Source organism: Acinetobacter sp. CIP 102637 (assembly GCF_000368425.1).
In the GTDB taxonomy this organism is placed as follows: domain Bacteria; phylum Pseudomonadota; class Gammaproteobacteria; order Pseudomonadales; family Moraxellaceae; genus Acinetobacter; species Acinetobacter parvus.
The window spans coordinates 270,638-328,308 of record NZ_KB849434.1 but is presented as its reverse complement, the minus strand read 5'-3'; the positions used below and the strand labels follow the sequence as shown (position 1 = coordinate 328,308).

Sequence of the window (57,671 nt, the reverse complement as noted above, 5' to 3'; positions counted from 1 at the left end):
GTTTAACGACTATATCCAGTACGCCCTGAGACAGTTCATACCAACAGTCTCGAATTTCTTCACTGAGTTGTGCTTTATTGGTTAGCCATTGGTATTTCCATAGGGCATTGGTGAAAGCCATCCATTCTGTTCTAGTTGCGGTATTTGATAATGGGGGATTGTTCTTCATAGGTTCCCATATAACAGCTCCGAAACCAGCCCCACGGCGCGCTGAACGCAGATCTCCATCAAATATAAATTTGGCTTTGGGTGTGCCGACCATAACCACTGGCAAACCTACAACATTGATTAAGGTGACAAAGAAGTTCAGCATTTTTTCAGCACCACCTGAATTTTTAACACTCAGGTGTTGGATTTCATCAATGACGAGTACACCAATAGCATAGGTATTGGTAATTTGACGCATATAGTTTAGTAGAGCTTCGATTCCTAATCTTTTTAAGGCAACTTTTCTTTCAAAATCTGTTCCTAATGCAACATCAATTGCCTTAAAGAAATGCAAACATAGATTTTTTAATGAGCCATCATGAGGGCAGTCTATTTTGAGATAAACGAGTTGAGTGAAGTTATATTTTTCATGATAAATCACTTGAGGATACAGGTTCAGAATTCGCTGTAGAGTTGTACTTTTGCCACTTCCTGAACAACCGATCAGTGAATAGCTTAAAGCTGTAGATTTTGGCGCATCAAAACGAAAGGCATTAATATCTCCCGAGATAATACGCTCATAACCGTTTTGCAAATGTTGGTGCAATTTCCCATCAGCAATATTGCGCCCGACATAGCCTTGACGAATTAATATTGCAATTTTTTGTTCTAATGAAATATGCCGAGTAATCGGTTGAAAAAATTGATGAAGAAGTTGAGATGAAAGATGAATTCTTTCGTTCTTAGATCTCAGAATATCCTCAGGGTTAAAGTCCACCTTACCAATCAGATTAGCTTTGATATCTGCAATTTCTTGCATGATTGGTGGTAGAGCTTCAATAAATGGATTGTCTTTATATTCACCAAAACTAGGCGTGTAACGTGCTTGAATAAAATTTAATGGCAAAGTCATTTAGTCATCCTCACCAAATAATTCGTCTGTTAAGTCTGGATAATGAACCGCTTCAGCATCTTGAGGCTTAATTGAGGTTTTCAGTTTAGGCATTGGAATAATATTTGTATCCACTATTTCTTGCTGTTTTACCTTAGCTTTGCGTTCAATATTTTTTTCTTTTGCTTTATTTTTAGTGATTTCAGCGATTCGTTGAGATGGTTTAATTGGGCTCTTCAGATGCTTAGTATTAAGTTTCTCACTGATAAATACTTCAAGCTCTCTTCGTTTTTTTGAAGCCTCTAGTTCGTGCTGTACAAGGTGCTCTTTTTGGGCTTTTTGCCTTTCTTTAACTTCCCACAAAGTACAATCCATAAATTCTCTCGATCGATCGGAGAGAGACCCTATCCAGTATTCAAGACTACTATCTTTTGGAAAAATATAAATTTTATTCATTGAGTAGGGATCATAGGCAGCTTCAAAATTTTGAGGACGAGAACTTTGTGTCTTACGGTGTAACCAACCAAGATCGAGTACTTCTTTGGCTAGGTAGTAAAGACCAAATGCTTTGATGCCTAAGTCTGATATTGTGATTTTAGTACGTGGCAATAATGCAATTCTTAGTGCTTCCTCTGGAACACTCCTCAATTTTCCAGTTCTGTTTTGAATACCCCAATTCCATAAATGTAAGGGAATGGTTGGTAAGTCATTAGGCATGTCTGGCTCACGATCATACGTCTTTAGCACATGAAATTGATTATGCGAGATGATGCAGGCAAGAATGATTTCAGTAAATTGGTGAATATTTAATGTGGCATCTTGACGGTAATCATTACCACCAGTCTTTTTTACAGTGGTGCCTTCAACAACACCTTTTCCCTTACCTTCTTTTTTAAAATAAGCCTGATATGTATTGAAAGCTTGTTCCACGATGCCTTTAGCATCACCACGTCTTGCTGGCGCATTTTCGAGTCTTACAGCGAAAGTTTTTTCTAAAGCTTCAATTTGATAGCCGAGTAGTTCTCCTCGATCCGCGAGTAAAGCATCAGGTAAACCAACAGCTGGCCAATCCTCTGGCTGAATTAAGATCCCATACTCAGCACAATACTGAACCTTATCGGTCATCGCTATATTCAATGCTTGTATTGCAGCTAAATATGAAGGTGATTCAAAACCTATATAAAAGCCTGCGACTAATCTACTGAAGACGTCAATCACAAAGTAAATGGTGGGTCTACCAACGATACTTTCTGGATTTGAATTTGAAACAAGATAAATATCAGCGATCGTGGCATCAATTTCATAACGTGCACCAGGGCCTAAGGCTTGAGCGTTAGATGTTGATTGCAAAGGACGATAGTCTTTGCGGTAGTTGGATGTACTAATACGAGCTTTTATGCTTTCAATTTTTTTGAATTCTTTTTCGTAGTAATACTTAAACTGCCATATTGTTGGGATATCTGATTCGGCTGTATCAGGATAGAGATTTTTATATGTGGTTTGAAATTTTCGATATACAAATGGGAGTGAATGTTTATTGTCTTTTAAAAAGAATAATTTAATGGTTCGATAGAAAAGTTTTTCAATGTTTTCATTAACATTAATGCCTTGTTCACTATTATAGATACGAGGTCGACCTAATTTTTTGTCTTTAGCTGTTCTTTTTTGACCCTTAGCTCCACTATTTCTGTAATCAGGAAGCAATGCATTAGGAGTTTGTCCTCTTTGCCAATATCTGCGAGCTAAGCGATAAATAGTTTGTTTGGTGACTTCATGTTGATTCATGATTTCACTAATTATTTTTCCTCTTTGTACTGGAATATAAAATAATTCATGAGAGATCAGAGGATAAATAAGGGCATAATTTTGGTCACGTTTTATTTCTTGTGCTGATTCCTTCTCAGGCTGAATGAAAGCAAGTGACTCATGTGGGTCTATTGCTCTTTCAATACTGCCATCTTCCAAACCTTTTAAGATTTCTGTTCTACTAACTTCAATTGGAAAAGCATTTTCCAAGTCAAGACTAATCCAAATCACAGAGTCAGGTAGGATAGTTAAAATCCTAAATAAAGAGCTTTCAAAATTTAATACTTCATTGATTTTCAGCATGAAGTACCTCATTCCAAATATTAAGCTCGCCCAATTGAATATGGTCTGTATTTAAATCCTTAAAAGAAATATTAAGATCAAATATGAAATACCTTTGAGCAAGCAAGTCTCTAATTTCTCTTAACGATTGTCCTAACTCAAAATGATACTTTTGATCAATGGTTCTCGCTAATTCATTAATCTTTTTAGATTTATTTTTAATGAAAATATCTGCATAAAAGTTAAGTTTATCTAACGTATTTTGTTCACTTAGTTCCAGAGTATTTATTGAACTGTATAACCATTGAATGTTCTGGCTGACAGTTTTAGGAACTTGGTGCTCGGTAAAAATATAAAAAGGTATGTTTTGCTGTTTCCAATATTGTCGCTCAATTTCTATTTTTTCTATTGTGCGTGGATCATTGAGAGCATTTGAATACTTAACTTGGACTACAAATTTAGGTGTTATTGAATTATGTGTATCCACTAAAAAATCACTTGTCATGATTTGATAATGTTTCCCAAATCTAGGGTGAGGGATTCCAATTGTCTTCGCAATTTCTAGAGTTTGTTCGAGGTCTAAGGGATATTGTTCTCGAATATCGATAGTCGTTGAATGCCATTCTAGTAATAGAAAAGTAGAAAGTTCTAGATCAGAGAGAAGGTGATAAGTTCTTTGGCTTTTATGACCAAAAACTCGGTGAGATCGACCTTCTGAACTCACATCTCGAATTGTGAGCCAAGGTTTATAGCTATTTCCAAAACCCTGTCCTCGTCCTTCTTTAATCCATTTTTGAATTTTGAGTTCATGATTTTGTGTGTTCTTAAAGTTGGCCATAAAAAAATCCACACATCATGTTGTTTAGAGCATAGCTTGTGTGGATTTTTTGAGCAATTCAGTATTACACTTTATTACTCAGTATGAGACTTTATTACTTAGTATGAAACTTTATTACTCTCATACACGAACCTTCCTTCTACTTTATCATTTTATTCTACAGTCACACTCTTCGCTAAATTACGTGGCTGATCGACATCAGTTCCGCGTAATACAGCGACATGATATGACAGAAGCTGTACAGGGATACTGTAAACAATTGGCGCCAGCCATTCATTGACAGATGGAATGTGAACCACATGCTGACGGTCTTTACCGTGAATACCACTGTCTTGGTCAGCAAATACAAACAGCTCACCGCCACGAGCCTGAACTTCTTCCATGTTCGACTTGAGTTTATCCAACATCTCATCCTGAGGAGCTAGGATCACCACAGGCATTTCATTATCGACTAGAGCCAATGGGCCATGTTTCAGTTCGCCTGCTGCATAACCTTCGGCATGAATATATGAAATTTCTTTCAATTTCAATGCACCTTCCAGCGCGATTGGGAAATGTGTGCCACGTCCCAGGAAAAGGCAATGGTTTTTCTCAACAAAGAGGGTCGAGAGACGCAAAATCTCAGTATTATGCTGCAAAGTATCCAGAATCACTTTTGGACAATGCCATAATGCTTCCACAATCTCATTCAACTGATCTGTCGCAAGCTGCTGTTTGACTTGACCAATTTTGAGAATGAGCAACATTAATGCGGCAAGCTGTGTGGTAAATGCTTTTGTTGAAGCAACCCCGATTTCAGGACCAGCCAGTGTCAATAAATGATGATTGGTTTCGCGCACCATCGATGAGGTGGCAACGTTACAGATTGTCATGGTGGTGATGTCAAGGTTTTGTACCTTGGCGCGTTTTTGTGTTTCACGTAACGCTGCCAGTGTATCTGCTGTTTCACCAGACTGGGAAATACAGATATACAGTGTATTGGCCACAATCACTGGCGTGCGGTAACGGAATTCACTGGCGATCTCGACCTGGCAAGGTACACCGATCAACTGTTCAAACCAGTACTTGGCAATCATGCCCGCATGATAACTGGTGCCACAGGCAATAATCTGGACTTGCTGGATTTTGTCAAAATCCGCATTGGCATGATTAAGGAAATCGTCACGTAACGTATTACCATTCAATGCCTGGGAAATCGTTTGTTGAATTGCTTCTGGCTGCTCATAGATTTCCTTGAGCATATAATGCTTATATTCACCTTTAGACGCATTGCTAATCGTGGCATCCAGTTCTTTGACAGGACGTTCGACCAGTTCACCATTGACAAACACTTCAATACTGGTACGGGTTAAACGGGCAATGTCGCCTTCTTCCAGATAAACAAAACGATTGGTTACAGGCAATAAAGCCAATTGATCAGAACTAATAAAGTTTTCACCAATCCCGACTCCGATCACCAGAGGGGAACCCTCCCGTACAGTGATCAACTCATCGGTATGACCCGTATGAATAACCCCCAGTGCATAGGCACCTTTAAGGCGAGGAACAATATTCTGTACGGCTTCAAGTAAACTATCGGTTTGCTTAAGTGCATCATGCACTAAATGTGCAACCACTTCGGTATCGGTCTGGGACGTAAAGATATAGCCCAAAGCCTGTAATTCTTCTTTGAGTTCCTGATAATTTTCAATAATACCATTGTGTACAACAGCCACATCACCTGAAACATGTGGATGAGCATTATCTTCAGTCGGTTTACCATGGGTTGCCCAACGGGTATGTGCAATACCTACATGACCAGTCAAATGCTGCTCAGATACTGCTTCAGCTAAATTTGCAACTTTACCTACACGACGTTCGCGTAAGATTTGTTGATTATTCAATAACGCTAAACCCGCAGAGTCATAACCGCGATATTCAAGACGTTTTAATCCTTCAATCAGAATATCAGTTACACATCGTTCAGCAACGCCACCAACAATACCACACATAATTTTATCCTCTTATTTTTTCAGCTTTTGGGGACGTTGATAATTTGCTTTCTCAAACTGTTTAGATCGTTCGACAGCTAAACTATGCTCAGCCACATTTCGAGTTAAGGTTGAGCCTGCACCTGTGGTTGCACCTTGAGCAATTTTAATTGGTGCAACCAATGAGTTATTGGTACCAATAAATACATTGTCTTCAATAACAGTACGATGTTTATTTGCGCCATCATAATTACAAGTGATTGTCCCTGCACCAATATTACAATCCGCACCGATGTCAGCATCACCCAGATAAGTAAAGTGATTGGCTTTAGAACCGAGTCCAATATTTGAATTTTTAACTTCGACGAAGTTGCCAATATGCACATCATTGGCCAGATTTGTGCCAGGACGTAAACGGGCAAAAGGCCCAATCTGGGTATTTTCACCCACAACCGCATTTTCAAAAATGCTATAGGCCTGAACTTTGGTACCTGCGGCAATACGGGTATTTTTTAAAATACAGCCTGCGCCAAGTTGAACGTTGTCACCTAATTCGCAATCACCTTCAATAATGACATTGACATCAATTTGTACATCTTGACCACATTTCACAGTTCCACGCAGGTCAAAACGATTTGGATCAATTAAATGTACGCCTTGTTGCATCAATTCTTTTGCTTGTTGTTGCTGAAATTGACGTTCCAAAGTTGCAAGTTGTATGCGGTCATTCACACCATCAACTTCAAACGCAAAATCTGGTTCAACTGAGGCAACTTCCAGACCATCCGCAATCGCCATCGCAACAATATCGGTCAGGTAATATTCACCTTGCGCATTTTCATTGGAAAGTTTTGGTAGCCATTGATGCAGCTTGGCATTGCTAACGCAATAAATGCCTGTATTGATTTCCTGAATCTGGCGCTGTTCTTGATTGGCATCTTTATGTTCAACAATGGCCTGAATTTTACCGTCTTGGCGGACAATGCGACCATAACCTGTTGCATCTTCTACGGTAAGCGTAACTAAGCCAATGCCTGTCTGAGTAGAGGCATCTAATAGTTTTTGTAGGGTATTTGCATGAATACAAGGTACATCACCCGATAAAATCAGCGAAATACCGTCTTGAGGTAAAACAGGTAATGTCATTTGCACTGCATGACCTGTGCCCAATTGTTCGGCTTGTTCAACCCACTCAACCTGTTCATTGGCAAAACTTTGCTTAACCAGCTCACCGCCATGTCCATAAATGGTAATAATGTTTTCAGCATGCAATTTTTTTGCGGTTTGAATCACATGTCCTAAAAGTGGTCGACCTGCAAGGGGTTGTAGTACTTTTGGTATTTGTGAACGCATTCGCGTTCCTTTCCCTGCGGCAAGAATAATAACAGTTGTTGACATAACTAACCCTAATATCAATGGTTTAAGTCAAAAAATAAAAATGAATCATAAAAATACAAAGCGCAGCCCAAAGACCTGCAATGATGTCATCAAGCATAATCCCTAGACCACCAGTAACTTTTTGGTCTGCCCAACTAATCGGAAATGGTTTCCAGACATCAAATATACGGAATAATACAAATCCAGCAATGACCCACAACCCATTCATTTGCTGTAAATAAAGCAAAGGCAGGAAAGTAATGGACTGTCCTGCGAACTCATCCCAGACAATACGTCCGTCATCATGCACATTGAGGACTTTGGCGGTTTGTCCGCAGATATAAATGCCGACAATCGACATGATCAGGATGGCAATCAAGCTGCCATAGAAACCCAATTGTAGCCACAATGGTACAAACAGCAGGGCAAAGGCTGAACCAAATGTTCCAGGGGCTTTGGGCGCTAAGCCAGAACCGAAACCGACACCGCAAAAAACGATGCAGCGGTTGAACCAGCTCATTTGTTTAAAGTGAATCGGTGGCTTATGCAAAGTGTTGATATCCCTGAACAGGTAATGGGTGATTTTCACCCATATACACAAATGACAATCCAGTTTGTTGGGTGATTTCACCAATTATTGTAAGCGGAACATCTAATTGTTGTCGAAGTAGTTTTTCAAAATTTTGCGGTGATATTGTAAAGCACAGCTCATAATCGTCACCACCCGCAAGGGCGTAGTGCCATGCCTGCTGTTTTTCCAGATTTTTGAGTGATTCATCAATCGGAAGCTGATCAAGTTGCAGTTTTGCACCGACATTGGACGCCTTCAGAATATGTCCCAAGTCCTGGGCCAATCCATCCGAAACATCAATCATACTGGAGGCCAGACCTTTGAGTTGTTGTCCTAAAACACAACGTGGCGTTGGATAATCAAGTCGTTGCTGTAGGGCATGGCCAAGATGCTGTAGCCCAAATGCGGCATCGCCAATCTGACCACTGACACAAATGTAGTCACCCACTTGTGCACCTGATCGGGTAATGGCCTGACCCTGTTCAATCCAGCCCAGTGCCGTGACCGTGATGGTCAGTTGGGAACTCTGTGTGGTATCACCACCAATCAGACTAGCACCAAATTGATCGCAGCAATCGAACAAGCCCTGACTAAAGCTAGCTAGCCAGCCATGATCAACTGTTGGTAGGCTTAATGCCAGTAAAATACTATGCGGTTTTGCACCCATTGCAGCGAGGTCAGATAAATTGACCGCCACACTTTTCCAGCCGATGGCATGGGCAGAGGTATCGGTTGGAAAATGTCGACCAGCAACCAGTGTATCGGTACAGATCACCAGTTGCTGTGAGGGAGCAGGAGTCACAATCGCTGAGTCATCACCAATTCCTAAACTGACATCGGATTTTGATGCACGTTTAAAGTATTGATCAATAATTGAAAACTCAGCCATGACACAAGCCTGTTATTTAGCTTGCTGTTTTTCAGTTTCACGAAGCTTTGAGGAAAGACGGTCCAGTACACCATTGATGTATTTATGGCTGTCCGCACCACCAAAGTGTTTTGCCAGCTCAATCGCTTCATCCAGCACTACACGGTATGGAACTTCGAGGTGATCCCGTAATTCATAGGCACCGAGTCGTAAAGTGGCAAGTTCCACACCATCGAGGGCATTTAACTCACGGTCAAGGACAGGGATGAGCAACTCATCCAGAGCGTCATGTTGGGCAACCACTTGAGTGAGCAATTCATGGTAATAGTTAAGGTCAACCTTGTGCATGGCATTTTCAACACGGGTGCGTGCCTCAATTTCATGGACAGGGTTCTGACTCATTTGCCATTCATAAATCCCTTGTACAGCAAAACGACGTGCTTTGCGTTTCGCTGCATAAGCGGCCTGAAGTGTTTGCGACATGCTTTAAATTGCCTTTAATAAGTTAACCATTTCGATTGCAGTCAATGCAGCTTCGCTACCCTTGTTTCCTGCTTTCGTACCAGAACGTTCAATTGCCTGCTCAATGCTGTCTGTTGTCAACACACCATTGATTACAGGCATAGTGCTTTCAAGTGCAACCACACCTAGACCTTTGGCACATTCACCCGCAACAAAGTCAAAGTGTGGAGTGCTACCACGAATCACTGCACCTAAAGCGATGATGGCATCAAACTGGTTTGAGGCAGCCAGCTTTTTCGCAACGATAGGAAGTTCCCACGCACCTGGCGCATGAATCACGGTAATCGCATCTTCTGCAACGCCATGACGTTTTAAGGTGTCAATCGCACCTTCCAGTAAATGTTCAACCACGAAGCTGTTGAAACGACCAACCAAGATCGCATAACGACCTTCGCTTGCGAGATGTAGTAAACCTTCAATTCGGCGAATTGCCATAACAACCTCGATTATTTTGCTGTGACTTGATCGGCAGTGATGTATTCCACTACCTCTAAATTAAATCCTGATAGTGCATTGAAACGAAGTGGTGAACTCAACAGTTTCATTTTCTCAACACCCAGATCACGTAAAATCTGTGCACCAACACCAATGGTCTGATATTGCTGGGAGAGGGCGGCATTGGATTTCAAAGGCATTGGTTGATTCAGGTGATGAATTGCATGACCGAGATCTTCCAGATGGTCCTGTCCAATCCATACCAGCACTCCACGGTCGCTCTCTGATATGGTTCTCAGTGCGAGGTCCAGACTCCATGCAGTGGAGCCATCTGCTTTATTGAGTTTTAGCAAGTCACGTACAGGGTTGAAACCATGCACACGAACTGTGGTGACCCCTTGTTTTGGTTCACCTTTCACTAACGCCAGATGGATGTCTGGACTGCCGATTTCACGGTATTTATACAGTTCAAACGCACCATATTCAGTGTTAATGGTTTCCTGGGACAGGCGTTCAACCGTTTGTTCATTGGTCATACGGTAATGGATCAGATCCGCAATCGTACCGATTTTTAAGCCATGTTTCTCTGCAAATACTTCTAAATCAGGGCGACGCGCCATAGTGCCGTCATCATTAATGATTTCACAGATCACGGACGCTGGCTCAAGACCCGCCAGACGGGTTAAGTCGCAACCTGCTTCAGTATGGCCTGCACGGTGCAGTACGCCACCTGGCTGTGCCATTAATGGGAAAATATGGCCTGGCTGAACGATATCGCTTGGCTTGGCATGTGCCGCAACCGCGGTACGGATGGTATGCGCGCGCTCAGCAGCGGAAATGCCTGTGCTGATGCCTTCAGCTGCTTCGATTGAGAGGGTGAAGTTGGTCGCGTGCTGTGCGCCGTTCTGGTCAACCATCAACGGAAGATTCAGTTGTTTACAACGGTCACGGCTGAGCGTCAGGCAGACCAAACCACGTGCATGGGTAATCATGAAGTTAATATCTTCAGGGCGCACATGCGTTGCGGCGATGACCAGATCACCTTCATTTTCACGATCTTCATCATCCATCAGGATGACCATTTTGCCTGCACGAATATCTGCGACAAGCTCTTCAACACGACTCAGCGGCATTCGCTTTCACCTTTTTATTGCCTTTCAAGGCACTCATATTCGATAAACCACGCATAGTTTACCGCATTTTAACAAATTTCGCCTGTGCTTCTTGATCAATTAAAAAGCCTGATGCCTTAGAAAAGCGATCAGGGTAATCAGGAAACAGATGATAATGGATTATGACGCTGGAATATCAGAAGATTCACTTGAAACTTTTGCTTTCTTACCCATCAGGATTTCAGTGCGAAGATTTTGCGCCAAAGTGGCACACTGCTCATTCATCCCATTAATCATAAAGGCATGACGGGTCATGATATTGCTTGGGTTTGGCATTGCCACCAGTTCATAACTGTTTTGAATGGTTTTAAGCTGGTCATGGCTCAGGTGCAAAGCAGCCTCTTTTGCATGCAAATGCTGGGTAAGGCGTTTAGATGCCTCAATTGCGTCCAGTTGCATCGCATCCACCGCACTTGCCACCGCGCCACGGGTCTGTAGTGCAAAGCGTTTATCTTCACGGTATCGCTTGTACAGCACCTCTGCCAGCAACTGGAACACTGCACCCACCATCATCAGGCATTCAAGCGCATGTGGCTTTTCCAGTGTGGTTGATAATGTGGCACCCTCGGCATTAAATTGCTGTACCACATGAATATGTGAGGCATCCATTTGATAATGTCTACTACACAGATCAATACTTTTATCTAAAAATAACTGGCAAAGCTTGAAGTAGGGAACCGAGACTGACTGGTTTACACTGCTTAGCAACTGCTTTGGATCATAAAACTGGATATTCAGCGCCAGCGTTGCGTGGTCAAGCTGGGTTTGTTCGGCTGGCTTCTTTTCAATCCGTGATTTTGGTTGTGCTTTTGCCTGTTGCTGGGCTTGTGCGACCAGCGTCACGGTGTTCTGTTTTTCCAGTACCAATGCCTGAGTTAAACGCTGAATCTCATGTTTAAGATGATTTTCCTGATTGATACGGGCTAAATATTCACTGCGTGTTGGACGGGCAATGGCACGGTAAGCCAGCCAAATCAGGAAGTGGATAAACAATGATGCTAAAATCGCCAGCCATTGTGTGCGTAAGATTTCACCAATACTTGGCTGGATCAAGGTGATTTCGACCGTTCCTACTTTCTTTTCATTTTGTAGGGCATCACGCACAAAGACTTCACCCTGACGGGTTTTGGCCATACCACTGGTTGCAAGCACCTGTTTATTGGCATCGAGGATACGAATGGATGCGACACTTGGGTTGGTTGCATAACGGTTGGCCACCAGTGCCAATGAGACCGTGTTGGCGGGTTCCAGTTCTGAAAGGCTATCTGCCACAAGCTGACTGGTCATCAGTTGTCCCTGACTGGCGCGGTTTTCATTGAGTTGATGTGTCGTTGCAATCACCAGTAAAAAGGTATGCAGTGCAAAACTTACGATCAGCAGGCTAGCAAATAGCCCTTGGCGTGGCGCATTCAAGTTAAACTTCCAAGATAAATAAGAGTCAAATAGATTCAGGTCAGGTTATGTTATGATTCTTACATACAATAGTTGTCGCTCAACCACGAGTCAATTCATGCGAGAAATCATTCTTATATCCTTTTTAGGACCAGATCAACCGAATCAGTTTACTCGATTAATGCAGGTGCTCTCCGTACATTCTTTGCAAATACTCGATGTGGGTCAGGCTGTTATCCATAATCAACTCACCCTTGGGATTGTTGTGGCATCGGATAATGAGACTGCAACCGCATTGGCAATGAAAGAGATCCTGATTTTAGCACATGATATTGGCTTAACTGTGCGATTTAAACCAATCTCTAACGCAGAATATGAACAATGGGTGAGTGAGGGTGGACGAACCCGCTATATCGTGACTGCGCTTGCCCCAGAACTCACGGCGGCACATTTGCAGGCAGTGACCAAAATTGTGTCAAGTCAGGGCTTTAATATTGAAACAGTGACACGTTTGTCGGGTCGAATGGATCTGGAAACCAATAGCCCATTTCCGCGCCGTGCCTGTGTGCAGTTTGGTTTAAGTGGACAAATGTTGGATGCACAAGCGATGCGAGCTGCATGTTTGAGTTTGTCAGGTGAGCTGAATATTGATGTTGCGGTACAGGAAGACAATGCCTATCGCCGTAACCGTCGTCTGGTTTGCTTCGATATGGATTCAACCCTGATTGAGCAGGAAGTGATTGATGAGTTGGCGCTGGAGGCGGGTGTGGGTGCTCAGGTAGCTGAAATTACTGAGCGAGCCATGCAGGGGGAGCTGGATTTTCAGCAAAGTTTCCGCGCCCGTGTTGCCTTGTTAAAAGGTCTGGATGCTTCGGTTCTACCAAAAATTGCAGAACGTTTAACTGTGACCGAAGGCGCAGAGCGTCTGATTTCAACCCTGAAAGCATTAGGCTACAAAACCGCTATTTTGTCGGGTGGATTCCAGTATTTTGCTGAATACCTACAGGCCAAGCTCGGAATTGATGAAGTGCATGCCAATATTTTAGATGTGCAAGATGGTTTAGTCACTGGTGAGGTTAAAGGTGCGATTGTCGATGGCGCACGAAAAGCTGAATTACTGCGTCAACTTGCCGATAAAATGGGTATTTCACTAGAGCAAGCGATGGCGGTAGGCGATGGAGCAAATGATTTGCCAATGCTGTCTATTGCAGGCTTAGGTGTGGCGTATCGCGCAAAACCATTGGTTCGTCAAAATGCCAATCAGGCAATTTCAAGTGTTGGTTTAGATGGTGTGTTGTACTTATTGGGTATGCACGATAAAGACTTAAATCGCGCTTAAAAGCTTAAAACACTTCCTGTGCATCATGTCGTTTTGTCACGATATGGTGCATTTTTATGGTGTCATGATTTGTTCATAATCATGTCTAAATGTATAGAAATACAACGATAAAAAAATTCAAGAAAAAGTTTTTCTACACAAAAAATATCGGCTATTTATTTGTAATGACACGCGGTAATTGATGCCATATAGCAATATTGATGTTTGATGATTTTAAAATGTGTAATGACAAAAACATATTGCGACAGCTTGTGTCGTAGCATTGGTTTTTACCTCTTTTCTTCTTAAAAAAAACTTCCATAATGCATAAAGACCTAAATGCAATGAGTTAGTAAGCGTTAGAAATTACACAACAATAGCGGTCTGAACAGAACAGACTAATTTTTTTAAGACGGAGGTTTATATGGAAGCAGCGAATTTCACCATGTGGGTTGGATTTGGCTTGATCGCTGTCGCAGTTATTGCTGTTTTCTTTTCTCCTTATCGTCGTTGGCTAGGTTTTATGTTGGCAGGTATGCTGTGCTGGGGATTGCTGGAAATGGTGCGCTTTGGGGTGCAAACCATGTTCGACATGTCGGTCGCCTATAGTTATTTGACAGCCTTAAGCCTTGCGATGGTAACGGTGACATTCATACTTTTACGTGAAGACAAACAAACACAAAAGCAATTGGCGAAACGTCAGTATATTGAACACACCCCTGTGTACAAGGATGACCAACAACAATGCTCTAGCAGATAATCCATAATAATATCAATTATATCAAAGGCATGCTTGACATGCCTTTTTTGCACTAACTTTCTGAAACAAAGCTTTTACCGCCTTTGCAACAATTGTGCTAGGATACAGTTGTCTTAATTTTCATCATAATACTGTGGGCATAAATGTCATGAAGCTTTCTTCTTTACCTGTGATTCAGTTACCTATTGTTGATGTAAGCACGGATCCGTTAGATTTGTTGGTGGCAGGTTTGGCGTTACGTATGAAGCAATTGGCACGTACCAGCCCAAAGTTTATTGAATTGGTTCATGACCGTGAATTTCGTATCCAGATTGGTACAGATGCAGGGTTGGCACGTCAGATTATTGTCAACCGTGGCAAGATTGATACAGTTGCGGGCAGCCCAGAAAAGGCTGACTTTATTTTGCAGTTTGCTTCAAGTGAGCAGGGTGTGAAAACGCTGGTGAAAGGCGATCCAACTGCATTCATGACAGGCATGCAGGATGGCAGCATTAAAATGGAAGGTGACTTCAGCCTGCTGGTCTGGTTTAATCAGGCGGCAAAATTGATTCCACCGAAAGTGCCAAAACCTGTAAAAGAAAAAATTCGTCAGGTGCGTGCCTTTATTAAAGAAAAAACAGGCAAATAAACGACCTGAAAAAAACTCCCAAATAGGGAGTTTTTTTACGCCGAAATTTATTCAATCTCCAAATTAAAGGTCACTGGTCCGTCATTGATTAAATGAACTTTCATATCAGCAGCAAAAATACCTGTTTGGACATGAGTAAATTGTTGACGCGCATATTCCACCAATTGCTCATACAAAGCTTTCGCTTCGGCTGGCGGCATGGCAGGTCCAAAGTCTGGGCGCAGCCCTTTCTGGGTGTGTGCCATCAAAGTAAATTGTGAAACCAATAAAAGTCCACCATTGGCTTGACTGACATTCCAGCCCATCTTGCCGTTCTCATCATCAAAGATGCGGTACTTTAAAATCTTGTCAATCAGCTTCTGGCCCTTTTCAAGAGTATCTTCTTTACCCACTCCCAGAAATACCAGTAAGCCATGTTGAATCTCACCTGTGGTTTGTCCTTCAACCACAACGCTGGCTTCGAGTACCCGTTGAATTAATGCGCGCATAACATTGAAACATAGATGAAAAAGACAGGGAATTCTAGCAGACAAATGAACCTGAAAATTGACTGTGCAGCAAAAGTCTACTATTCAATCCCAGCCATTTGGTTGTATAACAACTGATATTGCAAAAGAATTGGTCAAAACCATCGCCTATGTCTGCCGTTATTCAATCTTTACTGGACACCGACCTGTATAAATTCACCATGCTGCAAGTGGTGCTGCATCAGTTTCCACAAACGCACAGTGTTTATTTATTCCGTTGCCGAAATCTGGAGGATACCGCCTATCCCTTGACGGAAATTTTGGGTGATCTCAACCATCAGCTCGATTTGCTGTGTGAACTTCGCTTTAAAGAGGATGAATTGCAGTATCTCCGTTCACTGCGCTTCATCAAGAGCGACTTTGTTGACTATCTGGAGTTGTTCCAGCTCAAGCGACGTTTTATTCAGGCCAGTATTGATGCGGCAGGGCGGCTGGATATTCGGATTGAGGGGCCGATGGTGCAGGCCATGATGTTTGAAATTTTTGTCTTGGCCATTGTCAATGAACTGTATTTCCGCCGTATCCGTACCGATGAGGTACTGGCGGAAGGTGAACGTCGCTTACAGCACAAGCTGGTGCAACTGCAACACTATGCCCAGCAACAGCAGGACAATGATCCCCCATTCTTGGTTTCAGACTTTGGCACCCGTCGCCGTTATAGTTTTGATTGGCAGAAGCATGTGGTGCAGGCGTTTCATGATGCTGCACCGCAAGTATTCCGTGGCACCAGCAATGTACTGCTGGCGAAAGAGTTGGGTATCAGCCCGATTGGAACCATGGCCCATGAGTTTTTACAGGCATTTCAGGCGCTGGACGTGCGGTTGCGCAATTTTCAGAAAGCCGCGCTAGAGGCATGGGTACAGGAATATCGGGGTGACCTGGGGATTGCCCTGACCGATGTGGTGGGGATGGATGCGTTCCTGCGTGATTTTGATCTTTATTTTGCCAAGCTGTTTGATGGTTTGCGCCATGATAGTGGTGATCCCTATGAATGGGGTGACAAGGCTTATGCACATTATCGTCAATTAAAGATTGACACCAAGACCAAAATGCTAACCTTTAGTGATGGCCTTAATTTGGAAAAAGCATGGTTATTGCATCAATATTTTAAGGACCGTTTTCAGGTCAGTTTTGGGATTGGCACCAACCTCACCAATGACATGGGGCAGACACCGCTGAATATCGTGTTAAAACTGGTAGAATGTAATGGGCAGTCGGTGGCGAAGATCTCGGACAGCCCAGGAAAAACCATGACCGATAATGATACATTTCTGGCGTATTTGCGTCAGGTGTTTGAAATTGAGGAAGCGATGTAGTCTATACTTCTTTTTGGCTAAACCAATGCAAAAAATCAGACAAAGATAAAAAGTCGGCTATGTTAAAATCATTGTAGTGCTGTGGCGACAAGACCCCTAACCATGACAGATGTAGACTTTAAACTTGATTTACTGATTGAACCTGAACAGCTTGTGCCCTACTTGGGGCACGAGTTGATTCGTATTATTGATTTAAGCCGAGCATCGGTTTATGAGCAACTACATATCCCGCATGCGATTCATTTGCAGCCAAAGTATCTGGTGGCGCAACAGGAACAGGCCAATGGTCTATTGCCCGATGTACAGGGATTAAAAACCCTGATTGAAAAGCTGAATATCTCACCGCAGCATCATGTCGTGGTTTATGATGATGAGGGCGGTGCTTGGGCAGGGCGACTGATCTGGAATCTAGATTGTCTTGGTTTTACCCGTACCAGTTTGATCAATGGCGGAATTCATGGCTGGTTGGGCGCTGGTCTACCCACCACCGCAATGGTTGAAAAAGTCATCCCTGTCGCTGATGTGCTACAGGTTGATCTGGATAGTGTGCAACAGCATCGGATTGAATACAACGAGCTATTGCAGCAGGTTCAAGAACAGAATATTCAGCTCTGGGATTGTCGTACCAATGAAGAATATACTGGACTACGTTTAGCTGCGCGTCGTGGGGGTCACATCCCAAATGCACTGCATTTTGAATGGAGTACTGCCCTTAATCGTGAAAATCATCTAAAATTACACCCGCTTGAACGCACTCAACAACGTTTGGAGCAATTAGGCTTTAATTTACAACAACCTGTGGTGGTCTACTGTCAGTCGCATCACCGTTCGGGTTTGGCGTATATATTGGCAAGATTGCTCAATTGGCAAGTCAGGGCCTACGATGGTGCGTGGAGTGAATGGGGCAATCGCCTCGATAGTCCTATTATTTCAGGGGAGTCACCATCTTGAGTTTTTCAGCAGATTTAAAAAAACAACTTTTTATCAAAGTACAGAATCTTGTGCCACAACATCAACTGAGCCGTGTCATTGGCAAGGTTGCCGCAAGTGAAAATGTTTTGGTGAAAACTGCTGTTATTCAGGCGTTCAAAGCAAAATACGGCATTGATATGAGCATTGCCGAACAAACGAATCCGAATCAGTATAAATCATTTAATGAATTTTTCACCCGTGCATTAAAACAGGGTGTGCGTGGTGTAGATGAGCGTGCCGATAGTATTGTTAGCCCTGCGGATGGTGCGATTTCGCAGTTAGGTAAAATCGAATCTGGCGATATTTTTCAGGCCAAAGGTCAAAGTTTTTCTGTTGAGAAATTGATTGGTGATCCGCAATTGGCCAAACCATTCCAGAATGGGCAATTTGCAACGGTTTATTTATCACCGAAAGACTATCACCGCGTACATATGCCATTTGCTGGAACATTAACGGAAACCTTATATATTCCAGGCGAGTTATTTTCAGTAAACCAAACAACTGCGGAAAATGTCCCAGGCTTGTTTGCCCGTAATGAACGTATGGTGTGCCTGTTTGATACTGAGCTGGGCCGTATGGCGGTGGTGTTGGTGGGTGCGATGATTGTGGCTGGCATTGAAACCGTTGCGACAGGTAGGGTGAAGCCATCAGGTAAAGTTGAGTTACAGCATCATCAACTGCAACTGGATAAAGGTGCGGAGCTTGGACGTTTCTACTTGGGTTCAACAGCCGTTGTTTTATTTGAACAAGATAAAATGGTGTGGGAAGAGCAGTTTAAAGCCAATTCTACTGTAGTGATGGGTGAGCGGTTGGGGCGTATGGTTTAATTTTGGAATCATAAAAACCCTTTAAATTTTTAAAGGGTTTTTATTTTTATATTTCGCATAAGGCGTATTATGCTAAATGGGAGCCACCAACAACTAAAGATAGACCCGAACCTTCGTTAATCCACTGGTTGCATGTAATAGTAATTTCCTTGTCTGAATTTGATAGATTATGTTGCACATCGTACTTAGCACCTACTACAAAAACGGAATAGTCTTTAATAAAAAGGTCATCATCACATCTTAAATAAAAGCGAAAACCATCGGTAGGCTGAAGAGCTTTAAATGTTAATAATATCCAATGATCTTCACCGTATTCTTGTACATTTAGATCAACATCTAGATGATTACAATCTCTCATATTCTCATAATCATTAATGACTATTTTACATTCTCTTGTAGGTTTTCCTTCTTTAATATTTTTTTCATATTTAAAATCATCTTCTTTGAAAGTCTGCATATAACCAGTTGGACTGCTTATGCTAAGAAAAGTACATTTATTATCTGGCATAGCTTCGTCTAAACCAATTGTGATGTCTCCATACCCATCGACTGATGGATAAAGTCTATAGCTATATTTACCTTCTATGGCTATTTTATTTTTTGTTTTATCAAAGTATGCACGACTCATAACTGTATAGTTACTTCGTACATTTTTTTTATTAATATCTAGGGCTTTATCAATAAAAAAGCCATAAAAATTCCCAATGTTAGGATAATTATTAGTCTCTGCAATTGATGGCTGAATCAAAGTTTTAAGAACATCTTTCTTTGATGCAGAGTCAATATTGTTTAAAAAATTTCTTTTAATAACAATACTTTCAAGTAATCCTCTAATCTGATCAATGAATGCAGATGTACCCGATGCAAATGAAAATATTGCAGAAATGATAATTGCAACACCAACATAATTAAAAACTAAGATAGCTATATTAATAAGGTAATGTCTTGTAGTAGATGGATTTTCTATTTCTAAAACAATAGAAATAAGTAATAAAACTATTCCGATCCATACATAATTGAGAAAAAAACTAATAATCCACGTAAAAACATTTTTAACCCATAGACAAAACTTATTAGGCTTCTTTTCTTCATCAGAGACTCTGTTTTTTTCATCAACAGATTTACTTTTCTTATCAGACATAAAAAACTTATTCAGAAAAAAAGCATTGTATTTCATATGCTTTGAAGTTGCCAACTTAAATTATATAGAATTTGAAAGAAATTCTTGATGTATGATAATCTTATATTGATACTTTTAACTTTATCTAGAATTAGCATAACGGCTGTTATACGAAATAAATTAAATTTAAATATTTAAAAATCAATTATTTAATTTCTTTATCATCTTAAAAAAGCAACAAGCTAACTTGGAAACATGTTGGCTCATTTTTACGCAGTTTTAATATTTCTTGCTAAGCATAGAACTAGCTCTGTACGCTTTTTCTTACACTGATTCCAGTCAATGGCGCATTTCCATACTCCAGAAAATCACCTAATATTAACTCATCAGGAACAGGAAGTTCCAGAACATAAAACAAAAATGATAAGTTCAGGCATCAGGACGTGAGGTAGGACAGGAGTTATACCTAAAGTGCGAAATACAAAAAAGCCCGACAGGATGTCGGGCTTTTTTACATTTGGTACAACGTGGGTAGCTCTTTATACCATACGGTACAAGCGTTCTTTCGGAAAAACCGCAGTAAAGGTTGAACCCTCGTTTTCTTTCGAGCTAATTTCCAGATGTGCACCATGCTGCATCAGCACGTGTTTGACAATGGCGAGGCCCAAACCTGTTCCCCCTGTCTGGCGGCTACGTGCACTGTCAACACGATAAAAACGCTCAGTTAAACGGGGTAGATGTTTGGGGTTAATGCCAATCCCATTGTCTTGTACGGTAAAGTAGGCGTGATCACCATCTTCATGCCAGCCAATGGTGATAATGCCACCTTTAGGGGTGTATTTAATGGCATTGGTAATCAGGTTGCTGAATGCACTGGCAATTTCCATATCTGAACCGATGAGGTCACAGTGGCTATCAATATCCAGATTCAGGGTATGACCATAATCCAGATTATAGGCACGGGCATCATCGAAGATCTGGTTCATTAAATTGGCCATATCAATAATCTGATTTTTTGCCACTTTCTTATTATTTTCTAAATTGGAGAGTAATAATAAATCGTTGACCAATGCATTCATCCGCTTGGTTTGTGACTGCATTTGGGTAAAGGCACGTTTCCAGCGTGGGGTAATGTCATCCTGATCGGTAAAGGTTTCGATATAGCCACTGAGCACGGTCAATGGCGTTCGTAGTTCATGTGAGATGTTATCGACAAAGTCCTTACGCATTTGTTCAAGATTGTGCATGCGGGTAATGTCATAGGCGACCAGCAACCGACTTTCACCCCCAAAACGGGTCAGTTTCACCTGTACATAATGTTCTTCATCCATTTTGACCTGTAGACGAATGCCATCGGGTGCCTGATCACTATGCTTGAAATATTCAATAAATTTGGGTTGGCGTAAAATCGCCAGCAAGTTACGCCCTCGGTCCAATGGGCTAATCCCCAGTAATTTTTCCGCAGCGGGATTCCACCATTCAATTTGATGCTGGTCATCAATCAAAACCACTGCCTCAGCCAACGCCACCAGAGATGATTGGGCGCGGTCGATCAGTCCGACCATTTCCGCCTGAACAATACGTTCCTGACGCTGGGCACGGTAGACATTGAACAGCAATGCACCCCAGATACCATTGAGGTTGGGTGGCACATCGTAGGGGCGATTGGAAATCCAGTCATTGACCAGATAAAGCGAGCGTAGCTGGAGGGCAAAAAAAACCACGAACGCGATAAAAACACAGCTCCAGAAGTATCCGACCCCGAATCCAATCAAGCTTGCAATCAATAAGAAAAACAGCAGCAGCCTTAAATCCTGTTTTGCAAACGTCCATAAACTGCTGTAGCGAAAACGCTGGTGTTCACGAGCGAGTTCAGGGACGGGATAGGGTTCATACATAAAGGATTTTAACCTGCCGCCAAATCAGCGCGTGTAGAGAAACGATAGCCTGTGCCACGTACTGTTTGTACAAAACGATCCACCCCAAAAGGTTCTAAGACTTTGCGTAAACGGCGGATATGCACATCAATGGTACGGTCCTCAATATAGACGTTACCGCCCCAAACCTGATCCAGTAATTGTGCACGTGTATACGCACGTTCAGGATGGGTCATGAAGAAAGCCAGCAAGCGGTACTCGGTTGGCCCCATATCCAAAATGCTGTTGCCAAAACTGACGCGCTGGCTCACAGGGTCAAGCATCAGCCCATTAGCATCAATGACTTTTTCGCCACTGAGTGCATTGGCACGGCGCAACACCGCCTTGATGCGTGACACCAGTTCACGAGTGGAGAATGGCTTGGTCATGTAGTCATCGGCGCCTGCATCCAGCCCTTGAACCTTGTGGTCTTCCTCACCACGCGCAGTCAGCATGATCACGGGAATTTCTGTCAGATTCTCATCGCGTTTCAGGCGGCGGCACAAATCCACACCACTGACTCCGCCAGGAAGCATCCAGTCCAGCAAAATAAGTGCAGGACGCTGATCAACGATGATCTGGTGTGCCTGTTTGGCATCTTCCGCCTGTAGGCACTGGAAACCCGCCATATCCAGAGAGGTATGGATCATTTCGCGGATTGGTAGCTCATCATCGACAATTAAAATATAGTCATCTTTCACAGCGCAATACCCTTAAATATGGTTTTTTAGTTATGACAGGCTTATTACAAAGATTAATTATGACAATATCATTGCAAAAGAGCTGATAAAGTCGAATTTAGCAATAAATTGTGACAATTTGAGGGCAGGGTAGTGACCAAACGATGACAGTTAAAATGTCAATAAAACTATCAAATTCATCTGTTTAAATCTGCCTCAGTTTTGGCACGGCTCATGTCATAAAACTGTAAAATGACTTTAATTTTTTTTGGCTGTGGTTTCAATAAAAGACAGGAATACTGCACAGCAAGCCGACAAAACGTCCTCCAGTGGCTGCTTGAAACCCTCGGAAACCCAACGGATGATAATATGTGTGACATAGCCATTCAGTCCTGTTGCCATGAGAGAAACCTCTTCACCACTTTGGGGTGCATTTGGCATGGTAATCATCATGAATGCTTGAATAATACGATCAAATTGGGTCAAGGTTTCCTGAATGGTGGTCTGATTATGTAAATCCTGCACCAACATGGCATCAATATAAATGATTCGCGCCATGCGTGGGTCATCCTTGATGGCACTGAGCAGGGCAGACAACCCGGCCGTGACCATATTCTTAGGTTCAGGCGCGGCCATGAGTACCGCCTGAGTCAGGCAAGTCTGCATTTTTTCAATCATTTTCAGGAAAACTGTCTGGAACAGTTCCTCACTTTTCTTAAATGATTCATAAAAGTAGCGTTCTGTCAGCTTGGCTTCATTACAGACATCCTTGACCGTCACGGAGAAGAATCCCTGTGTGCCATACATGGCAATGCCTGCTTCAATCAGTTTTTCGCGGCGTGCCTCCTTGCGCTCAGTCAGGGAGAGGCCCTTGAACTGGCGTTCTTTAGTGTCAGCCGTATTTTTCTTGCGTGTCGATCGTTCTTGAGTTGCCATTGAGAAAACCGTTTCCTAAAAAGTCTTTAAATCATGTAGCTGATACTTATTTCTGTTTCAACAATGTTGTGCCTAGCATAACCAAATTTTGAAAATCCATCTTGTCTCTTTTAACCATGTTCAGCCATAAAGTGTAAATAGGCCTATTATGACATGTAAGGTGTTGGTTATTGCCATTTGTCTTAAAGCTGTAGTGTACTATATTGACAACCAGTATTGTCAAAATTATATTGGTTATAGCTTAAACTGCACATGATCAAGACAAATGTGTGCATATCATTCGCAATACAAAGGATAGGCAATGAAAAATTTTAAAAATAAAGTCGCAGCGATCACAGGTGCAGGTTCTGGGATTGGACAGCAATTGGCAATTTTATTGGCTAAACAGGGTTGCCATTTGTCATTGAGTGATATCAATGAAAAGGGGCTGACGCAAACTGTTGAGTTGTTGAAACAGTATCCAGTGACTGTAACAACCAGAGTGCTTGACGTTTCAAACCGTGATGCGGTGAAACAGTGGGCACAGGAAACGGTACAGGATCATGGTTCAGTGAATATGATCTTCAACAATGCGGGTGTGGCTTTGGGCTCAACTGTTGAAGGCGCAAGCTATGAAGATTTAGAGTGGATCGTTGGAATTAACTTCTGGGGCGTAGTTTACGGCACCAAAGAATTTTTACCATTCATTAAGCAAACCAAAGATGGTCATATCATCAATATCTCCAGTATTTTTGGTTTAACTTCGCAACCAACACAATCTGCATACAATGCAACAAAATTTGCGGTACGTGGTTTTACTGAATCATTGCGTCAGGAACTTGATATTGAAAAGAGTGGTGTAAGTTCACTGTGTGTACACCCAGGGGGTATCCGTACCAATATTGCCAAAGCGGCGAAAATGAATGACAGCCTGAAGAGTCTGGGTATGGACCCGAACAAGTCCATCAAGCAGTTTGACAAGTTCCTGCGTACGCCACCAGAAGAGGCGGCCCGTCAAATTCTTAATGCGGTATTGAAAGACAAGCGCCGTCTGCTGATCGGTACAGATGCGCGTATTGTGGATTCTTTCCAGCGTTTATTCCCAACGGGTTATCAACGTCTTGCAGCGATTGCAACGAAAATGATGTAAGTCTTGGCATCATGATAGAAAAAGCCATTCTAAACAGAATGGCTTTTTACTTGAATTTAAGAATAGTTCCTTCTAAATCAACTTTTCAATTCTGGATTTTTTCCAGACAAACTGATAATAACTCGCCTGAAAAATACACAGGCACACAAAAGACAGTGCATAGGCCATCCAGATGCCTGACAGGCCCCAAAGTTTGCTGAATCCATACGCGCATGGCACCTCAATCAGGATGATGGTCAAAATATTGATCAGCATTGGGACATTCACCGTTCCACTGGCCCGCATGATTGAAGCAAAAATAGCACTCGCACCAAAGAATAAAATTGACCACAACACAATAAACAACAGTTGCTGTCCAAGCTCAATCACGCTGTGATCGATAATAAACAGTGCCATTAAATATTTTGAGAATAAATAGGCGAGAGCAATCAGGCTGCCTGTAAACAGGAAGTTCATGCCTAAAGCAGTACGGGTGACTTTGGCCAATAAATCGGGCTTGCCAGCACCAATCGCCTGCGCGGCAAAAATAGAGGCTGCAATTGAAATGGACAGTGCTGGAAACTGGATATAGTTCAGCACCTGATTGACTGCTCCATAAGCCGCAGTGGCATGTGCGCCGTAATGGTTGATCAGGCCAATAATCACTAACCCTGCCAGCGATGTTGTGACCATCTGGATGCCTGTTGGAATTCCCAGTTTTAAGATCAGTTTGCTGAGTGTGGCATCATGGCGAATATGCTGTAAAAGCGCACGGTCAATCTTAAGTGGGTGGTTTTTATAATTGAGGTAAAACCCTAGAAAAACCAGTACGGCTGCATAGCCCAGAATGGTGGCGATGGCTGGCGCAATAATCCCGAGGGCAGGAAAGCCAAAATAGCCTTTTAGCAATACAGGCGTGACCGCCAACCCAATCAGGCTGGTCAGACTTAAAGCAATCAATGGTGTCACACTGTCACCGACACCGCGAAGAATTGAGGTGTAGATAATATAGACAAACAACAGTGGGCTACCTGCCAGCATCCATTGTACATAAGGGTAGTGAAAGGTGCATGACCTTGACATCTGTACCCAGCAATTTCAACATGGGCTCAGCCATCATCACGCCTAAAACTGCAATCACACTACCGCCAATCATGGTCATGAACAGGGTCGAACCAATCACACAGCGCACTTTCTCAAGATTCTGGGTACCCCATGCCTGTCCCACCAACACGGTGGTTCCCGCCGAGATCCCAATGACAAAGGCAAGCAGAAAGAACAGGATTGGAAAGAATACTGAGACGGCGGCAATGGCATCCACGCCCATCATTTGTCCGACAAAGATGGTATTGATGGTACCCGACAGGTTTTGCAAAATATTGGTGGCAATCAAGGGAACCAGAAAGACAAAAAATGTTTTCCAGAGGTTTGGCTGCATCACCAGAGGTTGGTGTGGTGTCATTCAGTTTCCTTCATGCTTCATCCTGAAACATCTATTTTTTTCACCATACCATCATCAATCAGGTTGAAGTCATGATTATTCGGTTTATTTTTTGTTGATTAGCACTGAGCTAGAATTTCGCCTGCACGTTGCAGGGTCTGGTCGGCTTTGGCAAAGCAGAAACGAATCAGGCGTAGTGATTCGGGCGCTTGTTGATAAAAAACGGAAATAGGAATCGCGACAATTTTGTGTTGCTCTGCGAGGAATTGGCACATTTCCACATCATTCAAGTCAGGGCGAATCGCACTATAATCGAGATTTTGGAAATAAGTGCCTTGTGATGGAATAAATTGGAAACGTGAGTTTTGAATTTGGGTATTAAAAAGATCCCGTTTTGTCTGATAAAAATGTGGGAGTTCCTGAATGTGCTCAGGATGCTGTTGCATATAATCAGCAAGCGCAATCTGGCAAGGTGTGGTGCCACAGAAGTTGGCAAATTGATAAATCTGACGGAACAGGCGCATCAGGTTGGGTGGGGCAACACAATAACCCGTTTTCCAACCTGTGACATGATAACTTTTTCCAAAAGAACCGATTACATAACTGCGTTCACGTAATTCGGGGAATTGCAGTGCACTAAAATGTTTTTGTCCATCAAAAACCAGATGTTCATAGACCTCATCAGAGAGCACAACGATATTTTTATCTTGAATGAGTTCAATCAGTTGATGCCAGTCTTGTTCTGACCAAATCGCACCCGTTGGGTTATGTGGCGTATTGACAATGATCATGCGGGTTTTGGTATTGATGCGGTCTTTAACCTGTTGCCAGTCCACCTGAAAGGTCGGTGCCTCCAGATGTATATGAATGGATGTTCCACCTGCCAGTTGTACCGCAGGGGCATAGCTGTCATAGCTCGGGTCAAAAATAATCACTTCATCATCTGCATGGATACAGGCTTGAATGGCACAAAAAATCGCAATGGTTGCGCCAGGGGTAATGGTAATTTCGGTGGCAGGATCGAGTTGCAGTTGATCTCGTTGTAAAAACTGTTTGGCCAGTTGTTCTCTGAGGACTAAAACACCATCTCCCGCAGGGTATTGGTTATAACCTGAAAGCGTGGCTTGGCTCAGCGCTTCAAGCAATGCAGGTGGAGCAGGGAAATCGGGGAAGCCCTGTGACAGGTTCAGGGCATTCAGTCGTTGTGCGAGTTCAGTCATCACGCTAAAAATAGTCACGCCTTGGCTTGGGAGTTTTGACTGAAGCTGCAACATGGTTTTTAACCTGATTGATGTTTTATTTAGGACTGATTGTATCGAGAAAGAGCGGCCTTTTCCAAATTATCGACCTCTAAATAAAAAGAGATATGTCTCTTATTGGTTTGAAACATGTGTTTCAGATCAAGAGAAATATTGGAATGGTGTCTTAATAAAAACAATACTGACAAAATTGGTCATTTTTGATTTGAAATTGTAAATTTAATTGTTAATTTTCAAATATATATGGTGTTTAAATTTTATTTTTTAAGCGATATAATTTACAGATAGTGATTAAAATAAATACTATTTTTGTCAAATAGAGCATTCAGTAATGGACAGTTTCGATCTATAAATACGCTACCCACATCATATTGATTTAAAAGATGTAGAGCAGCTTGAGGCACTGAATACCATTGGGGTATTAACTCGTTTTGATAAAATGGGCTGGAAAAAACAATTAAGCCGTTGGCTACAGCTTGATGGTGCTAGCCCAACGTTTACCATTACCGATGAAAAGACAGAACAGACCATAGAAATCGTATTGAATACCTATGGGTCATTTCAAGAACTTAACTTTATTGTCAAGACAGACATTCCTGTAGTTGTTGCTAAAAAACAAATATTTGGGTTGATTACGCTTCAGGCGAAAGAGACGGTTCAGTTTAAGCAGCTTTCTCTGGTACAGGTCAAAACCTACCTCACTGCGTTCTTAAAGCAGGACACCGATGCACTGGTTCGATATTACCAGCAAAGCAAGCAACAACTGGCGCAATCTGCATAACGATGAGGAATAAATTCCCCCCATCGTTCTGTTGCCATTTACAAAACATTCTCAACCACAGCACGGATTACACCCAGTGCCAAGCCAATAAACGCCCCGACAATCACGCCATTGACGCGGATCATGTGTAAGTCACCACCCACCTCACTTTCGATTTTGGCAATCATTTCGCGTGAATCCCATTCGTGAATACGCTCGCTGATATAACGGATGATCTTGTCGCTATATTGTTCGCTAAAGTTGGTTGCCAAACCGACCATTTTTTCATTCAGAACCTGACGTACTTTTTCATTCTGAATCAAGCTTTCACCAAGCTGTTGTATCGCAGCCTGTAAATTCGTTGCAATACCAGAATCTTCCTGCATTAAATCCGTTTTAATCGCATCACATAAAATTGCCACAGCACCACTAATAAAGTTCAGCACCTGTGGACTGTCCAGCACATCATCCTTGCTCTGATTTAAGCGCTTGCTGGCTTCACTGTTGCTGTCCGCAAGCTGCAACATCAGATTATGTGTGGTTGTTTCAATGTCTTGTCGCCATGGATGTTCAGGATTGGCCAACATCGATTCAACTTTTTCAATCAGTGAGTCAATGGTCCGTTGTTGCACATCAATCCCAATCCAGCTTGCGCCTTTGGCTAGTTTCCAAACACCTAATTCTTGGAACAGTTTACGTGATAGATCTCGTGCCTTTTCAGGATGAGAGACCATCCACTCATGTGCCAGATCAAGACCGCGTTGTAATACGTCTTGATGGAAATCATTTTCTAAAACAGCACGTAACATTTCACTGGCGAGTTTATTGATTTTGGTACTGCGTATCCATTGCACACTATTGTTTTGCACAAAGTGGGCAATTTGATCTTGGCTCACAAATTCAAAAATTTTCGGCACAGTATGTTGAATCATCTGTACGACTTGCTGGTTATTTTGAGGGTTGGCTAGCCATTGACCGACGGCCAAACAGAGGTCAGCATTTTTTAAACTGCGTTCAACGATTTGAGGAGATAAAAAGTTTTCTTGTACAAAACGCCCCATTGATTCTGCAATACGCGCTTTATTCCGTGGAATGATTTCGGTATGGTCACGCAATAGTTTGGGTAAAGGCATTTTTCCAAAAGGATTGCGGAAAAGTACAGTGACAGCGTACCAATCAGCCAGCCCACCAACTACACCTGCTTCCGCACCTAACATAAAAATATGAATGACCCATTTATATTCAGGTAAAAAATGCGCCGCGACCATTAAGCCAATCCATGCTACAACCGCAATGATCAATGCCATAGTGGCGAAGTACTTACTTCTTTGCAGGCTCGGTACGTGAATTTCTTCGACTGAATTCATTGAGTCATCCTTATCAATTTACTTTTTGCTTTGAGATGGCGCAGGGGGCTGCAACACGTCTCCTGTTGGACTCAATCCGTATTTTTGCCCTAATGATTGCAAAATGAGGTGCGCATCAAATGCGTCAGGCGATTGCTGCTGAGTCTGAAAACACTCAATAGTATACGACACTTGGATTGGATCAAGATTGACCACTTGAGGCATATCATAGAATGGATCAGGCCAAAAGGCGGGATGTCGTCGATAATAACCATATGGGTAATAAGAGGGTGTCGGATAAATCACAGCTTGGCGTTGTGTCTTGTGACGTGCATTACTTGGATCATCAACAACGGTAAAATAACGGAAACCGTTTTTGACAGTGGTTTGTGCCGCCTTTAACAAGGTTATCTCCTCGGCTGTACCATAACTCAAATTACGATCAGCCTGAAAACCCACACGGTAAGTTTTGTTATTTAATGGATAAGCGGTGAACTGTCCAAGTTGGTCGAATGTTCTGGGTTGTGATGGGACACTGGCACAGCCTGTAAATGTCAGTGCGACAAGGAGCGGTGTGCACATCAATAAGGTTTTCATAGGCAATTCCTGTTTTTCAGCGTCTGGGAAGATGGTCCTAAAAGCTACTGTTCGGTTGGGTTAAAAATTCAAGTTCCTCTGCGCTTGAGCTTCGCCCTAAAATCGCATTGCGATGTGGATAGCGCCCAAAACGGTCAATAATCACTTTATGCTTTTTTTCAAAGCTCAAATTAATTTCGTTCCCTAAACGTTGGAACAGTTTTAAAGCAAACTCATGCATTAATTTAGATTCACTATGCATAAATGGCATATATAAAAATGAGCGATGATCAGGGCTGAGCTGGGCATCCAGTTGCAGGCTAATCGCCTCCTGCGCCAGCATCAGTGCCATGCTGTCATGGGCAAAAGCCTGTGGCTGGTCGCGATACAGGTTTCGGGAGAATTGATCCAGCACAATGATTTCTGCCAAGCGTCCCTCGGCGGTCTTGCGCCATGACCACAGTTCAGCCTGTATAGCCTGATGATGAATTGCTTGAAAACGCTCACGAATTTTTGCATCAAATTCATCACTTTTGGCGAACCAGAGTGAACGGTGGTCAGGATCAAACCAGAAATCAAGAATGTCTTGGGCTTGCATGGGTGGATATCCATCGGAAGATTTATTTTTAATAAAATCACAATTTCAGCGTGTTTTATATAATCGGATTGTGTTAAAAATTGCCAAGCTAAACCAATACAATCAGGTGACTAGGCCATAATTGTCGTTATAATTGGCTGAGTCGAAAGGATTGCTATTATTCAAATCCAATCTACTCGACAAAGTCGTTGCCATTTCGTTGGTCGGCTGATCTTGAACAAGCGAGCATATAATATGAATCAACCCAGCACACTTTCCGCCTCTGTGATACCAACGTGGGTAGATGCCTCGCTATTCAAGGGGATGCTGCGTGGTATAGAGCGTGAAAGTCTGCGTATGCAAAGCAATGGATTTTTATCACAAAAAAATCATCCAAAAGCTTTAGGCTCGGCACTGACCCATCCACATATCACCACAGATTATTCCGAAGCGTTGATGGAGTTTATCACCAACCCACAAACTAGCATTGCCGCCGCGTTAAATGAACTCAGGGATATTCATAGCGTGGTACATCAGCAGCTAGAAGATGGTGAGCGTCTATGGCCACTGTCCATGCCGTGTATGTTGGATGATAATGAAGAAAATATCCGATTAGCACAGTACGGCACTTCTAATATTGGCCGCTTTAAAACCTTATACCGCCGTGGTTTGGGTGTGCGCTATGGTCGCCGTATGCAGACCATTTCAGGGGTGCACTACAATTTATCTTTTCCTGATCAATTATTTGTAGTATTGCAGCAACATGAAAGCAATCCAGAATTAAAGCAGCTCAGTCCGCAAGATTACCGTAGTCACCGCTATTTTGGCCTGATTCGGAACTTTATCCGACTTACCCCATTGGTTATGTATCTTTTAGGGGCAAGCCCATCGGTTTGTCGTTGCTTTTTAACAGGGCGTGAGCATCACTTGCAGCCTTTGGTTAAAGGAACATTATATTTACCAGAAGCCACTGCATTACGCATGGGGCGCTTGGGATACCAGAATTCAGCGCAAAAAGAATTAGGTATTCATTACAACGATCTACACGATTATCTTGAGGGATTACAAAAAGCGGTGCATACCCCTTATCCTGAATTTACCAATTTAGGTCTGGATGATGAGAATGGTGAACCGATTCAGATCAATGACCATGTGCTGCAAATTGAAAATGAATACTACAGTCTAGTTCGCCCAAAGCAAGTACCACAAGCGGGTGAAACTCCATCACAAGCATTGAAGAATCGTGGTGTTGGATATGTAGAATTACGTGCTGTAGATGTGAACCCTTATAGTGCGATTGGAATTGATGAAATTTCAGCGGGTTTTCTTGAAAGTTTAGCATTGTATTGTTTATTAAATGACAGTCCTGATTTGTTTGCAGAAGAGCAAGAGCAAATTGATCATAATCAAACTGAAGTGGTTAATCGTGGACGTGCAGTAGATGCTAAAATTATAGAAGGTGAAACAATAGTTTCACTTCATGATTGGGCTCAGCGTCATTTAAATGCGATTCAAGACTGCGCTATTTTGTTAGATCAAATGGATGGTTCACAGTTATATTCTGAGGCAATCCAAGTGATGCAGCAGCGTTTAGATCATGTTGACAATACGCTTTCCGCGCATGTGATTAAAGATACTTTGGATCATGGTGGGACATGGAGCTTTGGGAGTGTTATGGCTCAACAACATGTCAATCGTTATGAGCAACATCAGCTGAGTGCAGAAAGACAACAATATTTTGCAGAATTAGCGCAAACATCGTTGCAAAAACAGGTGCAACTTGAACAAGATAACGACATCAGCTTTGAACAATATCTTGCACAATACCGTTAAAATTTTAGAGGACTTCTCATGCGATGGACTTACCGCTTAGTTAGTGCATTACTGGTACTAACGAGTATTATTGGTATCTCGTTTGCGTTGTATTTAGAACATGTGCAAGGTTTAGAGCCTTGTCCACTATGTATTTTCCAACGTATTGGCTTAATTGGAATGGGATTGATTGCCTTAGTCGCATTTATTCATAATCCGATTTCAAATGGCTTTAAACGTTTTTATGCACTATTAGCGACTTTATCCATCGGTTGGTCAGTCGGCGTGGCATCTCGTCATGTTTGGCTACAGCATTTACCACCTGATAAGGTGCCAAGTTGTGGTCCAGGCTTGGACTATTTAGTTGATGCCCTGCCAATGAAAGCGGTGTTTAGGGAAGTGCTTTCAGGATCGGGTGAATGTGCTGCAATTGACTGGACTTTTCTGGGACAGTCATTGCCTGTCTGGTCTTTGCTCTATTTCAGCCTGATTCTGTTGATCTGTTTATGGCAACTGTTTAGAAATTATCGTGCAGCTTAAATAAAAAAAGCTCGGCTTTGGCCGAGCTTTTTACTTTAAGTCTCAACAATGCCGTCTAAATCATCGAAAGTATAATTATGTTGCATATTCACCATATGTGTTTGAACGCCTTCTTCAATCACTTCACCCACTTCAGGATATAACCAGCGGGTAATCTGCTCCGCAACACTGGAATGATACTGAATTTCAAAGTGATTCAGTCCATAAAACACAGCTTTATGCGTTTCTGGTAATTTAAGCTGGAAACGAGGGTTTGGATGCTCTCCCAAAGCACTCTTGACACTGACCATTGAATCTCCAATCAGCTTGAGTGCCTTGTTGCGCAACTTCTCAAATTCTAAAGTACCTGCGATTAAGAAGGTATTGATATGAGAGGGTAATGGCGCAGGTTTGCGGTTGTCGTCTGCAAACCCGATACGTGCGTCATTATGTTCCCAGTCGTCATCACGGACACTGCCATAGCGCAGATCCAGAATACCGTTACTACGGATATTGACCAACTGACCAATCAGGTTAATAAAAGGAAATGCACCAAGTTTGTCCTGCAATACAAAACCGAAACGCTCAAGCGCTGCACCATGGTGAGGTGAACCAATGCAAACCAGATTCTCAACCATATGAACCCATTGATACAGGTTCTGTTTGCCATAGAACAGCGCGCTGCGTGAAACCAGCCCACCCATACTGTGGCCAATCAGGTCGATACTGGTGATGCGTGGATTGCGTTGCACCAGATCTTCAAGCGTATCGGCAAAACTATGGCCATTAGCGGAAATGCGTCGTCCTGTATTGTAGTTCAGGTACAGCATGGTGTTGTTGTCACGCTGTGCCAGTAACCGTTCACCGATACCGCCATAACGCTGATTTGACCAGGTTAAATGGTTCATGCACAGACCGTGGGTCAAAATCACCACACGCCCAGTCAACTCACCTTGCTGTAGTGATCCATAATGGTCATACAGCACCATCGGCAAAGCCATTGGATTATGCTGCTTAAGGAAAAAATCCCCAAAGATCCCATTCAGCGCCCCCACCACGAAATGTAGGGTCGGTGTCAGGGGTTTGTCATGTAGGACTGGGAATCGTTCAATGATGCGGCGCAGACTTGGTGCAAGAAAACAGCGACCATATTTTTGGATGGCATCATAGGAAAAATGATAAAACTTTTGTAATTGTGGAAGTTTTTGTAAATTTCTGGCTTTTTGTGCACTTAAACCGAGCGTAGTCCGTAACACTTCAGTTTGTACCAACTGCAACAATTCATGAACCCCGCTTAAACTAGTACTCACAAGTTGTGCGAAACCTTCCAAAACATCTGCCTGACTTGGGGGGGTACGGTCCCACTTACAGTAGGTTTCATGCAGAGGTGTTAAACTTGGCATATTAATTTCCCCATCCTTTTGTATACCGAAGGTTTGATGTTATTCAGTTTAATACTGTTTAGATAAACTACAACAAACGCTTACATCTTATTTGTTTCATAAGTAATTTTTTTAGAATACTGATGAACGGAGTGCACTATCGTTTTTTATGTCAGACAATATCAAGCTTAAATGTAATTTATATTGTTATTTGATTAACTGTTGTGCTTAATAATGTGATTTATTTTACTATAAGTAAAACTGCTGTCTATTTTGGTGCATATGCAAATTATTTATTTACATGGCTTTCAGAGCAGCCCCATGTCAAAAAAGGGGCAACAATTACAACAATATTGCACAACTGTCGAGCATGCTGATGTGCATTTACCTGATTTAAATAAACCGCCTAAACACGTTTTAAGAGATATTTCTAAGTTGATTGAAAGTTTACCACTCGATCACGTTGCATTGGTTGGAAGTAGCTTAGGGGGATTTTATGCGACATATTTTGTCGCTAAATATGCTTGTCCTGCTGTACTGATTAATCCAGCCATGCAACCATGGCAACTGTTTAAGGATTTGTTTGGGATTGAGCAAATTCCACTCAAGGTGACTGAATCATGGACACTCGATGCCGACCAATTGCAGCAATTACAATCAATTGCTGACACGAAGTTAAAGCATGCTGATAAAATTCTTGTACTGTTGCAACGAGGTGATGAAGTCTTGGATTATCGTCAAGCACAACGTTATTATAATGCAGCACAACCATCTGCATTGATTTTAACCGACGCTGATGGTAATCATGCAATGGATGATTTTGAAGAAAAACTACCCTTAATCCTCGAATTTTTATCGGCAGCCCTCTAATAAGGAAGTCAGACCAAGTGACACAATACACGGCACAATCCCTTGAAGTTCTTTCTGGTTTAGACCCAGTTCGTCGTCGTCCAGGCATGTACACCGATACCTCGCGTCCAAACCATTTGGCGCAAGAGGTGATTGATAATGCAGTGGATGAAGCACTTGCAGGACATGCCAATCAAATTTGTGTCACCGTATATGAAGATGGTTCATTGTCAGTCGAAGATAATGGACGAGGTATGCCAGTCGATATTCATCCTGAATATGGACAAAGTGGGATAGAAATTATTCTGACTAAACTGCATGCAGGCGGTAAGTTCAGTACCGATAACTATCAGTTTTCAGGTGGGTTGCACGGTGTCGGTATTTCTGTCGTGAATGCTTTATCAACACGCGTTGAGGTTGCTGTACAACGTCAGGGTAACTTGTATCAAATGGCGTTTGAACAAGGTGAACCTATTGCACCATTATCGGTGTTAGAAGGTAAAGTTGCGAAACGTGCGACAGGAACAACCGTTCGCTTTTGGCCAGAAGCAAAATACTTTGATAGTCCAAAATTTGCACTAAAAGCATTGAAGCATAATTTGAAAGCTAAAGCCGTTTTAGCGGCAGGTTTAAAAATTATTTATGACGATAAAATTAATAACGAAAAAATTGAATGGCAGTTTGAAAATGGTCTAGTCGACTATTTAATGGATGAACTTGAGGATCGGGAGATTCTGCCTGATCCTGCCTTTGTCAGTAGTGGACAAGCAGAGCGAGCAGCTTGTGAGTTTGCGATCTGTTGGAATGTTGAGGGTGGTGAACAAATACAAGAAAGTTACGTCAATTTGATTCCAACCGCGCAAGGGGGAACCCATGTCAATGGATTGCGTTCAGGGGTCACGGAGGCGTTACGAGAGTTCTGTGAATTACGTAATTTATTACCACGTAATATGAAACTTTCGGCAGAAGATGTTTGGGATGGGGTCAATTTCATTCTATCTTTAAAATTCCAAGAGCCACAATTTTCAGGGCAGACCAAAGAACGTCTATCGAGCCGTGAAGCCTCCAATATTGTGCTCAATATTGCCAAAGATGCGTTTGCTTTATGGTTAAACCAACATGCTGAGATTGCAACGCAGTTAGCTGAAATGGCAATTGCCAAAGCTGGACGTCGTTTAAAAGCAGCTAAGAAAGTCGAACGTAAGAAGATTGTGGCTGGTCCAGCATTACCTGGAAAACTGGCAGATTGTGTGGGTTTAACCCGTGAAGACAGTGAGCTGTTTATTGTCGAAGGAGACTCTGCGGGTGGAAGTGCAAAGCAAGCGCGTGACAAGAATTTTCAAGCGATTATGCCGATTCGAGGAAAAATTCTAAATACATGGGAAGTATCTTCGGATGAGGTGCTCGCTTCTCAAGAGGTACATGATATTGCGATTGCCATAGGGGTTGATCCAGGTAGTGATGATCTATCTGAATTACGTTATGGCAAAATCTGTATTCTTGCCGATGCAGACTCGGATGGTCTACATATCGCGACATTACTCTGTGCGTTGTTTGTGAAGCATTTCCCGACTTTAATTGAAGATGGTCATTTGTTTGTCGCAATGCCACCACTGTATCGTATTGATATTGGTAAAGATGTTTATTATGCGTTGGATGATAGTGAACTCGAAAGCATTTTGAAAAAAGTGAAAGGCAATAAAAATCCGCAAATCACTCGATTTAAAGGATTGGGTGAGATGAATGCGAGTCAATTGCGTGAAACCACGATGGATCCCAATACCCGCCGTTTAGTCCAACTCGATTTGGATGATGCGCATTTTACCGCAGGATTATTAGATAAATTGCTGGCAAAAAAACGTTCGAGTGATCGTAAGCATTGGTTAGAGCAAAAAGGTAATTTAGCGGATATAGTTGTTTAATTCTTTTTAATTGAAAGATTAAAAGCCAAGCTCATGCTTGGCTTTTCTTTATCTAGGGTCTAGCCATATTTAGGATAAATTAATCTGCATCATTTTAGTTCATCCCGTTCTTTTTGTATGCAATGTTGTATACAAGATTGGATTCTTATTTATCTTATCTTATAAATATTAAAATAAAACAATGATTTAAATTGTTGGCATAGAAATTGATTAACTCCACTCAGTAAAAATCACAATATCCATGTGTGGGGAGAAACAAGATGCAAAATAAATTATCAATGTCCGTTCTTATGGCAGCCATGATGGGGTAGGACTGGTCGGTTGTTCAAAACCAGCAGAAAAAACAGAACAAACAAAAACTGAAACGAAAGCTGCACCTGCAGCAAGCGGTGACACGATTAAAGTGGGGATTTTACATTCACTCTCAGGCACGATGGCGATTTCTGAGACTTCTCTGAAAGATACTGCATTGATGACCATTAATGAAATCAATGCCAACGGCGGGGTGATGGGTAAAAAACTCGAACCTGTCATTGTTGACCCAGCATCGGATTGGCCGCTATTTGCTGAAAAAGCGCGTCAGTTAATTACTCAAGATAAAGTTGCCGTTATTTTCGGTTGCTGGACATCAGTATCACGTAAGTCGGTTCTTCCTGTGGTTGAAGAGTTGAATGGTTTATTGTTCTATCCAGTGCAATATGAAGGTCAGGAACAATCAAAAAATATTTTCTATACAGGCGCAGCACCGAATCAACAAGCCATTCCTGCAGTTGAGTATTTGATGGGAGAAGAGGGCGGTAAAGCACAACGTTTCGTTTTACTTGGTACAGATTACGTCTACCCACGTACGACCAATAAAATCTTACGGGCATTCTTGAAGTCTAAAGGCATTGCCGATGCAGACATCATGGAAGAATACACACCGTTTGGTCATAGCAACTATCAAACCATTGTTTCCAATATCAAGAAATTCTCTGCAGGTAAAAAGACTGCGGTGATTTCAACCATCAATGGCGATTCCAACGTTCCTTTCTATCGTGAGTTGGGTAATCAGGGTATTAAGGCCTCTGATATTCCAGTGATGGCATTCTCGGTGGGTGAAGAAGAATTGCGTGGTATCGACACCAAGCCATTGGTGGGGCATTTGGCAGCATGGAACTATTTCATGTCAGTTAAAAATCCGAAAAATACCGAGTTTGTGAATAAATTCAAACAATATGCAGTGGAGTACAAGCTTCCAAATGCCGACAAAGTTGTGACCAACGACCCGATGGAAGCGACCTATGTGGGTATCAATATGTGGAAACAAGCGGTTGAAAAAGCAGGTTCTACAGAGGTTGATAAAGTTCGTGATGCAATGGCAGGTCAAACTTTTGCAGCACCATCGGGTTATACCCTCAAAATGGATGAAACCAATCACCATTTACATAAACCTGTGATGATTGGGCAAATTCGTGGTGATGGGCAATTTGATGTGGTTTATAAAACGCCTCAAACCATCAAAGCTGAGCCTTGGAGCCCATACATTCCTAAATAATTTTCCTATGCAACCTGCTGTTTCGGCAGCAGTTTTTTCTTGGTTTTATTTCTGATTGATTGGTTTAAATAGAAAATATAAGGGGAGTCTTATGGCGAAACACTATGTTTTGGCAATGCTCTGCATCATGGCACAGATCATGTTTAATCCTGCATGGGCAGAAGTTACTTCACCAACAACTGTGACGTCTACAACTTCTCAGGATGCCATCCAAACTTTTGTTAAATCTGATTTTGCTACTCGTCGTGCTATGTTGAATCAATGGCCAGCCAGTATTGAGCAACTCGATCAGTTGGTGACATATATTGATCAAAATGAGTTATATACCGATAGTTCAGGTCATACTTACATTTTAAAAAACGATGAAAAATTATTAAGTTATCCACAATTGCAAGCCATCGACACTTGGCCCTCAGATTTATCTCAAGTAACGCTGGTTAATACCTTGCGTAAGGCACTGAACTTCGGACAAGCCAAAGTTAAATTGAATTCTGATGATGCATCACAACGTTTAGCCGCTGTTGATATTTTAGAAAATAATTTGGATGAGCTTGATGTCGCAACGATCAAACAACTCTATCTCAATGAAAAAAGTGAAAGTGTTAAAGCCCGTTTAGCGCAACTGAAAGCTCGTTTAGATTTTAATAGCCAAGATGAATTTACCAAAATCGAAGCGGTAAAAGTTTTGGCGAATTCAAATCGTCCAGATGTATATGCTTTAATCACACAAAGCTTAGAGCAACCGCAGAGCAATCCAGCACTCAAGACGGCTCTGGTTGAAGCACAAAATAAAATTAAAACCCGTTTGCAAATCAGTGAGTGGTCAGGGCATGTATTTTCGGGTCTCAGTACCGCAAGTATTTTACTTTTAGCAGCGCTTGGTCTTGCGATCACTTATGGTTTGCTTGGTGTCATCAATATGGCACATGGTGAACTCATCATGATCGGTGCTTATACCACTTACGTCATTCAAAGTTTTTTTAAAACGCACTTTGCAGGCTTAGTCGATTGGTATTTATTGGCTGCGATTCCTGCTGCATTTCTGGTGAGTGCGCTGATCGGCATGTTGATTGAACGTACTGTGATTCGTCCGCTTTATGGTCGCCAATTGGAAACATTATTGGCAACCTTTGGTGTGAGCTTAATCTTGATGCAATCGGTTCGGATGATCTTTGGCGCACAGAACGTTGAAGTGTCGAATGTCGCATGGCTCAGTGGTGGTATTGCCCTGACGCCAAGCCTGATGTTGCCATATAACCGTATTGCGATTATTGGTTTTACTGTGGCGGTGTTACTGCTACTCGTTTTCTTATTAAACAAAACCCGTTTTGGATTATTTGTTCGTGCTGTGACACAAAACCGTCAAATGGCGCGTGCCGTGGGCATTCGATCTGCACGTATCGACATGCTGGCATTTGGTTTAGGTTCTGGCTTAGCTGGATTGGCAGGTTGTGCGTTAGCACAAGTAGGGAATGTCGGGCCTGACCTCGGACAAAACTACATTATTGATGCCTTCCTTGTCGTTGTGGTTGGCGGAGTGGGGCAAGTGTGGGGTGCGGTACTTGCAGCCTTAGGTTTAGGGATTAGCGGTACAGTTTTGGAGATTGGTTTAGGTGCGGTTTTAGCAAAAATTATTCTCTTGGTTCTTGTGATTTTGTTTATCCAAAAGCGTCCACAAGGTTTGTTTGCCATCAAAGGTCGTTTCGTGGAGTAAGTCAATGAAAATCACTTCTTTATTTGCAGATAAATCCTATAGCGCAATTGCGATTGCCATTTGTTTTGCGGTGTTATTGAGCTTGCCGTGGTTGCATTTGTTATCCCCTGATTCGGCATTTTATCTGTCAGCGTATTGGATCACCTTGATTGGCAAAATCATGTGCTTGGCTTTGGTCGCGTTGGCACTGGATTTGGTGTGGGGCTATGCAGGGATTTTAAGCTTGGGGCATGGCTTATATTTCGCCTTGGGTGGTTATGCTTTCGGTATGTATCTGATGCGCGAAGCCGCAGGCGATGGTCTGCCTGATTTTATGCGTTTCCTCAGTTGGACAGAACTCCCTTGGTATTGGGTGGGAACTGAGCATTTTGCTTGGGCGATGATCTTGGTTTTATCTGTGCCTGCCTTAGTTGCCTTTATTTTTGGTTTCTTTGCTTTCCGCTCAAAAATCAAGGGTGTGTATTTCTCAATTATTACCCAAGCCATGACCTTTGCAGCGGCACTGTTGTTCTTCCGCAATGAGACAGGTTTTGGTGGTAACAATGGCTTCACGGGTTTTAAAACCTTATTGGGTTTTGATATTACTTCTGCGCCGATGCGTGCCACTTTATGTTTTGTCACCGCTTTGGTTTTGATGCTGTGCTTTATCGGCTTACGTCAACTGATGAATCGTCCTTACGGGCGTGTGTTGGGGGCGATTCGTGACAGCGAAAACCGTTTGCAATATTTGGGTTATCGTACGCTGTGGTACAAGCTGTCAGCATGGATACTGTCTGCGGTAATTGCAGGTATCGCAGGGGCGTTGTATGTGCCACAGGTGGGCATTATCAACCCAAGCGAAATGAATCCAGTCAACTCGATTGAAATGGCAGTGTGGGTTGCCGCAGGGGGGCGTGGTACCTTGATCGGACCGATTCTTGGTGCAGGTTTAATCAATGCGGTGAAGACTTATTTCACGGTGGCCGCTCCCGAAGCTTGGTTACTGATCTTAGGGGCTTTATTTATCGTGGTGACGATTTTCTTACCGAAAGGCGTGATTGGTTTATTTGATCGTTTTAAGAAGGAGAGCAATTAAATGAGTGATTTATTCGTAGACTCAGCTCAACATGGCGGTCAACTTGGTGAGGGCTATGGTCGTGCCAAAATCCAAGGTGCAGATTTTAGTCATGGCATCGCCTTATATCTGGAAAAAGTCAGTGTGTGGTTTGATTCGTTTCGCGCCCTCAATGATTTATCGCTGTACATCGCCGAAGGTGAGTTACGCTGCATCATTGGACCAAACGGTGCAGGTAAAACCACGCTGATGGATGTGATTACAGGTAAAACGCGTCCAACCACTGGTACTGCTTTTTTTGGACAAAACTATGATCTTGCCAAAATGAGTACCGAGGAAATCGCGGAAGCTGGGATTGGGCGCAAATTTCAGAAACCAACGGTATTTGAAAATTTCACAGTCATGGAAAATTTACTGCTCGCTGCACCACGTGATAAGCGAGTGAAAAAAAGCTTGTTTAGCCGACTTGATCCACAAGCGCAGTTAGCACTGGAGGAAAGTCTGGAGCAAATTCGCTTAAAGGAATTTGTAAAAAAGCCCGCAGGATTATTATCTCATGGTCAAAAGCAGTGGTTAGAAATCGGCATGCTATTGATGCAACGTCCGAAGCTGATTTTATTGGATGAACCTGTAGCAGGAATGACCGATGCAGAAACAGAACGGACGGCTGAACTGTGTTTGGAATTGAAAAAAAATCATACGCTTGTAGTCGTAGAGCATGACATGAGCTTTATTGACACCATCAGCGAAAAAGTGACGGTATTAGCACAGGGCGCAATCTTGGCAGAGGGCACATTGGCAGAGGTACAAGCCAATGAAGATGTGATTGAAAAGTATTTGGGACGCTAGGAGACCGCCATGTTAGAAGTGAAAGAAATTAACCAGTTTTATGGTGGTAGTCATATTCTTCGTGATGTGTCATTTCAAGCGCCTGTAGGTGAATGCAGTGTGATTCTAGGACGGAATGGCGTTGGTAAAACCACGTTGCTGAAATGCTTGATGGGGATTCTCCCGATTAAATCAGGACAGATTTTGCTAGATGACAAAGATATTGCCAAAATGTCCCCTGAGCAACGAGTACGTGCAGGATTGGCCTATGTACCGCAAGGACGAGATATTTTTTCAACTTTGACGGTAGAGGAAAATATTTTAATTGGCATGGCGAAATTTTCAGGTGCAAAAACCCGAAAAGTACCGAGCCATCTCTACGAAATTTTTCCTGTTTTGGATGAAATGAAACACCGCCGTGGTGGAGATTTATCAGGTGGTCAGCAACAGCAGCTTGCGATTGCGCGAGCGTTGGCTTCTGAGCCCAGTGTTTTGATTTTGGATGAGCCAACTGAGGGGATTCAACCCTCGATTATTAAAGATATTGGCCGTGTGATTCGTAAACTGGGGGATCAGGGTGAAATGGCGATTGTCTTGGTGGAACAGTTTTATGATTTTGCTGAAGAGCTTGCGGATAACTATACCGTGATGGCGCGTGGTCAGGTGATTGCACATGGGCAAGGGGTAGAAATGCCTGAAAAGGGGATAAGGGAGTTGGTGGCGATTTAATAAAAGCCTCGTAAGAGGCTTTTTTATTGAGTAGTTGAAAGTTGTAGCTGCATCCAAACCAAGTCACGCCATTGTCCAAATTTTTGTCCGACTTGTGGCATATAACCTGTTTGTACAAAACCAAGCTGTTCATGTAGCACAATTGAACCCATATTTTTACTATCAATCGCGGCCACCATGATATGCATGTTTTGTTGTATCGCGAGATGGATCAGTTGTTGCATCAAGGCTTTGCCTAGACCTCGACGTGCATAGCTTGGATCAACAAAAACAGAATGTTCGATACTCTGACGATAGCCGCTAATACTACGAAATGCAGCATAGTAGGCATAGCCAGCAACTTTATTATGGTGTTGGTCTTCAACCACAATCATTGGAAATTGCCGCTGTTGCATGTCTTGAAAACGTTGTTGGTATTGTTCTAAAGCAACGGCTTGATGATTCCAGTTGGCTGTCCCTGTGAGGATTTCATGATTATAAATAGCGAGAATCTGTGCTAAATCATCCATTGTGGCAAAACGAATCTGATAACGGGGATTCAAGTTGTGTGCTGCGAGCTTAAGAACGAATGACATGAGAAAATAAAAGAAAGTTCACATCTTCTGAATATGCGTGATTGAAAAAAACAGCAAGACTAAGCTTGCTGTTTTTCAATTGACTGACTGTTTAGAAATGATATTTCACTAACGCACTGACATTGTTTTCGTCACTACCTTTAATACCAAACTTGTTATTCCAAACCGAATGTTCAATACCTAGATACAGGCGTGTTTCTGGTGAAATATGCTTACCGACATTCCACTTGTATTGGGTGGTCCAGTTCAGCTCGCTGGCATGATCTTTCTCACCTGTAGACCAGTCAAGAAAGCCATCCACCAGAAAATCCTCATTTGACAGTTTAAATGGCAATGCGTAGGCAATGGTCATTTGATAGTCATCAGCAGTGTTTTCATTGCTGGCACGGTAGAAATTGACATTCGCATATTGGAAATAAGGAATTGCAAGATCGAAACCTACGCCGTATAAGAAGTTATCAAAACTAGAAAAGTCATCATTATTGCTTTCCCATGTTGTTGAAACCAACACATCCTTTACTGGGCCGAAAGCAAGCTTCTGACCAGAAATCTCACCTAGGCTTAAACGTGGAGAGAGTTCGAAATAGGTGCTTTTATGATCGTCGCCACCACGCATGCGATCCATAAAGAAAAATACATCGGCATATTTTACTTTTGCCGCGTATTCAATGGTTAAAGTCGTTTGCTTTTCATCGACAACTTCGTAGTTTTCGCCGTATAAACCAGTGAGGCTAAAATCTTGCCAAATAGGCTTTGCCTGAACGAAAGCTGCTGTAGATACCAATAAACAAGTCGCTGCAAGTTGCTTCAATTGCATTTAAAAAATCCCCCCCAAAATGGCGTGTCAAGCATACAAGGAATTAAGCAAAAATAAAGCCAAATTTGACCAACTACTCAAAAAATTTGTATGGAACGGCAAATCAGGAATGAGATGGTATTAGGCTGCTTTTTGATCAAGTTTTAATAAAAATGTCAAAAATCAGCTTGCATATTTGTGATGAAAGACAGATATTGGAGTTATACAAGATTTTCTTAACTACTGAAAAGCAACAGATGTGAAGCAAGGAGACCACAAGCATTTACATAATCAAAATATACAACTGCACTGAATGAATGCATGCTCAAAGCGTGCTAAATAAAAAAGTTTAGTAGAACCGTCTCACAGAAAAGAGAGGAAGATATTTATGAATATTGAAGTCCGTACAGATAAGAACATTCAAGGTGGCGAACGTTTAATTAGTTATGTCCGTGCAGAACTTATGCAAGCATTCCAACGCTATAGCGAACGTATTACACATTTTTTGGTTTATATTAGTGATGAAAATGGGGAAAAAAAGGGCGATGATGACAAACGTTGTACGATCGAGGCTCGTCCAGCAGGCCTGAAACCTGTTGCTGTGACAAACAAGGCGGCAAATGTTGATGCCTCCATCCACGGTGCGATTGATAAACTAAAACGCAGTTTGGAACATTTATATGAGAAAAAAGAACATCATCGTGGTGGCTTGCCAAAATATATTGATGTCGATGATGACGTAGACCTGAAAGAAGCATAGGTAGATATGCATAAAAAAAGCCCAAAGTGGGCTTTTTTTATGTGTGTATCAAATTTATACATGATTTTTGGGCTGTTTTATAAAAACCTGTTGGGATATTCGGCATAATAGAAACATTAAATATATTGTGAGAATTGGTCATGTTAAGCAATCAGCATCAGGCCTTGGTGCAAGCCATACAACAACTCGATTTAGCCCAAGTGCAATCTTTACTTGCTGAAGGACTCGACCCGAACTTTATTGATCCAGAACATGGTTTCCCAGTCTCTATTTTATGTGATGGCTTATTTGTCTGGTGGGAGAATGTCTGTGAAGCTTATGAAGCAGGTCAGCCATTGACTGAAGCAGACAAACAACAACAATTACAAGTTTATCAAGACATTTTAGAAGCATTAATTCAAGCGAAAGCCAATCTTCATTTATGGGATGCCGAGGAATTTTATGGACCACTTTGGGATGCGGCAAGCTCGGCCTGTGTGCCTATGGTACAGCGTCTACTGGATGAAAAGGTGGATCCAAATACTCGCGATGAAGAGGGTCTCACCATTTTGTCATCCATTAGCCAGTTATTCTTTGACTGCGATTTTGATGAAATTGACTGGTCGGAGTCCTTGCAGGAAGAGCGTGAAACACTAGAATTGCTACGTCGCCATGGCGCAAAAATGTCAAAAGAGTTAACGGCATAAGCCTAGCCAGTAGAATGAAAAAGGGGAGAATGATGAAAACACTTCAAACATTGGGCTTTATTGCAGCCTCAATGATGGTCAGCACAGCTTTTGCGGCGGATTTTTCTTTTGACCGCCATGGAGCTGGCATGGGCACGGGGATTACACCAGTGGGTCATCTGGCTTGGGAGCAGGGATTGCCTTCTGTCAGCTATCAGCAGGACAATGTCGCTGGGGCAAAAGACAAAACCCTAACACTCAATGCTGACATGCTGTTGCGTACAGGTTTAACCGATGGCCTTGAACTCCAGTTAGGCTGGCAGGGACCTGTCTGGCAGCAAAACAAATATGCGGGCATGAAAAAGGAAACTCATGGTTTGGGTGATGTCAGCATTGGCTTGAAAAAGGCGATTGACCTAAAGGATGACCGTTTAAGCATGGCGTTGCTGGCTGAGGCGGTTATTGCAACGGGCAATGACGAGTTCACTGCACATGACGATATCTATAGCCTGACTTCGGCAGTGGCGTATGAGTTAAGTGACTTGGTTGGTACATCCATTACCATGCGTTATGAGGCGCAGAACAGTGATTGGGCAGTCACCGCCGTTCCGACCATTGACTATAAAATTGCAGGTAAATTGTCTGGTTTCTCAGAGTTTATCTACCGTAAGGCGGAAAGTCAGGACTATGAATATGGTTTAGGTACGGGTCTGGTTTATGCCATCAATGACCGTGCTCAAGTGGATGCCAGTGTTGGTGTCGATTTAAATGGCAGTGGCAAAAGCTATAACGGTGGTTTTGGCGTTTCGGTCCTATTCTAATCAAACCTCTCTCCATGTTCCTCCCTTGAATTCCTGTTGCGCATAGGGAGTGCTGGAGAGAAAGCAGAGAAAACATAATGAAAAAGTGTGTTCAGGGCGGCTACAGTTTTCAGCTGATCCGTTATTTTCTTGGCAGTTTACTGTTGTTATGTGGGACACTCATCCATGCCCAGGATAATGTTTTAGCGCCATTGCTCAGCCCAGAACAGGCATTTACATTTTCGGTTGAATCGACCAAAAACAATGAGGCACGCCTGCATTGGACCATTCAGCCCAACTACTATTTGTATCAACACAAATTTGAGGTTCAGCAGGGCAATAAAGCGGTCGCCTTGAATTTACCCAAGGCGGTTGACCAGTATGATGAAAATTTTGGTCATACCCAGGTGTATTACCAGCAGGTTGAATTCAGTATTGCCACGCAGGCATCACAACATTATCGGGTGAGCTGGCAAGGCTGTGCCAAAGACCGTATCTGCTATCCACCGCAAAACATTGAGTTCCAGACCGATGCCGATGGCTTGGTCAGCATGGAAAATACAGGTTTAAACTCACAAAAACGCTTTCTGGATGTCGCCCGTTCCGCCAATGCCTTAAATGCCCAGACAGCCGCAAATGACAGGGCGGAAACATCAGACGCTACCGTTTCTATATCTTCCAACAATTCAACTGGTATGGCGCAAGATCAGAAATGGTCAAGCACGCTGGAACAACATTCCCTTGCCTACAGCCTGTTGTTGTTTCTGGGTCTAGGTATTTTACTGGCGTTTACGCCATGTTCGTTGCCGATGCTGCCGATTTTGACTTCATTGATTGTTCGTGAACATAAAGGGGTCAAGGCATGGACAATTGCACTGACCTTTGTGCTGAGTATGGCGATGGTCTATGCGGTACTTGGCCTGATCGCCTCGGCGGCTGGACTGAACTTCCAGCGCTGGTTGCAGCAGCCTGCCACACTGGTTGCTTTCAGCCTGTTGTTTGTACTGTTCGCCTTAAACCTGTTTGGCCTGTTTGAGATCAAGCTACCGCAAAAACTGCTTAATCGGCTGGATCGTATGCAGTCGGTACAGCAGGGTGGAACCCTGATTGGTGCCAGTGTCATGGGCATGATCTCCGCCTTGCTGGTTGGGCCGTGTATGACCGCACCCTTGGCAGGCACACTCCTGTTTATTTCCCAGACCCAAAACCAGTGGCAGGGCGCATTATTGCTGTTTACGCTGGGTTTTGGCATGGGGATTCCACTGTTGCTTGCCAGCGTGTTGGGGGCGAAAGCCTTGCCGAAAGCGGGTGAGTGGATGCACCAGATTAAGGTGATTTTTGCCTTTTTGATGTTGGCTTTAAGTATTTATTTTATCCGTCCGTTGTTGCCTGAATTAGCGATTCAAATACTTAGTCTTATATTGGGCATGGCATTTATTGGTTTCGCGATATATCGTCTGTTTGTGAAGAAAGGACAATTACAGTGGTTATATGCATTGTTGCTGATGATCTCAGTTCCGTTTTTAGCTTTTAACCAATATCAACATATTCAAAATTTAAGCGCAGTTCAGGCAGATAAATTAGCAGAGTGGCATGTCGCAACAACCGCTGTTGAGTTTGAGCAGATTCTAGCTAACGCACCAAAAGATCAGGCCGTTGTGATTGATGTGTATGCAGATTGGTGTGTGGCTTGTCAGCCGATTGAACATCGCATCTTAAAGGATGCTGAGGTGCAACAGGCTTTAGCTCCTTACTATTTGATTAAACTGGATTTAAGCCATTATGATGCCTCACATCAGGCACTGCTCAATCAATGGGATATTTTAGGCCCACCGACCTATCTATTCCTGAACTTTCAACAACAGGAAATCCGTCCGCTCCGTTTGACAGGCGCATTTAAAAAGAACGAATTATTACAACAACTCACGACATTAGACAGAAATTTTAAAGCTGAACCCAACAGCTAAGGTTAGTGCTGTTGGATGAGGAACTGGTGGTTTGGGACAGTCTGGCCATCTGTGAATATGTGGCACGGATTGAGCAAATCTGGTCTGAACGTCCAGCTGAGGACAGCTTTTTATGTGAGTTTAGCCTTGCCGATGCATTCTATGCACCTGTGGTGATGCGCTTTGAGTGTTTTAAGCTGCCATTATCGGCGTCAAGCCAGGCCAGGCCTATATGCAAAAGATATTGTCTTTGGCATCCGTGCAGCAGTGGATTGCGGAAGTCAGACAGGAGCAGATGTTTGTGGCGTTTGATGAGCCTTATCGAAAAAGTCGTGATGAATATTTAAAACCCTAAAAATCTGGAAAAATTGATAAATAAAGCCTAGGGATATATCGAAGTTGAATAGAACTCCAACCTGCATAATATGAAAAATTTCCAGCCATTTCCCCTAAATGGCTGGAAATACCTTTAATCAATGGCAAGATCAGTAAAGATTTTCACCTGATTCCGTCCATCTGCCTTGACCGCATATAAAGCCTGGTCGGCCTGACTAATGATTAAATGGGGTTCATCCGCACTCACTGAACTGCTAATGCCAAAGCTGGCGCTGACCGAAAATTCCTGCTGATATTCCGTGATAAAGTTCAAGTGGGAGATTGCAAGACGGCAGCGTTCCGCCACACTTTGTGCCCGTGCCGTCGTGGTGTTCGGCAGTAGCAAAATAAACTCCTCACCACCAAAACGCCCAATCACATCCAGGTCACGAATGTTGTATGCCAGACATCTTGCCACCTGAACCAACACTTGATCGCCCATGCTGTGCCCAAACTGGTCATTAATATTCTTAAAGTGGTCTAAATCGAGCAGCACAATTGAATATAACGGGTCTGGCTGCTGATGCAGCTTTTCCAGATAGCTGCTAATACTGCGTCGGTTCAGTACATTGGTGAGGGGATCAAGACGGCTGAGGAGCTGAATGGCGGTTTCCCGTGTGCGCCACTGGGTCAGCAAAACCTCAAACAGGAATAGGCAGGCCAGCATAATCGGAACAAGGAAGAACATCATGCTGCCCACCCAGAAAGGATGCATGGCAACCTTGTTGATTTCCGCCATCTTAAACAGAGGGGCGTAGGTGAGTGCCCCGATAATGCTCATATAATTGCAGAACAACAGGGCAATGGTGGCAGGCACAAGGGCATAGTAAATCATTTTACGGTTAAACAGGATCAAGCCCACACCCACCACGCTGACATAACCCACCATGGTTGCTGGACTAAAGCTTCCCACCAGATAGCTGTTATGGCAAAGCATTGCGGTAAAGACCTGCACCGTAATGAGGGGAAGAAACTCCTTTGCCCATTTCCGATCCCTATAAAAGTGGCAGGGAAAAATGATGGCCACTAAAACCACAAGCATAATCAGGCTGGTCCATAACTGAGACCAGACCAGGTTTAAATGTACCCATGCTGAATATGCTGGATGGGTGAGGATAAAAATATCCCAGCTGATCCAGAACAGGTTCATAACAGCAGCAAGTATCAGTAATAAAATACTTTTTTTAAGTATGGTCCAATTGACTACAATTTGATGTTCCAAAAAAAGCCTGAGGCCCCATCTCTTTGTGTCAGTTGACCTATTAAAACGAATCTTGACCATTGGCATGCATCCTTATATGCAATGAGATTCCGTAGAAACTGTAGAGTTGTCCTCAAAATATTGAAGAATAATAATTAAAATAACAATAACATCTTTGGAATGAGAAAAAAGTCTAGCTCTAGGCTTTTTAATGCAAATTATAACGGGAAAATTTTTTGAAAAAAGGGGGGTGATGTGAATATCCAATCAGATTTATTTTATGATGACAAAATTAAATTAACAGTGACAATGGTCAGCCATAGCTGACCATTTTTGCATAAAATTTAAGCGGCCTAGTCACGGTCAAGTGAATGGGCGAAATCCGCAATATCCGCCAGTGCCTGTTTTGCTTCAGGGAACCATGCATTGAACATCTGGAAATTATGCCACATGCCTGTGTAAAGTTTAAAGTGTACTTTGACTCCAGCTTTTTCAGCTTTTTCTCTAAAGCGTTTTGAATCATCCAGTAAAATTTCTTTTGAACCGACTTGCACCAGTGTTGGCGGTAAGCCTTTAAGATCATCAAATAGAGGAGAAACACGCGGATCATCCGCTTGTACACCATCTTTTAAGTAATGATTAATTCCTGCTTGTAAGGCTTCAATAGAGAGCAGAGCATCATGTTTTTGGTTAAAGCGTAATGATTCACTGGTGAGGGTCAGATCTAAATAGGGTGACATTAAAATTAAACCGCTTGGCATGAGATCAGGTTGTGCTTTTAATCGTAAGCACAATGCCAACGCGAGATTGGCACCACAAGAATCCCCCGAAATAATAATATCTTTGGGTTGGATACCTTGTACCAGAAGCGCCTGATAGACATCAAAAATGGCGTCAATTGCCTCAGGGTAGGGATGTTCAGGCGCAAGTGGATAATCCATATGAACCACTTGCATTTGCGTGCGCGCAGCAATATCAGTCATGAGGGCCCGATGCGTACTTAAACTCCCCAGGAAAAAAGCACCGCCATGAATATGAAAAATAAGTTGTGTGGCAGACGCTTGTGCCTTGATTTCTTCACCACGCACGCCTGCTAAGCGCAATGGTCGAATTTGTACTGTGGGATTTTGGGGGAATAGACGACAAAGTTGGTCTAATAAAGGTCGCAAAGCATTCGGGGCTAAATTAAACTGACTCGGCGTACGAATGGTCGCTTTTAGTAATGATTCAGTAAAATAATATTTCCAAACAGTACCAAATTTCATAATTTTTCCATATTGTTAGTTCAGTATATAACTAAGAGAGTTTTGACTCATGTGCCTTGCGCTGTAATTACAGCAATGTTTTGTTGTTGCTCAGGCTATACCCAATAGTCATAATCAAGCATTGCAATATTGATAGAAATTCTCAATACTCTTAGTCTTGAAAAGACCCCTTAAGGATATTACAAAAATGAAGAAAATTGCTTTAGCATTTGGATTGCTCGGTTTAACAACTTTTGCCAATGCGGCAGATGCATTAAACGGTAGCGTTTGGCAGACAATCGATGATGAAACGAAGCAGCCAAAGGCGATTGTGAAGTTTACTGAGCAAAAGGACGGTTCGTTAACAGCGTCTATTCAAAAGTATTTAGTTCCAGGGCAGGAAGATGCCTGTTCTAAATGTGAAGGAACCTACCACAACAAACCTCTTAAAGGTATGGCGATTGTGCGTAATCTGAAGAACGTGGGTGGAACAAATTATGACAATGGCACAATTATTGATCCTAAAAATGGCAAGACCTATAAGTTGAAAGCTCAAATCATCGAGGGTGGTAAAAAGCTTAAACTGCGTGGCTATATTGGTGTAGCCGCTCTAGGCCGTAACCAGACCTGGGTTCGTGCCAACTAATTTGAGTTTGAACTGAAAAAAACCGAGTCCTGAGACTCGGTTTTTTTATTTTTTCTGTTTAAGCGGAGAGATTCTGGTAAGTCGCCTCATCAAAGCCAATAATAAAGCCCTGTGGAGTTTGTAGCACTGGACGCTTAATCAGGCTTGGTTGGGCAATGAGGGTCTCAATCAGGTTTTGCTCGTTGCTGCTGGCATGGGCATGTTCTGTTTCAGATAACTTGCGCCAAGTTGTACCTTTTTTATTCAGCACCTTATCTGCACCCATTTCTTTCAGCCAAAGCGCTAAAGTGGCAGCATCAATTCCCTGTTTTTTGTAGTCATGAAATTCATAGGCAATACCCTTTGCCTGTAAGGCATCAAAGGCCTTTTTCATCGAATTGCAGTTTTTAATACCATAAATTTTAAACATACTGAAAACCATAGAAAACAAGAAAAGATATGACTGAAAGCCTAACGCAAAAAGCTGGTCATTTGCCAGTTGAGTTTTTTAGCCTATAACTCAATGCATGTTTGAAATGGTCAACAGACCCTGTTTATCAAGTAAATTGATGCATTGTGTTGAGCAAAATTAAAATGATCAAATCAATCATGCTTTTTGATGAAAAAAGCTAAAGACAAACGGGGTGAAAAATATTTAAGATTTAAAAAGAGAAAACCCGCATTTAATCTTCCTGATCATGCGGGTCTCATTTCAACGTCCAATGTCTCATCCATGCAAATAAACTTAAACTAAGTTTATTTTGTCTTCCTACGGCTTCCTATCCTTTTTTGGTCATCCTGACCGCTTCCTTGTGCCGTGGTGCTATAATGCCGTTACAGCCGATAAATAAAAATACACAAAAAACGACACAATCTGTCAGCCAAAGAGGCGGTCAAAGTGAACAAGTGTTCACTTATTCGTGTATTTTATAGTCAATGATGACAGGGGCATGGTCGCTAAACCATTGTTCTTTATACACCCATGCGTTTGCAGTCCGCATCTTCCAGTCAGGTGAACAGGCTTGATAGTCAATCCGCCAACCTACATTTTTTGCACGTGCCTGCCCACGATTTGACCACCATGAATACAATTCCGCCTCTTTTCGCACTTCGCGGAATGTATCGACATAACCCAGTTCATCATAAATATGATCAAGCCATGCCCGTTCATGCGGTAAGCAGCCTGAAGATTTCTGGTTGCCTGACCAGTTTTTAATATCAATGCGCTTATGCACGATGTTGTAGTCGCCACACACAATGATTGATTTGTTCTCATCCCGCCATTGTTTTAATATTTGGGCATATTCTTGTAGAAACAAATCCTTACGGGCTTGTGCTTCATCGCCACTTGAACCTGATGGCAAGTATAGCGAGGCAATATGAACAGGCTGTGACAATCCCAGATCGAATTCAGCCGTGATAAAACGCCCCTGCGAATCAGCCAGTTCAAAACCCAAACCGTTTTGTACTGAAACAAATGGGAGGCGGCTGTAAATCGCCGTACCTGCATAGCCCGCACGTTCGGCAGGGAACAGGTGGGTATGCCAGCCTTTAGGCTTGAATTTGTCGGTCCACTGTTCATGGGTGATGCGGCTTTCTTGCATACATACGACATCCGCATCGGACTGTTCTAACCACTCCAGCAGACCTTTGGTCACAGATGAACGTAGACCATTTACGTTAATTGAAACCACTCGAAGAATTTTTACATCACTTGGATAGCTATCCTTTGGTATCATACGTCTGTTTAACCTCAATTAAAGAATCTGGAGCACCTTATATGACAACGCCTGTGTCATTTCATCCGCAAGCTTTTATCGAACTCGCATTATCACGTGGTGTGCTTAAATTTGGTGAGTTTACCTTAAAATCAGGTCGTGTCAGTCCTTATTTCTTTAACGCGGGTTTACTGAATGATGGTGAGGCACTGTCGCTTTTAGCGCAGGGCTATGCCGATAAATTGGTTCAGTGTGACAATGTTGGGGTGATTTTTGGTCCAGCCTATAAAGGCATTCCGTTTGTGGCGGCTACCGCAGTGGCGTTGTCGCAAGTGCATGGCAAGAGTGTGCCATGGGGCTTTAACCGTAAAGAAGCCAAAGATCATGGTGAGGGTGGTGTGTTGGTTGGCGCATCGGTTGCTGGCCAGAAAGTCTGGATCATTGATGATGTGATCACCGCGGGAACTGCGATTCGTGAAGTTGTGACCATCTTAAAAAATGCGGGAGCAACCATTGCAGGGGTTTTGGTGGCGCTAGATCGTCAGGAACGTGGTCAAGGTGAGCTTTCTGCAATTCAGGAAGTACAAAAAGAACTGGAAATCCCTGTGCATGCATTGATTACCATGAAAGATTTAATGGATTATCTGGATGCCAAAGGCGAGAAAGAAGCCTTGGCAAATATGCAGGCTTATCGTGAAAAATATGGCATCTAAGTTTTAGGTGTAGGAAAGGAAGCTGAGGCTTCCTTTTTTGTTGAGTTTAATTAACGAATTATTGGAAATAATGATTGAAAAATAAGCGTGGAACGTGAAAAATCATGTAAAAGCCGTTCCAGTGCGCCGAACCCTAGAACGACTTTAACTAAGATATTGATAATTATATGAAAATTTAAAGCATTTCGTATAAGGTGTATTATGTTAATTTTAGAAAATCTGTTTTAGTTTGTACCTTTTCAAAATTATGTAAAAAGCAAATAAAATACTTATCCAGAACAAATAATCAAAAATAAAATATAAGAAGATAAATTGATCTATTCCTATAATAATATTTAAAGGATCTAGCGCTATACTCCCACCTGGAGATACTTCACCATCTACTAAAAACTGTAAGGGAAATCCTCCTCCAATGACTTTAACTTTTCCAAGCTTGTCTACAACTATACGATCCACTAATGTATATTTCTGATAAAACAAAGATAAATAAGTAAAAATAAAAGATAAGCAATTGAAGTATAAAAATTTTTTCATAATTTCCTCTCATATATCTACTAATTTTAACAATTTTTAATCAGAGCCTTTTGGAATAATTTGCTTTAATTTCTCTATTACTTTCTCAAAAAATTCCTTTAATATGAAAAGATTAGAATTTATTTTATTAAGTTTACTTGCAGCCTGCAGTCCAGTTACAGAAAAAATTGAATCAAATATAGTTGTTCCACGTATTCAATATACGGGGGGAGCAGATAATGCAAGTTATAGTGAGGCTAAGCTTATTAGGGAAGGTAAATGCCTATACCTAGAACATGCTGATGGCTCTAAAGTTCTGCCAATTTTTGCTACAAAAACTCTGGATTGGGATACGGAAACTAAGAGCCTAAAAGTAGATTCGGATACTTATTTTTTAGGTGATAAAGCAGCATATGGAGGCGGAGAATCCTATCCTCTAGAAAAAAATAATTATTCTTGGATAACTGAAGTAGATCATAGCTGTGATACCTCAAAAGTTATAGTTATTAATCGACTCATAAGACCAATTGAAGAACTACCAAAATGAAGAATAGCCTATTTTACTGTCTTACATTAGTTCTACTTATAGGATGCCAGCCATTTGAAAAAGATGGATATATTTTTATTAAAAATCAGACTGATTATCCAATTACAGACCTTAAAGTAACTTATATTAGTGCTCAAAAAACTTATAGCTTAGGTACTCTTTATCCTTATTCAGAATATAAATACGCCATCAATTACGAGCGGCACAATGAGGATTCAATAATCTTTTCATATTTAGATAAAAATCATAAAGAGATTAATCAAGAAGTAGCTACGTATGCAGCCAAATATGATAGGAAAAGTTATGAAATAGTTATTCAATAGAATATAAATTACAATTACTAATTGAACGAAAAAACTTCAATTTGAAATTTCAAAAACTTGATTTTTCCACTAAATAACTATCCATTTAACATAATGGCTATTATACGAAGTACACCTGTATATTAATATAAATATCAGATACTTATTTAAACCATAAAAATCTAAAAAACATAAAAAAGCCGATTTTGAAACAAGTCGGCTTTTTTATGAGCGGTTTTGATACTTCTTGCCAATAAATTTGACTAAAAATTACGCTTTTCAACTTGAGTGATACAATTTTGTGATACATTATTGTATATACAAATTTGAATGTTTTTTATGGAACAGTATTTCGAATGGGATGAGGCTAAGAATCGAAAGAATCAGAAAAAGCATGATATCTCTTTCGAAACTGCAAGCCTTGTTTTTGATGATCCATTAAGGATCTCAATCCAGGACAGACATACCGATGGTGAAGAACGTTGGCAAACCATTGGAAAAGTAAAAGGCGTACTAATGCTCTTAGTAGCTCACACCATCTTTGATGAAGATGACTGTGAAATCATACGAATCATTAGTGCAAGGCAAGTCACCAAGGCGGAGCGAGATAAATATGAGCACGGTTAGATACTCACGTAAAGAACTGAATGAAAAATTCAGCGACAAGCAAGATGCTGAAATTGAACGCTTGCTTGCTAAAGGGACGGGTCCTGATGATCAGCTAGATCTATCAGATATTCCTGAAATTACAGACTGGAGCAATGCTGTACGCCATAATCAATTCTATCGCCCAGTGAAGCAACTGACTTCCATCCGTTTAGATGCTGATGTACTTGCATGGTTTAAAGCTCAAGGCAAAGGCTATCAAACACGAATGAATGAAATTCTGCGTGAAGCAATGTTAGAAGATTTAAAAAATCATCGATAAAAATGAGAGCTTAGGCTCCAATTTTTTAATTTTAATAACATATATTAATTTTTTGGTTCTTAGTGAAATTTAACCATCGGTATAAAAACTCGTGTTAAACCTGATTTATCATGTATTCATTAATATCAAAAATATTGATAATTTATCAGACCTCTTGCGAAAGTCGTTATTGCAAGTTCATCCAGTTTACCAGTGCAGCGATTAAGTTAATGCGTAAACCGAATCTTTTTCGTCTATTTCGATAGCGTTCACTTAGTATTCTAAATCTTTTTCTTTATTGGCATCAATAATTTAAAGCCATCTTGCTCTAACCCATAGTACCCTAAATCGGTCATAACATAGTCACAATGTTTGAATTTCTTAACTGTTTTTCTTGCCAATTTAATATCATGCTGACTGCCAGACGATATATCTACTCCTATGATTTGTTTGCTCTTCGGATGATAGATCACTTGGGCTTTTAACGTATGTTTCTTCTTTTTACCACTGTAGAACTTACTCTGATTTTTTTTTCGGGCGTTCTATTGAACATTCTGTCGCATCAATAATTACCCAGTTAAATTGTTCGTCTGCTGTGGTAATGCTTCGTTTTGGCAGGGTAAAACGCCTTGATTTCATTAATGCATCTTCAACCTTTTTAATGGTTCGATTCACATTACTTTCAGCGATATGGTAATTTGCAGCCAATTCCAATTGAGTGCTGTAATTCCGTAAGTAATTGAGTGTTAATAATAATTGATCCTCTATAGCTAAAGTATGAGGACGCCCAGATTTCTTTTTAAGTGATTCTGCTTCTTTTAAAACTTCGACCATTTCACTAAAAACTGGTCGAGGTACGCCAACCAAGCGCTTGAATTCAGAATCTGAAAAACGGTTTAATTTCTGATATTTCATGAAATCTATATTGAGGCAGTTTTTACTTTCGCAAGAGGTCTAAAATTAAATACTTATAAAAAAAATTTTTTTTAAAAATACTCATTTTTTTTTAGTTAGATATTTACTATAATAAGTTGAAACGTAATGTAATACAAACAAACATTAATTACACATTAAATCCATAATGTAATTTAGGGTATCTATGCAATCAATGAATTTAACAAAGCTAAGTGCTGCTATTATTTTGGCACTAAGTACTGCTGCTTGTAGTAGTGGGGGAAGTCATTCAACAACATCTACTTCTCCAGTAATTACTGAACAGACTGCCGCTGAGAAAGCTGCTGCTGAGAAGGCTGCCGCTGAAAAGGCTGCTGCTGAGAAAGCTGCTGCTGAAAAGGCTGC

Annotated in this window: 56 protein-coding genes and 3 pseudogenes (1 of these 59 cut by a window edge); 29 read left to right on the top strand and 30 right to left on the bottom strand. The window is 41.9% G+C overall.

The genetic code is table 11. The features are described 5' to 3' along the window. The 11 genes from F967_RS01970 to F967_RS01920 all read right to left on the bottom strand — a co-directional run. Nucleotides 1-1,060, bottom strand: partial view of an AAA family ATPase gene (locus tag F967_RS01970; protein WP_004797832.1) — the 5' portion only. Its footprint begins 587 nt before the window's first position; only the first 1,060 of its 1,647 coding nucleotides appear in the window; its start codon is at nucleotides 1,058-1,060; its stop codon lies off the left edge, out of view. Further along, complete coding sequence (locus F967_RS01965) at nucleotides 1,061-3,148, bottom strand: DDE-type integrase/transposase/recombinase (RefSeq protein ID WP_004797831.1); 2,088 nt, start codon at nucleotides 3,146-3,148, stop codon at nucleotides 1,061-1,063. After that, entirely contained in the window at nucleotides 3,132-3,965 is an 834-nt protein-coding gene (locus F967_RS01960) for a heteromeric transposase endonuclease subunit TnsA (protein ID WP_004797830.1), read from the bottom strand. The genes F967_RS01965 and F967_RS01960 overlap by 17 nt, the downstream gene beginning before the upstream one ends. A 152-nt stretch (nucleotides 3,966-4,117) precedes the next feature. Then, nucleotides 4,118-5,956 (bottom strand): glutamine--fructose-6-phosphate transaminase (isomerizing), encoded by a 1,839-nt coding sequence (gene glmS, locus F967_RS01955; RefSeq protein ID WP_004769990.1) that lies wholly within the window; start codon nucleotides 5,954-5,956, stop codon nucleotides 4,118-4,120. A 12-nt stretch (nucleotides 5,957-5,968) separates the two neighbouring features. Then, a complete protein-coding gene (gene glmU / locus F967_RS01950) occupies nucleotides 5,969-7,333 on the bottom strand; it encodes a bifunctional UDP-N-acetylglucosamine diphosphorylase/glucosamine-1-phosphate N-acetyltransferase GlmU (RefSeq protein WP_004797829.1) in 1,365 nt (454 codons plus the stop codon). A gap of 22 nt (nucleotides 7,334-7,355) precedes the next feature. After that, on the bottom strand, nucleotides 7,356-7,832 hold the full coding sequence (locus F967_RS01945) for a phosphatidylglycerophosphatase A family protein (RefSeq protein ID WP_051060426.1): 477 nt from the start codon (nucleotides 7,830-7,832) through the stop codon (nucleotides 7,356-7,358). 22 nt (nucleotides 7,833-7,854) lie between these two features. Continuing rightward, nucleotides 7,855-8,772 carry a thiamine-phosphate kinase gene (gene thiL, locus F967_RS01940; protein WP_004797826.1) on the bottom strand — a complete coding sequence of 306 codons (918 nt, stop codon included), beginning with the start codon at nucleotides 8,770-8,772 and terminating at the stop codon, nucleotides 7,855-7,857. Between the two features lie 12 nt (nucleotides 8,773-8,784). After that, entirely contained in the window at nucleotides 8,785-9,234 is a 450-nt protein-coding gene (gene nusB / locus F967_RS01935; protein WP_004797825.1) for a transcription antitermination factor NusB, read from the bottom strand. 3 nt (nucleotides 9,235-9,237) lie between these two features. Beyond that, complete coding sequence (gene ribE, locus F967_RS01930) at nucleotides 9,238-9,708, bottom strand: 6,7-dimethyl-8-ribityllumazine synthase (RefSeq protein WP_004797824.1); 471 nt, start codon at nucleotides 9,706-9,708, stop codon at nucleotides 9,238-9,240. An 11-nt stretch (nucleotides 9,709-9,719) separates the two neighbouring features. Beyond that, a complete protein-coding gene (gene ribBA, locus F967_RS01925) occupies nucleotides 9,720-10,841 on the bottom strand; it encodes a bifunctional 3,4-dihydroxy-2-butanone-4-phosphate synthase/GTP cyclohydrolase II (protein WP_004797823.1) in 1,122 nt (373 codons plus the stop codon). Between the two features lie 159 nt (nucleotides 10,842-11,000). Next, nucleotides 11,001-12,293 (bottom strand): hypothetical protein, encoded by a 1,293-nt coding sequence (locus F967_RS01920; RefSeq protein ID WP_004760364.1) that lies wholly within the window; start codon nucleotides 12,291-12,293, stop codon nucleotides 11,001-11,003. 97 nt (nucleotides 12,294-12,390) lie between these two features. Between F967_RS01920 and serB the strand changes: the two genes are divergently transcribed. From serB to F967_RS01905, 3 genes are all read left to right on the top strand, one after another. After that, nucleotides 12,391-13,611, top strand: a complete 1,221-nt coding sequence (gene serB, locus F967_RS01915; protein WP_004760366.1) for a phosphoserine phosphatase SerB — start codon at nucleotides 12,391-12,393, stop codon at nucleotides 13,609-13,611. A 403-nt stretch (nucleotides 13,612-14,014) separates the two neighbouring features. Next, entirely contained in the window at nucleotides 14,015-14,350 is a 336-nt protein-coding gene (aciT, locus tag F967_RS01910; RefSeq protein WP_004760368.1) for a ciprofloxacin tolerance protein AciT, read from the top strand. A 148-nt stretch (nucleotides 14,351-14,498) separates the two neighbouring features. Next, on the top strand, nucleotides 14,499-14,978 hold the full coding sequence (locus F967_RS01905) for a hypothetical protein (protein WP_004797822.1): 480 nt from the start codon (nucleotides 14,499-14,501) through the stop codon (nucleotides 14,976-14,978). A 47-nt stretch (nucleotides 14,979-15,025) separates the two neighbouring features. On the opposite strand, the gene dtd is transcribed toward F967_RS01905, so the two are convergent. Beyond that, on the bottom strand, nucleotides 15,026-15,466 hold the full coding sequence (gene dtd / locus F967_RS01900) for a D-aminoacyl-tRNA deacylase (RefSeq protein WP_004797821.1): 441 nt from the start codon (nucleotides 15,464-15,466) through the stop codon (nucleotides 15,026-15,028). A gap of 149 nt (nucleotides 15,467-15,615) precedes the next feature. Between dtd and pncB the strand changes: the two genes are divergently transcribed. The 3 genes from pncB (at nucleotide 15,616) to asd (ending at nucleotide 18,620) form a co-directional block, all read left to right on the top strand. Continuing rightward, nucleotides 15,616-16,821: a nicotinate phosphoribosyltransferase gene (gene pncB / locus F967_RS01895; protein ID WP_004679112.1), complete on the top strand. Its 1,206-nt coding sequence runs from the start codon at nucleotides 15,616-15,618 to the stop codon at nucleotides 16,819-16,821. A 102-nt stretch (nucleotides 16,822-16,923) separates the two neighbouring features. Continuing rightward, nucleotides 16,924-17,772, top strand: coding sequence for a sulfurtransferase (locus F967_RS01890; protein WP_004797820.1), 849 nt, complete (start codon nucleotides 16,924-16,926; stop codon nucleotides 17,770-17,772). Beyond that, a complete protein-coding gene (gene asd / locus F967_RS01885) occupies nucleotides 17,769-18,620 on the top strand; it encodes an archaetidylserine decarboxylase (protein WP_004797819.1) in 852 nt (283 codons plus the stop codon). The genes F967_RS01890 and asd overlap by 4 nt, the downstream gene beginning before the upstream one ends. A 67-nt stretch (nucleotides 18,621-18,687) precedes the next feature. Here the strand turns inward: asd and F967_RS01880 are convergent, their stop codons facing one another. The 4 genes from F967_RS01880 to F967_RS01865 all read right to left on the bottom strand — a co-directional run bounded on the left by F967_RS01880 (nucleotide 18,688) and on the right by F967_RS01865 (nucleotide 23,272). After that, entirely contained in the window at nucleotides 18,688-19,761 is a 1,074-nt protein-coding gene (locus tag F967_RS01880) for a hypothetical protein (RefSeq protein WP_155756389.1), read from the bottom strand. 518 nt (nucleotides 19,762-20,279) lie between these two features. Further along, the gene (gene phoR, locus F967_RS01875) at nucleotides 20,280-21,638 is read right to left on the bottom strand and encodes a phosphate regulon sensor histidine kinase PhoR (protein ID WP_004797815.1); all 1,359 of its coding nucleotides are present in this window, start codon (nucleotides 21,636-21,638) and stop codon (nucleotides 20,280-20,282) included. Between the two features lie 8 nt (nucleotides 21,639-21,646). After that, nucleotides 21,647-22,357 (bottom strand): phosphate regulon transcriptional regulator PhoB, encoded by a 711-nt coding sequence (gene phoB, locus F967_RS01870; protein WP_004797814.1) that lies wholly within the window; start codon nucleotides 22,355-22,357, stop codon nucleotides 21,647-21,649. Between the two features lie 237 nt (nucleotides 22,358-22,594). Then, nucleotides 22,595-23,272 carry a TetR/AcrR family transcriptional regulator gene (locus F967_RS01865; protein WP_004797813.1) on the bottom strand — a complete coding sequence of 226 codons (678 nt, stop codon included), beginning with the start codon at nucleotides 23,270-23,272 and terminating at the stop codon, nucleotides 22,595-22,597. A gap of 301 nt (nucleotides 23,273-23,573) precedes the next feature. Between F967_RS01865 and F967_RS01860 the strand changes: the two genes are divergently transcribed. After that, the gene (locus F967_RS01860; protein WP_004797811.1) at nucleotides 23,574-24,401 is read left to right on the top strand and encodes an SDR family NAD(P)-dependent oxidoreductase; all 828 of its coding nucleotides are present in this window, start codon (nucleotides 23,574-23,576) and stop codon (nucleotides 24,399-24,401) included. A gap of 72 nt (nucleotides 24,402-24,473) precedes the next feature. Here F967_RS01860 and F967_RS01855 read toward each other — a convergent pair. Together F967_RS01855 and F967_RS01850 are read right to left on the bottom strand one after the other, a co-directional pair. Then, nucleotides 24,474-25,842 (bottom strand): annotated as a pseudogene (locus F967_RS01855) (MATE family efflux transporter). Between the two features lie 98 nt (nucleotides 25,843-25,940). Further along, nucleotides 25,941-27,095: a pyridoxal phosphate-dependent aminotransferase gene (locus tag F967_RS01850; RefSeq protein WP_004797808.1), complete on the bottom strand. Its 1,155-nt coding sequence runs from the start codon at nucleotides 27,093-27,095 to the stop codon at nucleotides 25,941-25,943. A gap of 337 nt (nucleotides 27,096-27,432) precedes the next feature. Between F967_RS01850 and F967_RS01840 the strand changes: the two genes are divergently transcribed. Then, nucleotides 27,433-27,861, top strand: a complete 429-nt coding sequence (locus F967_RS01840; RefSeq protein ID WP_228127268.1) for a hypothetical protein — start codon at nucleotides 27,433-27,435, stop codon at nucleotides 27,859-27,861. Nucleotides 27,862-27,899: 38 nt separating this feature from the next. Here the strand turns inward: F967_RS01840 and F967_RS01835 are convergent, their stop codons facing one another. Genes F967_RS01835 through F967_RS01825 form a run of 3 tightly spaced genes read right to left on the bottom strand, consistent with a single transcriptional unit; the run spans nucleotide 27,900 to nucleotide 30,360 of the window. Further along, complete coding sequence (locus tag F967_RS01835; protein WP_004797806.1) at nucleotides 27,900-29,207, bottom strand: DUF445 domain-containing protein; 1,308 nt, start codon at nucleotides 29,205-29,207, stop codon at nucleotides 27,900-27,902. A gap of 18 nt (nucleotides 29,208-29,225) precedes the next feature. Continuing rightward, nucleotides 29,226-29,783: a CC0125/CC1285 family lipoprotein gene (locus F967_RS01830; RefSeq protein WP_004683590.1), complete on the bottom strand. Its 558-nt coding sequence runs from the start codon at nucleotides 29,781-29,783 to the stop codon at nucleotides 29,226-29,228. Nucleotides 29,784-29,820: 37 nt separating this feature from the next. After that, a complete protein-coding gene (locus tag F967_RS01825; protein ID WP_004683589.1) occupies nucleotides 29,821-30,360 on the bottom strand; it encodes a DUF924 family protein in 540 nt (179 codons plus the stop codon). Between the two features lie 234 nt (nucleotides 30,361-30,594). On the opposite strand from F967_RS01825, the gene gshA reads away from it, so the two are divergent. Beyond that, complete coding sequence (gene gshA / locus F967_RS01820) at nucleotides 30,595-32,172, top strand: glutamate--cysteine ligase (protein ID WP_004683588.1); 1,578 nt, start codon at nucleotides 30,595-30,597, stop codon at nucleotides 32,170-32,172. 18 nt (nucleotides 32,173-32,190) lie between these two features. Further along, on the top strand, nucleotides 32,191-32,691 hold the full coding sequence (locus tag F967_RS01815; RefSeq protein ID WP_004679079.1) for a disulfide bond formation protein B: 501 nt from the start codon (nucleotides 32,191-32,193) through the stop codon (nucleotides 32,689-32,691). 35 nt (nucleotides 32,692-32,726) lie between these two features. On the opposite strand, the gene F967_RS01810 is transcribed toward F967_RS01815, so the two are convergent. Further along, the gene (locus F967_RS01810; RefSeq protein ID WP_004769982.1) at nucleotides 32,727-34,073 is read right to left on the bottom strand and encodes a PGAP1-like alpha/beta domain-containing protein; all 1,347 of its coding nucleotides are present in this window, start codon (nucleotides 34,071-34,073) and stop codon (nucleotides 32,727-32,729) included. A 261-nt stretch (nucleotides 34,074-34,334) separates the two neighbouring features. Between F967_RS01810 and F967_RS01805 the strand changes: the two genes are divergently transcribed. The 7 genes from F967_RS01805 (at nucleotide 34,335) to urtE (ending at nucleotide 42,685) form a co-directional block, all read left to right on the top strand. Further along, nucleotides 34,335-34,922: a YqiA/YcfP family alpha/beta fold hydrolase gene (locus F967_RS01805; RefSeq protein ID WP_034430943.1), complete on the top strand. Its 588-nt coding sequence runs from the start codon at nucleotides 34,335-34,337 to the stop codon at nucleotides 34,920-34,922. 17 nt (nucleotides 34,923-34,939) lie between these two features. Further along, entirely contained in the window at nucleotides 34,940-36,823 is a 1,884-nt protein-coding gene (gene parE, locus F967_RS01800) for a DNA topoisomerase IV subunit B (RefSeq protein WP_004797804.1), read from the top strand. A 403-nt stretch (nucleotides 36,824-37,226) separates the two neighbouring features. Then, complete coding sequence (gene urtA / locus F967_RS01795) at nucleotides 37,227-38,360, top strand: urea ABC transporter substrate-binding protein (protein ID WP_416201993.1); 1,134 nt, start codon at nucleotides 37,227-37,229, stop codon at nucleotides 38,358-38,360. A gap of 91 nt (nucleotides 38,361-38,451) precedes the next feature. Continuing rightward, nucleotides 38,452-40,074: an urea ABC transporter permease subunit UrtB gene (urtB, locus tag F967_RS01790; RefSeq protein WP_004797799.1), complete on the top strand. Its 1,623-nt coding sequence runs from the start codon at nucleotides 38,452-38,454 to the stop codon at nucleotides 40,072-40,074. Nucleotides 40,075-40,078: 4 nt separating this feature from the next. Beyond that, nucleotides 40,079-41,149, top strand: a complete 1,071-nt coding sequence (urtC, locus tag F967_RS01785) for an urea ABC transporter permease subunit UrtC (RefSeq protein WP_004797796.1) — start codon at nucleotides 40,079-40,081, stop codon at nucleotides 41,147-41,149. Further along, nucleotides 41,150-41,977, top strand: coding sequence for an urea ABC transporter ATP-binding protein UrtD (gene urtD, locus F967_RS01780; RefSeq protein ID WP_004797794.1), 828 nt, complete (start codon nucleotides 41,150-41,152; stop codon nucleotides 41,975-41,977). A gap of 9 nt (nucleotides 41,978-41,986) precedes the next feature. Then, nucleotides 41,987-42,685 carry an urea ABC transporter ATP-binding subunit UrtE gene (urtE, locus tag F967_RS01775; RefSeq protein ID WP_004797793.1) on the top strand — a complete coding sequence of 233 codons (699 nt, stop codon included), beginning with the start codon at nucleotides 41,987-41,989 and terminating at the stop codon, nucleotides 42,683-42,685. 23 nt (nucleotides 42,686-42,708) lie between these two features. On the opposite strand, the gene F967_RS01770 is transcribed toward urtE, so the two are convergent. Next, nucleotides 42,709-43,260 carry a GNAT family N-acetyltransferase gene (locus F967_RS01770; protein ID WP_004797792.1) on the bottom strand — a complete coding sequence of 184 codons (552 nt, stop codon included), beginning with the start codon at nucleotides 43,258-43,260 and terminating at the stop codon, nucleotides 42,709-42,711. A gap of 91 nt (nucleotides 43,261-43,351) precedes the next feature. Continuing rightward, the gene (locus F967_RS01765) at nucleotides 43,352-44,077 is read right to left on the bottom strand and encodes an outer membrane protein OmpK (protein WP_004683574.1); all 726 of its coding nucleotides are present in this window, start codon (nucleotides 44,075-44,077) and stop codon (nucleotides 43,352-43,354) included. Nucleotides 44,078-44,444: 367 nt separating this feature from the next. On the opposite strand from F967_RS01765, the gene F967_RS01760 reads away from it, so the two are divergent. From F967_RS01760 to F967_RS01740, 5 genes and pseudogenes are all read left to right on the top strand, one after another. After that, on the top strand, nucleotides 44,445-44,816 hold the full coding sequence (locus F967_RS01760; protein ID WP_004683572.1) for an HPF/RaiA family ribosome-associated protein: 372 nt from the start codon (nucleotides 44,445-44,447) through the stop codon (nucleotides 44,814-44,816). Between the two features lie 140 nt (nucleotides 44,817-44,956). Then, entirely contained in the window at nucleotides 44,957-45,502 is a 546-nt protein-coding gene (locus F967_RS01755) for an ankyrin repeat domain-containing protein (protein WP_004683570.1), read from the top strand. Nucleotides 45,503-45,534: 32 nt separating this feature from the next. Continuing rightward, entirely contained in the window at nucleotides 45,535-46,302 is a 768-nt protein-coding gene (locus F967_RS01750; protein WP_010589240.1) for a transporter, read from the top strand. A gap of 77 nt (nucleotides 46,303-46,379) precedes the next feature. Further along, the gene (gene dsbD, locus F967_RS01745) at nucleotides 46,380-48,248 is read left to right on the top strand and encodes a protein-disulfide reductase DsbD (RefSeq protein WP_004797791.1); all 1,869 of its coding nucleotides are present in this window, start codon (nucleotides 46,380-46,382) and stop codon (nucleotides 48,246-48,248) included. Continuing rightward, nucleotides 48,217-48,582, top strand: a pseudogene (locus F967_RS01740) (glutathione S-transferase); the annotation flags it as partial. The gene dsbD and the pseudogene F967_RS01740, both read left to right, overlap by 32 nt. Before the next feature lie 114 nt (nucleotides 48,583-48,696). Here the strand turns inward: F967_RS01740 and F967_RS01735 are convergent. Further along, on the bottom strand, nucleotides 48,697-49,884 hold the full coding sequence (locus tag F967_RS01735) for a GGDEF domain-containing protein (protein ID WP_004797788.1): 1,188 nt from the start codon (nucleotides 49,882-49,884) through the stop codon (nucleotides 48,697-48,699). Between the two features lie 272 nt (nucleotides 49,885-50,156). After that, entirely contained in the window at nucleotides 50,157-51,068 is a 912-nt protein-coding gene (locus tag F967_RS01730; RefSeq protein WP_004679056.1) for an alpha/beta hydrolase, read from the bottom strand. Between the two features lie 187 nt (nucleotides 51,069-51,255). On the opposite strand from F967_RS01730, the gene F967_RS01725 reads away from it, so the two are divergent. Continuing rightward, complete coding sequence (locus F967_RS01725) at nucleotides 51,256-51,693, top strand: DUF2147 domain-containing protein (protein WP_004760408.1); 438 nt, start codon at nucleotides 51,256-51,258, stop codon at nucleotides 51,691-51,693. A 58-nt stretch (nucleotides 51,694-51,751) separates the two neighbouring features. Here F967_RS01725 and F967_RS01720 read toward each other — a convergent pair whose 3' ends face one another. Next, nucleotides 51,752-52,102 carry an arsenate reductase gene (locus F967_RS01720; RefSeq protein ID WP_034430940.1) on the bottom strand — a complete coding sequence of 117 codons (351 nt, stop codon included), beginning with the start codon at nucleotides 52,100-52,102 and terminating at the stop codon, nucleotides 51,752-51,754. 484 nt (nucleotides 52,103-52,586) lie between these two features. Then, entirely contained in the window at nucleotides 52,587-53,411 is an 825-nt protein-coding gene (locus tag F967_RS01715; RefSeq protein ID WP_004769975.1) for an exodeoxyribonuclease III, read from the bottom strand. A 41-nt stretch (nucleotides 53,412-53,452) separates the two neighbouring features. Between F967_RS01715 and pyrE the strand changes: the two genes are divergently transcribed. Then, on the top strand, nucleotides 53,453-54,103 hold the full coding sequence (gene pyrE, locus F967_RS01710) for an orotate phosphoribosyltransferase (protein ID WP_004683560.1): 651 nt from the start codon (nucleotides 53,453-53,455) through the stop codon (nucleotides 54,101-54,103). A gap of 210 nt (nucleotides 54,104-54,313) precedes the next feature. Here the strand turns inward: pyrE and F967_RS01705 are convergent, their stop codons facing one another. Then, nucleotides 54,314-54,637 (bottom strand): hypothetical protein, encoded by a 324-nt coding sequence (locus tag F967_RS01705; RefSeq protein ID WP_004797786.1) that lies wholly within the window; start codon nucleotides 54,635-54,637, stop codon nucleotides 54,314-54,316. Nucleotides 54,638-54,740: 103 nt separating this feature from the next. On the opposite strand from F967_RS01705, the gene F967_RS01700 reads away from it, so the two are divergent. The 4 genes from F967_RS01700 to F967_RS01685 all read left to right on the top strand — a co-directional run bounded on the left by F967_RS01700 (nucleotide 54,741) and on the right by F967_RS01685 (nucleotide 56,393). Further along, a complete protein-coding gene (locus tag F967_RS01700; protein WP_004676061.1) occupies nucleotides 54,741-55,163 on the top strand; it encodes a hypothetical protein in 423 nt (140 codons plus the stop codon). Beyond that, a complete protein-coding gene (locus tag F967_RS01695) occupies nucleotides 55,160-55,486 on the top strand; it encodes a hypothetical protein (protein ID WP_004797785.1) in 327 nt (108 codons plus the stop codon). Before F967_RS01700 ends, F967_RS01695 begins: the two co-directional genes overlap by 4 nt. 318 nt (nucleotides 55,487-55,804) lie before the next feature. Next, nucleotides 55,805-56,092 carry a BrnT family toxin gene (locus F967_RS01690; protein ID WP_004797784.1) on the top strand — a complete coding sequence of 96 codons (288 nt, stop codon included), beginning with the start codon at nucleotides 55,805-55,807 and terminating at the stop codon, nucleotides 56,090-56,092. Beyond that, complete coding sequence (locus F967_RS01685; protein ID WP_004797783.1) at nucleotides 56,079-56,393, top strand: BrnA antitoxin family protein; 315 nt, start codon at nucleotides 56,079-56,081, stop codon at nucleotides 56,391-56,393. The genes F967_RS01690 and F967_RS01685 overlap by 14 nt, the downstream gene beginning before the upstream one ends. A 166-nt stretch (nucleotides 56,394-56,559) precedes the next feature. Here F967_RS01685 and F967_RS13460 read toward each other — a convergent pair. Continuing rightward, nucleotides 56,560-57,287: pseudogene (locus tag F967_RS13460) on the bottom strand (transposase). A 184-nt stretch (nucleotides 57,288-57,471) separates the two neighbouring features. Between F967_RS13460 and F967_RS14270 the strand changes: the two are divergent. After that, the coding region (locus tag F967_RS14270) for a hypothetical protein (protein ID WP_004797782.1) at nucleotides 57,472-57,671 on the top strand (200 nt) is incomplete at its 3' end.

Bases quoted from the DNA above. Each gene is read 5' to 3' on its own strand.
- F967_RS01830 (WP_004683590.1), bottom strand. From the start codon at position 29,783: ATGAAAACCTTATTGATGTGCACACCGCTCCTTGTCGCACTGACATTT.
- F967_RS01890 (WP_004797820.1), top strand. From the start codon at position 16,924: ATGACAGATGTAGACTTTAAACTTGATTTACTGATTGAACCTGAACAG.
- glmS (WP_004769990.1), bottom strand. From the start codon at position 5,956: ATGTGTGGTATTGTTGGTGGCGTTGCTGAACGATGTGTAACTGATATT.
- urtC (WP_004797796.1), top strand. From the start codon at position 40,079: ATGAAAATCACTTCTTTATTTGCAGATAAATCCTATAGCGCAATTGCG.
- ribBA (WP_004797823.1), bottom strand. From the start codon at position 10,841: ATGCCGCTGAGTCGTGTTGAAGAGCTTGTCGCAGATATTCGTGCAGGC.
- dtd (WP_004797821.1), bottom strand. From the start codon at position 15,466: ATGCGCGCATTAATTCAACGGGTACTCGAAGCCAGCGTTGTGGTTGAA.
- F967_RS01965 (WP_004797831.1), bottom strand. From the start codon at position 3,148: ATGCTGAAAATCAATGAAGTATTAAATTTTGAAAGCTCTTTATTTAGG.
- F967_RS01805 (WP_034430943.1), top strand. From the start codon at position 34,335: ATGCAAATTATTTATTTACATGGCTTTCAGAGCAGCCCCATGTCAAAA.
- F967_RS01750 (WP_010589240.1), top strand. From the start codon at position 45,535: ATGAAAACACTTCAAACATTGGGCTTTATTGCAGCCTCAATGATGGTC.
- F967_RS01700 (WP_004676061.1), top strand. From the start codon at position 54,741: ATGAAAAGATTAGAATTTATTTTATTAAGTTTACTTGCAGCCTGCAGT.
- F967_RS01720 (WP_034430940.1), bottom strand. From the start codon at position 52,102: ATGTTTAAAATTTATGGTATTAAAAACTGCAATTCGATGAAAAAGGCC.
- F967_RS01880 (WP_155756389.1), bottom strand. From the start codon at position 19,761: ATGTCTGATAAGAAAAGTAAATCTGTTGATGAAAAAAACAGAGTCTCT.
- F967_RS01860 (WP_004797811.1), top strand. From the start codon at position 23,574: ATGAAAAATTTTAAAAATAAAGTCGCAGCGATCACAGGTGCAGGTTCT.
- F967_RS01715 (WP_004769975.1), bottom strand. From the start codon at position 53,411: ATGATACCAAAGGATAGCTATCCAAGTGATGTAAAAATTCTTCGAGTG.
- F967_RS01760 (WP_004683572.1), top strand. From the start codon at position 44,445: ATGAATATTGAAGTCCGTACAGATAAGAACATTCAAGGTGGCGAACGT.
- F967_RS01905 (WP_004797822.1), top strand. From the start codon at position 14,499: ATGAAGCTTTCTTCTTTACCTGTGATTCAGTTACCTATTGTTGATGTA.
- F967_RS01835 (WP_004797806.1), bottom strand. From the start codon at position 29,207: ATGAATTCAGTCGAAGAAATTCACGTACCGAGCCTGCAAAGAAGTAAG.
- ribE (WP_004797824.1), bottom strand. From the start codon at position 9,708: ATGGCAATTCGCCGAATTGAAGGTTTACTACATCTCGCAAGCGAAGGT.
- F967_RS01765 (WP_004683574.1), bottom strand. From the start codon at position 44,077: ATGCAATTGAAGCAACTTGCAGCGACTTGTTTATTGGTATCTACAGCA.
- F967_RS01705 (WP_004797786.1), bottom strand. From the start codon at position 54,637: ATGAAAAAATTTTTATACTTCAATTGCTTATCTTTTATTTTTACTTAT.
- F967_RS01810 (WP_004769982.1), bottom strand. From the start codon at position 34,073: ATGCCAAGTTTAACACCTCTGCATGAAACCTACTGTAAGTGGGACCGT.
- F967_RS01815 (WP_004679079.1), top strand. From the start codon at position 32,191: ATGCGATGGACTTACCGCTTAGTTAGTGCATTACTGGTACTAACGAGT.
- pyrE (WP_004683560.1), top strand. From the start codon at position 53,453: ATGACAACGCCTGTGTCATTTCATCCGCAAGCTTTTATCGAACTCGCA.
- F967_RS01945 (WP_051060426.1), bottom strand. From the start codon at position 7,832: ATGAGCTGGTTCAACCGCTGCATCGTTTTTTGCGGTGTCGGTTTCGGT.
- phoR (WP_004797815.1), bottom strand. From the start codon at position 21,638: ATGTATGAACCCTATCCCGTCCCTGAACTCGCTCGTGAACACCAGCGT.
- F967_RS01825 (WP_004683589.1), bottom strand. From the start codon at position 30,360: ATGCAAGCCCAAGACATTCTTGATTTCTGGTTTGATCCTGACCACCGT.
- F967_RS01960 (WP_004797830.1), bottom strand. From the start codon at position 3,965: ATGGCCAACTTTAAGAACACACAAAATCATGAACTCAAAATTCAAAAA.
- F967_RS01755 (WP_004683570.1), top strand. From the start codon at position 44,957: ATGTTAAGCAATCAGCATCAGGCCTTGGTGCAAGCCATACAACAACTC.
- aciT (WP_004760368.1), top strand. From the start codon at position 14,015: ATGGAAGCAGCGAATTTCACCATGTGGGTTGGATTTGGCTTGATCGCT.
- serB (WP_004760366.1), top strand. From the start codon at position 12,391: ATGCGAGAAATCATTCTTATATCCTTTTTAGGACCAGATCAACCGAAT.
- glmU (WP_004797829.1), bottom strand. From the start codon at position 7,333: ATGTCAACAACTGTTATTATTCTTGCCGCAGGGAAAGGAACGCGAATG.
- F967_RS01865 (WP_004797813.1), bottom strand. From the start codon at position 23,272: ATGGCAACTCAAGAACGATCGACACGCAAGAAAAATACGGCTGACACT.
- urtE (WP_004797793.1), top strand. From the start codon at position 41,987: ATGTTAGAAGTGAAAGAAATTAACCAGTTTTATGGTGGTAGTCATATT.
- F967_RS01685 (WP_004797783.1), top strand. From the start codon at position 56,079: ATGAGCACGGTTAGATACTCACGTAAAGAACTGAATGAAAAATTCAGC.
- gshA (WP_004683588.1), top strand. From the start codon at position 30,595: ATGAATCAACCCAGCACACTTTCCGCCTCTGTGATACCAACGTGGGTA.
- urtD (WP_004797794.1), top strand. From the start codon at position 41,150: ATGAGTGATTTATTCGTAGACTCAGCTCAACATGGCGGTCAACTTGGT.
- F967_RS01690 (WP_004797784.1), top strand. From the start codon at position 55,805: ATGGAACAGTATTTCGAATGGGATGAGGCTAAGAATCGAAAGAATCAG.
- nusB (WP_004797825.1), bottom strand. From the start codon at position 9,234: ATGTCGCAAACACTTCAGGCCGCTTATGCAGCGAAACGCAAAGCACGT.
- thiL (WP_004797826.1), bottom strand. From the start codon at position 8,772: ATGGCTGAGTTTTCAATTATTGATCAATACTTTAAACGTGCATCAAAA.
- F967_RS01770 (WP_004797792.1), bottom strand. From the start codon at position 43,260: ATGTCATTCGTTCTTAAGCTCGCAGCACACAACTTGAATCCCCGTTAT.
- F967_RS01735 (WP_004797788.1), bottom strand. From the start codon at position 49,884: ATGGTCAAGATTCGTTTTAATAGGTCAACTGACACAAAGAGATGGGGC.
- dsbD (WP_004797791.1), top strand. From the start codon at position 46,380: ATGAAAAAGTGTGTTCAGGGCGGCTACAGTTTTCAGCTGATCCGTTAT.
- F967_RS01725 (WP_004760408.1), top strand. From the start codon at position 51,256: ATGAAGAAAATTGCTTTAGCATTTGGATTGCTCGGTTTAACAACTTTT.
- urtB (WP_004797799.1), top strand. From the start codon at position 38,452: ATGGCGAAACACTATGTTTTGGCAATGCTCTGCATCATGGCACAGATC.
- F967_RS01850 (WP_004797808.1), bottom strand. From the start codon at position 27,095: ATGTTGCAGCTTCAGTCAAAACTCCCAAGCCAAGGCGTGACTATTTTT.
- pncB (WP_004679112.1), top strand. From the start codon at position 15,616: ATGTCTGCCGTTATTCAATCTTTACTGGACACCGACCTGTATAAATTC.
- F967_RS01695 (WP_004797785.1), top strand. From the start codon at position 55,160: ATGAAGAATAGCCTATTTTACTGTCTTACATTAGTTCTACTTATAGGA.
- F967_RS01730 (WP_004679056.1), bottom strand. From the start codon at position 51,068: ATGAAATTTGGTACTGTTTGGAAATATTATTTTACTGAATCATTACTA.